This window comes from Streptomyces sp. NPDC059696, from assembly GCF_042733745.1.
Lineage (GTDB): Bacteria > Actinomycetota > Actinomycetes > Streptomycetales > Streptomycetaceae > Streptomyces.
Genome location: NZ_JBHWFG010000033.1, coordinates 1 through 55,702, shown reverse-complemented (window position 1 = coordinate 55,702; position 55,702 = coordinate 1). Strand labels below are relative to the sequence as shown.

Annotated in this window: 51 protein-coding genes (1 of these 51 cut by a window edge); 25 read left to right on the top strand and 26 right to left on the bottom strand. The window is 73.1% G+C overall.

All coding sequences use genetic code 11. The features are described 5' to 3' along the window. A protein-coding gene (locus tag ACFV20_RS29400; RefSeq protein WP_385661860.1) for an MFS transporter crosses the window boundary here: on the top strand, positions 1-1,474 show its 3' portion. It extends 107 nt beyond the left edge of the window; only the last 1,474 of its 1,581 coding nucleotides appear in the window; the start codon falls outside the window, past its left edge; its stop codon occupies positions 1,472-1,474. A gap of 23 nt (positions 1,475-1,497) precedes the next feature. Here ACFV20_RS29400 and ACFV20_RS29395 read toward each other — a convergent pair whose 3' ends face one another. Next, positions 1,498-1,812, bottom strand: coding sequence for a hypothetical protein (locus ACFV20_RS29395; RefSeq protein WP_385661857.1), 315 nt, complete (start codon positions 1,810-1,812; stop codon positions 1,498-1,500). Positions 1,813-2,083: 271 nt separating this feature from the next. On the opposite strand from ACFV20_RS29395, the gene ACFV20_RS29390 reads away from it, so the two are divergent. The 4 genes from ACFV20_RS29390 to ACFV20_RS29375 are packed head-to-tail and all read left to right on the top strand — an operon-like array spanning position 2,084 to position 6,756. Next, entirely contained in the window at positions 2,084-2,917 is an 834-nt protein-coding gene (locus ACFV20_RS29390) for an alpha/beta fold hydrolase (protein WP_385661855.1), read from the top strand. 19 nt (positions 2,918-2,936) lie between these two features. Further along, entirely contained in the window at positions 2,937-3,842 is a 906-nt protein-coding gene (locus ACFV20_RS29385) for an alpha/beta fold hydrolase (RefSeq protein WP_385661852.1), read from the top strand. After that, a complete protein-coding gene (locus tag ACFV20_RS29380; protein WP_385661849.1) occupies positions 3,839-5,368 on the top strand; it encodes an FAD-dependent oxidoreductase in 1,530 nt (509 codons plus the stop codon). The genes ACFV20_RS29385 and ACFV20_RS29380 overlap by 4 nt, the downstream gene beginning before the upstream one ends. A 20-nt stretch (positions 5,369-5,388) precedes the next feature. Continuing rightward, a complete protein-coding gene (locus tag ACFV20_RS29375) occupies positions 5,389-6,756 on the top strand; it encodes an amidohydrolase family protein (RefSeq protein ID WP_385661846.1) in 1,368 nt (455 codons plus the stop codon). A gap of 110 nt (positions 6,757-6,866) precedes the next feature. On the opposite strand, the gene ACFV20_RS29370 is transcribed toward ACFV20_RS29375, so the two are convergent. After that, positions 6,867-7,493, bottom strand: coding sequence for a TetR/AcrR family transcriptional regulator (locus ACFV20_RS29370; protein WP_385661926.1), 627 nt, complete (start codon positions 7,491-7,493; stop codon positions 6,867-6,869). 344 nt (positions 7,494-7,837) lie between these two features. Between ACFV20_RS29370 and ACFV20_RS29365 the strand changes: the two genes are divergently transcribed. After that, positions 7,838-9,226 (top strand): MFS transporter, encoded by a 1,389-nt coding sequence (locus ACFV20_RS29365; protein ID WP_385661843.1) that lies wholly within the window; start codon positions 7,838-7,840, stop codon positions 9,224-9,226. Between the two features lie 64 nt (positions 9,227-9,290). Here ACFV20_RS29365 and ACFV20_RS29360 read toward each other — a convergent pair whose 3' ends face one another. From ACFV20_RS29360 to lnt, 4 genes are all read right to left on the bottom strand, one after another. Then, on the bottom strand, positions 9,291-11,195 hold the full coding sequence (locus ACFV20_RS29360; protein WP_385661840.1) for a helix-turn-helix domain-containing protein: 1,905 nt from the start codon (positions 11,193-11,195) through the stop codon (positions 9,291-9,293). A gap of 75 nt (positions 11,196-11,270) precedes the next feature. Beyond that, entirely contained in the window at positions 11,271-12,071 is an 801-nt protein-coding gene (locus tag ACFV20_RS29355) for a 3-hydroxybutyrate dehydrogenase (protein ID WP_385661837.1), read from the bottom strand. Between the two features lie 54 nt (positions 12,072-12,125). Continuing rightward, positions 12,126-12,605 (bottom strand): NUDIX domain-containing protein, encoded by a 480-nt coding sequence (locus ACFV20_RS29350; protein WP_385661834.1) that lies wholly within the window; start codon positions 12,603-12,605, stop codon positions 12,126-12,128. A 68-nt stretch (positions 12,606-12,673) separates the two neighbouring features. After that, positions 12,674-14,290 carry an apolipoprotein N-acyltransferase gene (lnt, locus tag ACFV20_RS29345; protein WP_385661831.1) on the bottom strand — a complete coding sequence of 539 codons (1,617 nt, stop codon included), beginning with the start codon at positions 14,288-14,290 and terminating at the stop codon, positions 12,674-12,676. 216 nt (positions 14,291-14,506) lie between these two features. On the opposite strand from lnt, the gene ACFV20_RS29340 reads away from it, so the two are divergent. Beyond that, positions 14,507-15,580, top strand: a complete 1,074-nt coding sequence (locus tag ACFV20_RS29340; RefSeq protein ID WP_385661828.1) for an O-antigen ligase family protein — start codon at positions 14,507-14,509, stop codon at positions 15,578-15,580. An 89-nt stretch (positions 15,581-15,669) separates the two neighbouring features. On the opposite strand, the gene ACFV20_RS29335 is transcribed toward ACFV20_RS29340, so the two are convergent. Both ACFV20_RS29335 and ACFV20_RS29330 read right to left on the bottom strand, forming a co-directional pair. Then, on the bottom strand, positions 15,670-16,224 hold the full coding sequence (locus ACFV20_RS29335; protein ID WP_385661825.1) for a hypothetical protein: 555 nt from the start codon (positions 16,222-16,224) through the stop codon (positions 15,670-15,672). Between the two features lie 116 nt (positions 16,225-16,340). Then, positions 16,341-17,126: a glutamate racemase gene (locus tag ACFV20_RS29330; protein ID WP_385661822.1), complete on the bottom strand. Its 786-nt coding sequence runs from the start codon at positions 17,124-17,126 to the stop codon at positions 16,341-16,343. Between the two features lie 39 nt (positions 17,127-17,165). Here ACFV20_RS29330 and ACFV20_RS29325 point away from each other — a divergent pair, with 39 nt between their 5' ends. Beyond that, entirely contained in the window at positions 17,166-18,356 is a 1,191-nt protein-coding gene (locus ACFV20_RS29325) for a glycosyltransferase (RefSeq protein WP_385661819.1), read from the top strand. 28 nt (positions 18,357-18,384) lie between these two features. Here ACFV20_RS29325 and ACFV20_RS29320 read toward each other — a convergent pair whose 3' ends face one another. Next, positions 18,385-19,692: a TerD family protein gene (locus tag ACFV20_RS29320; protein ID WP_385661923.1), complete on the bottom strand. Its 1,308-nt coding sequence runs from the start codon at positions 19,690-19,692 to the stop codon at positions 18,385-18,387. 295 nt (positions 19,693-19,987) lie between these two features. Here ACFV20_RS29320 and ACFV20_RS29315 point away from each other — a divergent pair, with 295 nt between their 5' ends. The 4 genes from ACFV20_RS29315 (at position 19,988) to ACFV20_RS29300 (ending at position 24,714) form a co-directional block, all read left to right on the top strand. Then, positions 19,988-20,413, top strand: a complete 426-nt coding sequence (locus ACFV20_RS29315) for a DUF6643 family protein (RefSeq protein ID WP_366709762.1) — start codon at positions 19,988-19,990, stop codon at positions 20,411-20,413. Between the two features lie 45 nt (positions 20,414-20,458). After that, positions 20,459-21,286: an MOSC domain-containing protein gene (locus tag ACFV20_RS29310; protein WP_385661816.1), complete on the top strand. Its 828-nt coding sequence runs from the start codon at positions 20,459-20,461 to the stop codon at positions 21,284-21,286. A gap of 162 nt (positions 21,287-21,448) precedes the next feature. Then, the gene (locus tag ACFV20_RS29305) at positions 21,449-22,054 is read left to right on the top strand and encodes a hypothetical protein (protein WP_385661814.1); all 606 of its coding nucleotides are present in this window, start codon (positions 21,449-21,451) and stop codon (positions 22,052-22,054) included. Between the two features lie 224 nt (positions 22,055-22,278). Then, positions 22,279-24,714 carry a right-handed parallel beta-helix repeat-containing protein gene (locus tag ACFV20_RS29300; RefSeq protein ID WP_385661811.1) on the top strand — a complete coding sequence of 812 codons (2,436 nt, stop codon included), beginning with the start codon at positions 22,279-22,281 and terminating at the stop codon, positions 24,712-24,714. Between the two features lie 12 nt (positions 24,715-24,726). Here the strand turns inward: ACFV20_RS29300 and ACFV20_RS29295 are convergent, their stop codons facing one another. Beyond that, a complete protein-coding gene (locus ACFV20_RS29295; RefSeq protein ID WP_385661808.1) occupies positions 24,727-27,192 on the bottom strand; it encodes a hypothetical protein in 2,466 nt (821 codons plus the stop codon). Positions 27,193-27,485: 293 nt separating this feature from the next. Between ACFV20_RS29295 and ACFV20_RS29290 the strand changes: the two genes are divergently transcribed. After that, positions 27,486-28,316: a DeoR/GlpR family DNA-binding transcription regulator gene (locus ACFV20_RS29290; RefSeq protein WP_385661805.1), complete on the top strand. Its 831-nt coding sequence runs from the start codon at positions 27,486-27,488 to the stop codon at positions 28,314-28,316. 39 nt (positions 28,317-28,355) lie between these two features. Here the strand turns inward: ACFV20_RS29290 and ACFV20_RS29285 are convergent, their stop codons facing one another. Beyond that, positions 28,356-29,480: a PLP-dependent cysteine synthase family protein gene (locus ACFV20_RS29285; protein WP_385661803.1), complete on the bottom strand. Its 1,125-nt coding sequence runs from the start codon at positions 29,478-29,480 to the stop codon at positions 28,356-28,358. Positions 29,481-30,004: 524 nt separating this feature from the next. Here ACFV20_RS29285 and ACFV20_RS29280 point away from each other — a divergent pair. Both ACFV20_RS29280 and ACFV20_RS29275 read left to right on the top strand, forming a co-directional pair. Beyond that, a complete protein-coding gene (locus ACFV20_RS29280) occupies positions 30,005-30,328 on the top strand; it encodes a hypothetical protein (protein WP_385661800.1) in 324 nt (107 codons plus the stop codon). Between the two features lie 183 nt (positions 30,329-30,511). Beyond that, positions 30,512-31,045 carry an ATP-binding protein gene (locus ACFV20_RS29275; RefSeq protein WP_385661797.1) on the top strand — a complete coding sequence of 178 codons (534 nt, stop codon included), beginning with the start codon at positions 30,512-30,514 and terminating at the stop codon, positions 31,043-31,045. Positions 31,046-31,259: 214 nt separating this feature from the next. Here ACFV20_RS29275 and ACFV20_RS29270 read toward each other — a convergent pair whose 3' ends face one another. Then, positions 31,260-31,544, bottom strand: a complete 285-nt coding sequence (locus tag ACFV20_RS29270) for an SHOCT domain-containing protein (protein ID WP_385661795.1) — start codon at positions 31,542-31,544, stop codon at positions 31,260-31,262. Positions 31,545-31,725: 181 nt separating this feature from the next. Here ACFV20_RS29270 and ACFV20_RS29265 point away from each other — a divergent pair, with 181 nt between their 5' ends. From ACFV20_RS29265 to ACFV20_RS29255, 3 genes are read left to right on the top strand one after another with little or no spacing between them, the layout of a single operon-like run. Further along, on the top strand, positions 31,726-32,289 hold the full coding sequence (locus tag ACFV20_RS29265; protein WP_385661792.1) for a TetR/AcrR family transcriptional regulator: 564 nt from the start codon (positions 31,726-31,728) through the stop codon (positions 32,287-32,289). A gap of 29 nt (positions 32,290-32,318) precedes the next feature. Beyond that, positions 32,319-32,897: a DUF4865 family protein gene (locus ACFV20_RS29260; RefSeq protein WP_385661789.1), complete on the top strand. Its 579-nt coding sequence runs from the start codon at positions 32,319-32,321 to the stop codon at positions 32,895-32,897. Next, entirely contained in the window at positions 32,894-33,802 is a 909-nt protein-coding gene (locus ACFV20_RS29255; RefSeq protein WP_385661787.1) for a phosphotriesterase, read from the top strand. The genes ACFV20_RS29260 and ACFV20_RS29255 overlap by 4 nt, the downstream gene beginning before the upstream one ends. Before the next feature lie 19 nt (positions 33,803-33,821). Here ACFV20_RS29255 and ACFV20_RS29250 read toward each other — a convergent pair whose 3' ends face one another. The 4 genes from ACFV20_RS29250 to ACFV20_RS29235 form a co-directional block, all read right to left on the bottom strand. After that, positions 33,822-34,244, bottom strand: coding sequence for a PPOX class F420-dependent oxidoreductase (locus ACFV20_RS29250; protein ID WP_385661784.1), 423 nt, complete (start codon positions 34,242-34,244; stop codon positions 33,822-33,824). An 11-nt stretch (positions 34,245-34,255) separates the two neighbouring features. Next, a complete protein-coding gene (locus ACFV20_RS29245) occupies positions 34,256-35,146 on the bottom strand; it encodes an NAD(P)-dependent oxidoreductase (protein ID WP_385661782.1) in 891 nt (296 codons plus the stop codon). Positions 35,147-35,288: 142 nt separating this feature from the next. After that, positions 35,289-36,536: an ROK family protein gene (locus ACFV20_RS29240; protein WP_385661779.1), complete on the bottom strand. Its 1,248-nt coding sequence runs from the start codon at positions 36,534-36,536 to the stop codon at positions 35,289-35,291. Further along, positions 36,533-37,267, bottom strand: a complete 735-nt coding sequence (locus ACFV20_RS29235) for an alpha-ketoglutarate-dependent dioxygenase AlkB family protein (RefSeq protein ID WP_385661776.1) — start codon at positions 37,265-37,267, stop codon at positions 36,533-36,535. The genes ACFV20_RS29240 and ACFV20_RS29235 overlap by 4 nt, the downstream gene beginning before the upstream one ends. Positions 37,268-37,334: 67 nt before the next feature. Between ACFV20_RS29235 and ACFV20_RS29230 the strand changes: the two genes are divergently transcribed. After that, positions 37,335-38,465 (top strand): methyltransferase, encoded by a 1,131-nt coding sequence (locus tag ACFV20_RS29230; RefSeq protein ID WP_385661920.1) that lies wholly within the window; start codon positions 37,335-37,337, stop codon positions 38,463-38,465. On the opposite strand, the gene ACFV20_RS29225 is transcribed toward ACFV20_RS29230, so the two are convergent. Then, entirely contained in the window at positions 38,455-39,315 is an 861-nt protein-coding gene (locus tag ACFV20_RS29225) for a ketose-bisphosphate aldolase (RefSeq protein WP_385661774.1), read from the bottom strand. The two genes, ACFV20_RS29230 and ACFV20_RS29225, sit on opposite strands and share 11 nt — an antisense overlap. Before the next feature lie 13 nt (positions 39,316-39,328). Then, positions 39,329-40,210 (bottom strand): SIS domain-containing protein, encoded by an 882-nt coding sequence (locus tag ACFV20_RS29220; protein WP_385661771.1) that lies wholly within the window; start codon positions 40,208-40,210, stop codon positions 39,329-39,331. Positions 40,211-40,344: 134 nt separating this feature from the next. Here ACFV20_RS29220 and ACFV20_RS29215 point away from each other — a divergent pair, with 134 nt between their 5' ends. Both ACFV20_RS29215 and ACFV20_RS29210 read left to right on the top strand, forming a co-directional pair. Further along, entirely contained in the window at positions 40,345-41,124 is a 780-nt protein-coding gene (locus ACFV20_RS29215) for a DeoR/GlpR family DNA-binding transcription regulator (protein ID WP_385661769.1), read from the top strand. Positions 41,125-41,389: 265 nt separating this feature from the next. Then, positions 41,390-43,228, top strand: coding sequence for a glycoside hydrolase family 15 protein (locus ACFV20_RS29210; RefSeq protein WP_385661766.1), 1,839 nt, complete (start codon positions 41,390-41,392; stop codon positions 43,226-43,228). Positions 43,229-43,231: 3 nt separating this feature from the next. On the opposite strand, the gene ACFV20_RS29205 is transcribed toward ACFV20_RS29210, so the two are convergent. Beyond that, a complete protein-coding gene (locus ACFV20_RS29205) occupies positions 43,232-44,215 on the bottom strand; it encodes a hypothetical protein (RefSeq protein WP_385661763.1) in 984 nt (327 codons plus the stop codon). A gap of 201 nt (positions 44,216-44,416) precedes the next feature. Here ACFV20_RS29205 and ACFV20_RS29200 point away from each other — a divergent pair, with 201 nt between their 5' ends. The 3 genes from ACFV20_RS29200 to ACFV20_RS29190 all read left to right on the top strand — a co-directional run bounded on the left by ACFV20_RS29200 (position 44,417) and on the right by ACFV20_RS29190 (position 47,818). Then, entirely contained in the window at positions 44,417-44,629 is a 213-nt protein-coding gene (locus tag ACFV20_RS29200; protein WP_385661760.1) for a heavy-metal-associated domain-containing protein, read from the top strand. Between the two features lie 3 nt (positions 44,630-44,632). Continuing rightward, a complete protein-coding gene (locus ACFV20_RS29195; protein WP_385661757.1) occupies positions 44,633-46,882 on the top strand; it encodes a heavy metal translocating P-type ATPase in 2,250 nt (749 codons plus the stop codon). Between the two features lie 231 nt (positions 46,883-47,113). Beyond that, positions 47,114-47,818, top strand: coding sequence for a phosphatase PAP2 family protein (locus ACFV20_RS29190; RefSeq protein WP_385661754.1), 705 nt, complete (start codon positions 47,114-47,116; stop codon positions 47,816-47,818). Here ACFV20_RS29190 and ACFV20_RS29185 read toward each other — a convergent pair. From ACFV20_RS29185 to ACFV20_RS29155, 7 genes are all read right to left on the bottom strand, one after another. Beyond that, positions 47,790-48,425, bottom strand: coding sequence for a hypothetical protein (locus ACFV20_RS29185; protein ID WP_385661751.1), 636 nt, complete (start codon positions 48,423-48,425; stop codon positions 47,790-47,792). The genes ACFV20_RS29190 and ACFV20_RS29185 overlap by 29 nt on opposite strands. A gap of 5 nt (positions 48,426-48,430) precedes the next feature. After that, positions 48,431-49,291 carry a carbohydrate ABC transporter permease gene (locus ACFV20_RS29180; RefSeq protein WP_385661748.1) on the bottom strand — a complete coding sequence of 287 codons (861 nt, stop codon included), beginning with the start codon at positions 49,289-49,291 and terminating at the stop codon, positions 48,431-48,433. Then, on the bottom strand, positions 49,288-50,226 hold the full coding sequence (locus ACFV20_RS29175; RefSeq protein WP_385661744.1) for a carbohydrate ABC transporter permease: 939 nt from the start codon (positions 50,224-50,226) through the stop codon (positions 49,288-49,290). Before ACFV20_RS29175 ends, ACFV20_RS29180 begins: the two co-directional genes overlap by 4 nt. Further along, a complete protein-coding gene (locus tag ACFV20_RS29170; protein WP_385661742.1) occupies positions 50,223-51,506 on the bottom strand; it encodes an ABC transporter substrate-binding protein in 1,284 nt (427 codons plus the stop codon). The genes ACFV20_RS29175 and ACFV20_RS29170 overlap by 4 nt, the downstream gene beginning before the upstream one ends. 88 nt (positions 51,507-51,594) lie before the next feature. After that, positions 51,595-52,374 (bottom strand): cupin, encoded by a 780-nt coding sequence (locus ACFV20_RS29165; protein ID WP_385661739.1) that lies wholly within the window; start codon positions 52,372-52,374, stop codon positions 51,595-51,597. Then, positions 52,368-53,291, bottom strand: a complete 924-nt coding sequence (locus tag ACFV20_RS29160; RefSeq protein ID WP_385661736.1) for a PmoA family protein — start codon at positions 53,289-53,291, stop codon at positions 52,368-52,370. The genes ACFV20_RS29165 and ACFV20_RS29160 overlap by 7 nt, the downstream gene beginning before the upstream one ends. Beyond that, on the bottom strand, positions 53,288-54,403 hold the full coding sequence (locus tag ACFV20_RS29155; RefSeq protein ID WP_385661733.1) for a Gfo/Idh/MocA family protein: 1,116 nt from the start codon (positions 54,401-54,403) through the stop codon (positions 53,288-53,290). The genes ACFV20_RS29160 and ACFV20_RS29155 overlap by 4 nt, the downstream gene beginning before the upstream one ends. A 344-nt stretch (positions 54,404-54,747) precedes the next feature. On the opposite strand from ACFV20_RS29155, the gene ACFV20_RS29150 reads away from it, so the two are divergent. After that, on the top strand, positions 54,748-55,635 hold the full coding sequence (locus ACFV20_RS29150) for a DUF4436 family protein (protein WP_385661731.1): 888 nt from the start codon (positions 54,748-54,750) through the stop codon (positions 55,633-55,635). The last annotated feature ends 67 nt before the right edge of the window (positions 55,636-55,702 follow it).

Here is a 55,702-nt window from a genome sequence, read left to right as displayed (position 1 = left end):
GTTCATGGTCGGTCTCGACGGCTCGGTCGTCTCGATCGCCAATCCCGAGATCGGCCGGAACCTCAACGCCTCGACGGCCGATCTCCAGTGGGTGACCAACTCCTATCTGCTGGCCCTCGCCGCCACGCTGATCCTCGGCGGCAAGCTCGGCGACCGGTTCGGCCGCCGCACCTTCTACCTGGTCGGCGTCGCGGGCTTCACCCTCGCGTCCGTCGCCATCGGGCTGGTCGGGTCCATCGAGGGCGTCATCGCCTTCCGGGCCGTGCAGGGCTTCTTCGGAGCCCTGCTGATGCCCAACACGCTGGGAATACTGCGGGCGGTGTTCCCGCCGCGGAAGTTCGGCATGGCGGTCGGCATCTGGGCGATGGTCTCCTCGGTCTCCACCGCCCTCGGCCCCATTGTCGGCGGACTGCTCGTCCAGCACGTGAACTGGGAGTCCGTCTTCTACGTCAACGCCCCCATCGGAGTCCTCGCGCTCGCCTTCAGCGCCGTCGTCCTGCCGCAGAGCAAGAACGCCGCGGCCTCCGACGAGAGCTTCGACGTCGTAGGCGTCATCCTGCTCGCGCTGGGGCTGCTCGCCGTCGTGTTCGGCGTCGTCAAGGGCGAGACGTGGGGCTGGAATGCGAGTGGCACGCTGGGCGCGATGACGGCGGGTGTCGTGATCCTGCTGCTCTTCGGTCTCCACGAGACCCGGACCGCCGCGCCTTTGCTGCCCATGCGCCTGTTCCGCAACCCGGCTCTGACCATCGGCACCGTCATCACCGCCCTGAACTTCTTCGTGCTGCTCGGGGTGATCTTCTTCGTCATGCTCTACCTCCAGAACGTGCGCGGTTTCTCCCCCGTCGAGGCCGGTGTGCGCACCCTGCCGCTGAGCCTCGCCTCGGTCGTGGCGTCCCCGCTGGGCGCGGCGCTCACAGCGCGGTTCGGCCCACGTCTGACCATGCCGCTCGGCATGGCGCTCCAGGCCGTCGCCTGCTTCGCGATGCTGGGGTGGAGCACGGAGTCGTCGTACACCGCCACGTGGCCGCCGTTCATCGCGCTCGGCCTGGGCGTGGGCATGGTGATGGCGTCCTCGTCCGACGCCGTCGTCGGCAACGCGCCGGTGCAGGACGGCGGGGTCGCGGGCGGGCTCCAGTCGACCGCGCTTCAGGTCGGTGGCGCGCTCGGCACCTCGGTGCTGGTGTCGCTCATCGGCAGCAGGGTCGGCTCGACTCTGACCGGCGAACTGACCGGGGCAGGAGTACCGGTGCAGGCCGCACGGGGCCTGAGCGAGGCGAAGGACGCCGTGGCGATGGGAGTCGCGCCGGTATCGGGGGAGACGCCGACCCAGCTGAAGGCCTCCGTGGTCGAGGGAAGCCACCAGGCTTTCATGAACGGCGTGCATACGTCGGTACTGGTCGCCGGTGTGCTGTGCGTCGTGGGCGCGGTGGGGGCGGCTGTGGGCGTGACCGGGCGGCAGCCGGCCGGACAGTAGGTCCTCGTCGACGACCTCGCCGTTCACGAGGCGGTCGGCGCCAGGCGCAGAAATCCCTCGAGGTCGCGGTACGGCTCCAACTCGTCGGCGGTGACCGTGGCCGGTGATGTGGTCGCGAGTCTGCCCCGGCGTCGGGTCCCGTCCCTGCCGACCGATGAGGGCGGCGGCCTGACGGCGTAAGGGTTGGTGAAGCAGCACGTCGGGGCGGCCGACCAGGCTTCGGTCACCCCGATGACGCCTCGCACGGGCCGCCCCACCACCCACACGCGTTTCTCGAAGCGCACGAAGTCCCGCACGCTGGGCGGCTCGAGCGGCGGCGGCAGCCGCACCTCGGGCATGTGAGGAGCCGTCGGGAAGCCGGGCGTTGCGACCCCCGGCGCGCAAGGAGCACGCCGAGTCCGTCGCCGGAGCGGATCAATTCCCTCAGCGAGGCGCACGCAGGGGACCGGGCCGCAAGTCCCCCCTCCTCCGCGACGGCGACCCGGCGCTGGTGTCGGTGCCCATGGGTGGCGAAACGCGTGCACGGCTCCGGGCCCCTGCGGCCTTCGACAGTCACCGCACCACACCCCGCACTTGACACGCCCACTTATCGGTAACAGTGTATCCATTATGAGTACCTGGTCTGAGCCGCAGTCCGATTCCCGGTTCGTCGTGGTGAACGGGCTGCGGATGCACTACAAACGCGCCGGTCAAGGGCCGGCGCTCGTACTGCTGCACGGCAGCGCGTCGTCGCTTCAGCACTTCGACCGTGCGGCGGACCTGTTGTCGGAGTCGTTCGACGTCATCCGCCCCGACCTGCCGGGGTTCGGCCTGACCGGCCCGAGCACGGACCGCGACTACCGCGTCCCGGCCTACACCGCGACGGTGGCGGGCTTCCTGGAGGCGTTGGCCGTGCCCCGCTGCGCGGTGGTCGGCAACTCACTGGGCGGCAACATCGCCTGGAACCTCGCGCTGGACCACCCGGAGCGACTGACCGGCCTGGTGCTGGTCAATGCCACCGGCTACCCGGAGAAGACAGTGCCGACGGGCATGCGCCTGGCCCGGAACCCGCTGCTGCGCCCCCTGTTGCGGCGCGTGATGCCGCGCGGCGCCATCGAGCGCAACCTGCGCGCGACCGTCGGCCCGAGCTCCACGGTCGTGGACGACGCCATGGTGGACCGCGCCCACCAGCTCATGAGCAGGCCCGGGAACCGCTCGGCGTTCGTCGACTTCTGCAATACCGACCAGCCCGACCGTTCAGCGCAGATCCCCCGCATCGCGGTTCCCACACTCGTGCTGCGCAGCGCCGGCATCGACGGTCAGCACTTCACACGCGACATCCCCGGCGCCGAGGAGTTGGTGCATCCGCACGGCGGTCACCTGCTGCCGGAAGAGGAACCGCGGTGGGTCGCGGACGCGATCGCGCAGTTCCTCGGCTCCACCACCGACACCCCCACGCACTGAGGCCGAGGAGGCCCGCTCCATGAAGTACTTCGTCGCGTCCGGCGAGGACCTACGGCTCACCGCCGACTCGCGGCAGGCCCTGCGCGGCAGTTTCATCGAGCTGTCGGACGGCGTCACGCACTACGAACTGACCGGCCCGGAGGAGGCCGACGTGGTCGTGATGGCGGGCGGACTGACCGTCCCGCTGTTCTACTGGGACGGTCTCGTCGCCGAACTGCACGCCCGCGGGCTCCGGACCCTGACCTGCAGCGCGTACGGCCGGGGCTACTCGGACCGGGTGCGGGCCCGTTACGACGAGGGTCTGTTCGCGCGGCAGCTGTCCGAGCTCACGGACCGGCTCGGCCTGACCCCGCGGCCGCTGCACCTCGTCGGTACCTCCATGGGCGCGTTGATCGCCATGACCTACGCCGCCCAGCACCGAGCGGCGGTGTCCACACTCACCGTCGTCGGCCCCGCCGGCCTCGCGAAACCGCGACTGACCTCCCCGCACCGGCTGCTGCGCAGCGACCTGCTCGCCGGCCTTGTCGCCCGGCGACGCGGACGTCGGATACTCCGCGATCACCTCGGGCACAACGTCCGCGACCCCGGACTCGGCGCGACACTGACGGAGATGGTCCTCGACTCCTTCCGATTCGAGGGTTCGCTGTACGCGGTCTTCGACACGCTGCAGCACCTGCCCATCTCCGGCCGTGACGATCTCTTCCGCCGGACCGGGACGCTGGACATCCCGACGCTGCTCCTCTGGGGCGACGAGGACAACGTCACGCCACTGGTCCACTTCGACACGGCACGCGCCTTGCTGAAGCCCCGTCACCATCACGTGATCCCGGAATGCGGGCACATGGCCCCGTTCGAACAGCCCCACAACGTCGCGGACCAGATCGCCCCGTTCGTGACCGCACAGAGCGAGAGGCTCGACTCGTGAACAACCCGGAGGTCATCGACGTCCTGGTCGTCGGTGCGGGCCCCTCGGGCACCACCGCGGCGATCGACCTCGTGCGCCGGGGGCTCGATGTACGGATCATCGACAGGTCTCCCCATGCCTTCGACGGCTCCCGGGCCAAGGGCGTCCAGCCCCGCAGCCTCGAAGTCCTCGAAGACCTGGGCGCCCTGCCCGACGTGCTGGCGGGCGGCAGCGCGTACCCCAAGCTCGGCATCCATGCCGGCCCCCTGGCCGTGCCGTGGAGGATGTTCACCCACAGGGAGGCGACTCCGGACGTCCCGTACCCGAACACCTGGCTGATCCCTCAGTTCCGCACGGACCGCGCACTGCACGCCCGGCTCAGCGCGCTCGGCCACGAGATCGAGTTCGGCACGGAACTGACCGACCTGACGCAGCACGAGGACGCGGTGGTCGCAACGGTGGGGAGCGCGGACGGCACGGAGGAGATCGTCACCCGATACGTCGTGGGCGCCGACGGTGGTTCCAGCGCGGTGCGCAAGCGGCTCGGCATCGGCTTCGTGGGGACCACGGACGAGAGCGACCGGATGCTCATCGTCGACGCCTCGGTGGCCGGTCTGGCCCGCAACCGGTGGCACATGTGGCCCGGCCGGGGCGGCAAATTCATCGGCGCCTGCCCGCTCCCGCACAGTGACATGTTCCAGTGGATGATCCGTCTCACCCCGGACGAGCAACCGCCTGCCGAGAAGGACGGCATCGTCCAGCGGATCCACCAGCACACCCGCAACCGGGGCATCCAGTTGCACGACATTCACTGGACGTCGGTGTTCCGGCCCAACATCCGCCTGGCGGAGCGTTACGGCCGAGGGCGGGTCTTCCTCGCCGGTGACGCCGCGCACGTCCACACCCCGGCCGGCGCCCAGGGCCTGAACACCGGCGTGCAGGACGGTTACAACCTCGGCTGGAAGCTCGGCCAGGTCCTCGCCGGGGCGGACGCCGCGCTGCTCGACACCTACGAGGCCGAGCGGCAGCCGATCGCCGCCGGGGTCCTGGGCCTGTCCACGGACAAGTGGGGGGGCATCGCCAAGCTCGACCCGTCGAGCATGAAGCGAGGCAAGGACGAGCAGCAGCTCGCCCTGACGTACTACGGCGGCCCGCTCGCCCCCGCCGACGGGATGCGCACCGGGACACTGCGTGCGGGCGACCGCGCGCCGGACGCCGAACTGCTCGGCGCCGACGGAACCGGGACCCGGCTGTTCGACGCCTTCCGCGGGCCGTTCTTCACCGCCATCGCCTACGGACCGGATGCCGCCCGGGACCTGGAACTGCTCTCCTGGCCGACGGCCGGCGCTCAGCTGAAGCGGCTGACGGTCGGGACGAGCGCGACCGACGGACTCGGCTTCCTCGACCCGGAGAACACGCTGAAGGACGCTTACGGCCTGACCGGCGACACCCTCCTGCTGATCCGTCCCGACGGCTACATCGGGCACATCGCCACTCGGGACTTCCTCACCACCACACAATCCGCCGCGCGGGCGATGACGCCATGAGAAGCGAGGAGCCGCACCCCATGTCCCACCAGCCAGACATGTTCCCGTTCGGGGGTCACCGCATGAGCCGCGTACTGCTGCGCGGGGCGCAGGTCATCACGATGACGCCGGGCCGTCCCGACGCCGAGCATGCCGACATCCTCGTCGACGGCGACCGTATCGCCGCCGTCGGCGAGAACATCGAGGCATCCGACGCCGAAGTCGTCGACTTCCCCGGCCGCATCGTCATCCCCGGCCTCGTCAACGCCCACTTGCACACCTGGCAGACCGCCTTGCGCTCCGTGGGCGCCGACTGGACTCTGGTGGAGTACCTCACCCACCTCCACGGCGCGTGTGCCGGCCACTACACCCCGGCCGACCTGCACATCAGCAATCTGGTCGGCGCCATGAACCAGCTCAATTGCGGTACGACCACGCTCGGCGACTGGTGTCACAACGCCCGCTCCTCCGAACACGCCGACGCCGCCGTCGAGGGCTTGGCCCACGCCGGGATCCGGGCCGTGTTCCTGCACGGCACGGCCTACCGGTCGCCGGACACCGCTCACCCCCTCACCGAGATCGACCGGCTGCTCGACGGACCCGTCCGCAACCGCGCGCTCCTCACCCTGGGCATGGCACTGCAGGGGCCGCAATACTCCTCGCCCGACACCGCGCTGGCCGATTTCCGAGCCGGTGCGGAACGCGGCCTCGTCGTCTCGATGCACCAAAGCGGGGGCGAACCCTCTCCCGGCTGGGAAGCCGTGCGCGCCGCCGGACTCTTCAGCCCGCTGACCAACATCGTGCACGGGGTGGACCTGCCCGACGACTGGATCAAGACGCTCGTCGAAGCAGGCGTCACCTTCACCAGCACCCCGGAGAACGAACTGGGCCAAGGACACGGAACACCCATCACCGGGTCACTGCTGCGCCTGGACACGGCGCCCTCCCTGGGCACCGACATCGACACCGCCGTGCCCGGCAACGTCCTCACGGCCGCCCGCATCGCCCTGGCCCACCAGCGCAGCCTGAACCACGCCCAGCACCGACAGACGACAGGCCTGCACGCCAACACCCACTCGGTCACCGCCAAGCAGGCCCTGACCTGGGCCACGGTGGAAGGCGCGAGGGCCCTGGGCCTCGCCGACCGGGTCGGCCGGATCGAGGCGGGCATGCAGGCCGACCTGGTGGCCGTCGACGCCCGGGCCCTCAACCTGTGGCCGGCACACGATCCGGTCGCCACGGCCCTGCACGCCGACATCGCCAACATCGAAGCCGTGATGGTCGCCGGCACCTGGCGCAAACGCGATCACGCCCTGCTCACATCGCGGTTCGACGAGGTCAAGGACCAGCTCCGCGAGTCGGGAGAGCGACTGTTGCGCAGCATCGGGCACGCAGGCAAAGAGGGCTGAACGCTGTCGGGACATGCTCACCTCTGCGGAGCTGCCTCTGGCCGTTGAACGGGATCCGGCCGAAGGAGCAAATGCGTCGCTGATCTCTTCGGGCTGATCGCGCCGCTCTGTCAGGCCTCGTCGCGCAGGCGGGCCAGCCCGCTGAGAAGAAGCTCGAGACCGAAGGAGAACTCGTCCTCGATCGGCACGGGCAACACCCCGGCAACGGTGACGGTGGCCGGGAACAGGTCGGGATCCACGCCACGAAAGACGGCCGCCGACGGTGCGTCGGCGGGCTGTCCCGCGCCGCCATGCCCGTTGACCTGTACGGCGAACCCGAGGACATAGCGGGCCAGGGTCGCGAACGCGTACGCGGCGACCCGCGGTGTGAAGCCACAGTCGAGCAACACCGCGACGCAGCGCTCCCGCAGTGCCATGGCGTTGGGTCCCAAGGGAATCTGCTCGACCAGCAGGCGCGCCGCGTTACGGTGCCGGGCCAAGGCGGCGAACATGGTGTGCGCGACCGTCCGCAGTGCCCGTTCCCAGCCCAGAGCGGCGAGTTCGTCGCCGTTCAGCTCCACGCTGCCGAACATGCGGTCCACGACATGGGCGACCAACGCCGCCCGGTTGTCGAAGTGCCGGTACAGCGTCGCCGTGCCCGAACCCAGACGTTGGGCCAGCGTCCGCATCGAGAGCGCGTCCGAGCCGTCCTCATCCACGATCTGCAGTGCTGTAGCGACGATGCGTTCCAACGGCACCGGTGGCCGCCCCGGAGAACGCCGAGCCGCAGGGTCCACCACGGAACGTCCCACCTCCTTGACCAGACCATAACAGTAACGCCGTAGCCGATACGGAGGTCGCCGATCGGCCCGAAGGCGTGATCGTTTCCCGGCACGCGGTGGCCGAATTCCCGTCTGCACAGACCTCGTCGCCACAGACCTTGCAGACCGCGGCGGACTCCATGACTCATGGGCAGGCATGGTGGCCCCACGCACAACCACACCCTGAACTATGTTGCCCCACCACATGTGCGCCTGACCTGCGCCTTCCTACGGTGTGCGAACACCCACCCGTCCCCACCGCACACGAGGAAGTGGCGCACATGGCATCATCAACCACCGCTCCCCCGCCCCCGGGCAACCTCAAGCGCATCGTCGCCGCCAGCCTCATCGGCACCACCATCGAGTGGTACGACTTCTTCCTCTACGGCTCCGCCGCGGCCCTCGTGTTCAACAAGCTGTTCTTCCCGGACTCCGACCCGCTCGTCGGCACCCTGCTGTCGTTCCTGACGTACGCGGTCGGGTTCGCCGCCCGGCCCCTGGGCGCGCTGGTGTTCGGGCACTACGGCGACCGGCTCGGGCGCAAGAAGCTGCTGGTGCTGAGTCTGCTGCTGATGGGCGGGGCGACCTTCGCCATCGGGCTGCTGCCCACGCACGCCTCCATCGGAACCGCGGCGCCGGTCCTGCTCACCGTGCTGCGGCTGGTCCAGGGGTTCGCACTCGGCGGTGAGTGGGGCGGTGCCGTGCTGCTGGTGTCGGAGCACGGCGACGCGCGACGGCGCGGATTCTGGGCCTCGTGGCCGCAGACCGGCGCGCCGGCGGGGCAGCTCCTCGCCACCGGTGTGCTGTCCCTGCTCACGGCCCTGCTGTCGGACGCCGCGTTCGGCAGCTGGGGCTGGCGGGTGCCGTTCCTGCTCTCCGGGGTGCTGGTGATCGTCGGTTTGTGGATTCGTCTGTCCGTCGATGAATCGCCCGTGTTCAAGCAGGCGTTGGCGGCGGCCGAGGCCCGCAGGTCCGACACCGCGGCGGAGGCCGAGAAGCTGCCGCTCGTCTCCGTGCTGCGGCACCACTGGCGTGACGTCCTGGTCGCGATGGGGGCGCGGATGGCGGAGAACATCAGCTACTACGTCATCACCGCGTTCATCCTCGTCTACGCCACCACCTCGGCCGGCGTCTCCAAGCAGACCGCGCTGAACGCGGTGCTGATCGCCTCGGCCGTGCACTTCGCCGTCATCCCGGCATGGGGCGCGCTGTCCGACCGGATCGGCCGGCGGCCCGTGTATCTGCTGGGCGCGGTGGGCGTCGGGCTGTGGATGTTCCCGTTCTTCTCGCTGATCGACACCGGGGGTTTCGGCAGCCTGATCCTCGCCGTCACCGTCGGCCTGGTCCTGCACGGGGCGATGTACGCGCCCCAGGCCGCCTTCTTCTCCGAGATGTTCGCGACGCGGATGCGCTACTCCGGTGCGTCGATCGGCGCCCAGTTCGCCTCGGTCGCGGCGGGCGCGCCCGCCCCGCTGATCGCCACCGCGTTGCTGTCCGACTACGGCAGTTCCACACCGATCGCCCTCTACGTGATCGCCGCCGCCGTGCTCACGGTCGTCGCGGTGGCGGCGGCCAAGGAGACCCGCCACCGCGACCTGGCCGACGTGGCTGTCCCCGCCGGTCAGGAGCCCGGCCGGGCGGCGGCCGTGGAGGACGCCCGGACCGTGTGATCCGTCAGGAACCCGTGGCCGCGCCGCGGCCACCACCGGCCCCCGTGCGTCCCGCGTACGGGGGTCAGTGCTGTGCCGGCGCCGACAAACGGTGCAGGCGCAGCGCGAGTTGGATCTCCAGGGCCCGGGCCGGGCTCTGCCAGTCGTCGCCGAGGAGGCGCCCCACGCGCTCCAGGCGCTGGGCGACCGTGTTCACATGGACGTGCAGTTCGTCCTTGGTGCGGGCGGGGCTCATGCCGCAGGTGAAGTACGCGTCCAGGGTGCGCAGCAGTTCCGTGCCGCGTCGGCGGTCGTAGGCGACGACCTCGCCGATGGTGCGGTCGACGAAGCCCGGGATGTCCCGGTCGCCGGCCAGGAGCAGCCCCAGGAACCCGAAGTCCTCGGCGGCCGCCCCGTCCCCGCGGCGGCCCAGGACCCGCAGGGCCTCAAGGCAGCGGTTGGCCTCCGCGTAGGCCGTGGCCACGGCCCCCGGGCGGTCGGCGAGGTCCTCGGCGGGAGCGGAGGCGCCGACCGTGACCGTCGCGTGGACCGCTGTGCCCAGGTGCCGGGCCGCGCGACGGGCCAGATCGGTCGCGGTGTCGCCGGGCCCGAGGGGCAGCAGCAGGACGGTGCCCCCGTCGCGGGCGGCCGCCAGGCCGTGCCGGGTCGCCGCCAGGTGGGAGGCCGCCGCCGCCAGGCGTCTGCGGGCGTCCGCCTCCTGGTCGGCATCGGTGGGCTCGCCCTCCAACCGCGCGGCCAGCACCACGTGCAGCGCGTCGAGGTCGGCGTGGAGCCGCGCCGCGCGCTCCCGCAGCAGGCGCGGGTCACGGGCACGGGCGTCGAGCAGGTCGTCGAGCAGCTCGCCGCGCACGCGCTGCTCGGCCTCGGCCGCGGACCTGCGGGCCAGGAGCAGCAAGGAGGTGACCATTGCGGCCCGCTCCAGAGTGCGCTGGTCGACGGGGTCGAGTCCCGGGTGCCCGCGCAGCACCAGTGCGCCGAGCAGTTCGCCGCCGGCGGCGACGGCGGCGATCCAGTCGTCCTCGTGGAGCACCGCGTGTCCCTGAGCGCCGGACTTCTCCAGGGCGGCGGCGGGTGCGGCGGCGGCCTCGGCGAACTCGACGGTGCCGTCGAGGATCTCCGAGACGGCCGCGGCCACGTCGTGCACTCCGCCGCCGCGCAGGACGAGTTCGGCGAGCCGGTCGTGCACGTCGGAGGCGCGCTCGATGACGCCGCTGCGGTCCCGGATGATCTCGTTCGCCCGCTCCAGGCCGGCGAGGGCCGACCGGGTCTCGGCAAGCAGATTCGCGGTGTCGATGGCGGCCGCGGCGAGGGCGGCGAACGACCCGAGCAGGGCGATCTGCTCCCGCTCGAAGACGCGGGCGCGGCGGTCGGCGGCGAACAGCACGCCGATGACGTGGTGCCCGAGCGTCAGCGGCACACCGAGGATGGCCACCAGCCCCTCGTCCCGCACGCCCGCGTCGATGGTGAGGGTGTGCTGGAAGCGGTCGTCCTTGAAGTAGTCGTCGGTGACGTAGGGGCGGGCCGTCTGTGCGACGAGACCGCCGAGCCCCTCCCCCATGCCGAGCCTGAGCTGCTGGAACCGGGCCGCGACCGAGCCCTCGGTGACCCGCATGTAGGTGTCGCCGCGCTCCGTGTCGTGCAGGCTGAGGTAGGCGACGTCCGTGCCCAGCAGCGAGCGGGCGCGCTGGACGATCGCCTGGAGCACCGCGTCGAGGTCGCGCAGCCCGGCGAGGTCGTGGGCCGTCTCGAACAGTGCGGACAGCTCGGCCTCGCGCCGGCGTCGCCCCTCCAGCTCGGCGCGGACGCGCAGGGCGAGCGGCTTGGCCTGCCGGAGCGCGGCGATCCACTCCGCCGGGCGCCCCTCGGCCCGTGCGAGCAGCTCCGGCTGCTCGTAGGCGTCGGCCGACGCGCCCCTGGCCAGGAGCTCGAGGAACGGCACTTCGGCGGACTGCGTGTGATCGCTGGACATGCTCACAGGATTCACCATGACCGGGTCGCCCCGTCAGCCCTGTGGACAACTCCCGGGGCCGACGGGAGCGGCCGCTCAGTGGGCGGTCCAGCCACCGTCGAGCACGAGCGAGGTGCCGGTCACGAAGGAGGCCTGCGGGCCGCAGAGATACGCCACCGCCTCGGCGACCTCCTCCGGTTCGATGAGCCGTTTGACGGCGCTGTCCTGCAGCAGCACCTCGGACAGCACACGTTCCTGGGGGATGCCGTGTGCCTGGGCCTGGTCGGCGAGCTGCTTCTCCACCAGTGGGGTGCGCACATAGGCGGGGTTCACACAGTTCGAGGTGACACCGTGGGGCGCGCCTTCGAGGGCGGTGGTCTTCGACAGTCCCTCCAGCCCGTGTTTGGCCGCCACATAGGCCGATTTGTAGGCCGAGGCGCGCAGCCCGTGCACGGAGGACACATTCACCACGCGGCCCCACCCCTGTCCGTACATGTGGGGCAGGGCGCCGCGGATGAGCCGGAACGGCGCCTCCAGCATCACGGTGAGCACCGTGTGGAAGACCTCGGGCGGGAATTCCTCGATGGGGCGCACCAGTTGGAGACCGGCGTTGTTGACGAGGACGTCGGTGCCCGCGGCGGCGAGTTCGGCGGCGTCGAGGTCGGTGAGGTCGAGAACGTGCGGCTCCACCGTCCCGGCGAGGCCGTGAGCCTGGCCGGCCAGGGCCTCCAGGCCCGCCGCGTCCCGGTCGACGGCTCTCACCTTGGCCCCGGCCGCCGCGAGCCGCAGCACGCAGGCACGGCCGATGCCGCCGGCGGCGCCCGTGACGAGCGCGGTGCGGCCGCCCAGGTCGAGCGGGGAGGCGTGGGGGGTGGGGAGGGCGCGGTACGCGGTCATAGGGGGACCCTAGGCAGCGCCCGGTCCCCACCCCATGTGGTCACGCCCCATAGTTCAGCTGATGGCAGTGGGGTCGAACCATGTGGGGGCGTCCGACAGGGCCAGCTTGATCCGGTGCAGGCCGAACTCGTCCAGCTCGGGGAGCGCGTCGACGTCGAACCAGGCGACGTCGAGCGACTCGTCGTCGTTGACCCGTGCTTCGCCGCCGACGGCCCGGCAGCGGAAGGTGATGTCCATGTACTGGCAGATGTCGCCGTTCTCGTACGTGACCGGCTTCAGGGCCTGAACGAGGACGACCCGTTCGGCGACGCAGTGGACGGCCGTCTCCTCGCGGACCTCGCGCACCGCGCAGGCGGCGGGCTGTTCCCCGGGATCGGGGATGCCGCCGAGCACCGACCACCTGCGGGTGTCGGCCCGGCGGTTGAGCAGCACTCTCCCCTCGTCGTCGAAGACGAGGGCGGTGACTCCGGGCAGCCAGAGCAGCTGCCGGCCGGCCGAGGCGCGGAGGGTGCGGATGAAGTCGGGAGTAGCCATGCCATCGACCCTAACGGGCCGCTCACGGCGCCCCGGCGCGCTTCAAACGGCGTACGACGGGCGTACGGTCACACGTCACGGGCGCGTCGCCCGCGCAGCCCGGCGCCGACCGCCCAGCCGAGCCCGCCGGCCGCGACCAGCACGAGGGCGATCTCCGGCAGGATGCCGAGCCGGGTGGCAGGGGTCTGCGAGGACCGCAGCGGCACCTTCTGCACGAGGGAGTCGGCCACGAACATGCCGGTCTTCTGCGTGATCCTGCCGTCGGGCATGATGACCGCGCTGACACCGCTGGTCACGGGCACCGTCACGGTCCGGCTGTGCTCGACCGCGCGGACCCGGGACATGGCGAGCTGCTGGTAGGTCATCTCGCTGCGGTCGAAGGTGGCGTTGTTGCTGGGCACGGAGATCATCTGGGCGCCGTCGGTGACCTCGGAGCGCACGGTCCAGTCGAAGGCCGCTTCGTAGCAGGTGACGAGGCCGACCTCGGCGCCGTCCATGGTGAACACGCCCGGCTCGGTGCCGCGGCTGAAGTCCTGGCGGACCATCGCCGTCCAGTTCTCGTTGATCGCGCCGATGAGCGAGCGCAGCGGCAGGTACTCGCCGAAGGGCTGGATCTGGCGCTTGTCGTAGGTGTTCACGGGCCCCTTGGCCGGGTCCCAGAGGATCTGCTCGTTGTAGAGCCTGCCGTCCCGCTCGACGACGCCGCCGACGGAAAGGGGCGCCCCGATGGACTTGGCGGCGGTGTCGATGACGGTGCGGGCGTCGGGGTTGGCGAAGGGGTCGATGTCGGAGGAGTTCTCCGGCCAGAGCACGAAGTCGGGTCGCGCGACCTTCCCGGCCTTGACCTCGGCGGCCAGCCGCTCCGTCTCGCGCGCGTGGTAGTCGAGTACGGCCCGCCGCTGGGAGTTGAAGTCGAGGCCGGCGCGCGGCACGTTGCCCTGGATCACGGCGACGGTCGCGGTGCCGTCCTCGGCCGTGTCGCTGACGAGCGGCCGGGCCGCGACGGCGCCCACGACGGGGACGGCCAGGCTCAGCAGGCCCACGGCCGCCGCGCCACGGCGCACCGCACCGGTCCTCCGCCATCGCACGGCCTGCCGGACCACTTCGTACAGCCCGAAGCCGCACAGGGCGACCGCGAAGCCCAGCACGGGGGTGCCGCCCACCGCGGCGAGCGGCAGGAACACGCCGTCGGCCTGGCCGAACGCGATCTTCCCCCAGGGGAAGCCGTTGAAGGGCGCACGCGCGCGTGCCGCCTCGCCGGCGATCCACACGGCCGCGGCCCACACCGGCCAGCCGGGCAGCCTGGAGACGGCCGCGACACCGGCGCCGACCGCCGCGACGAAGAGCGCCTCGATCGCCACCAGGGCGAGCCAGGGCCCCGGTCCCACCTCCACCCCGGTCCACACCAGCAGCGGCAGCAGGAAGCCGAGGCCGAAGAGGTAGCCGAGCCCGAGGGCCGCCTTCCCGCCGCGGCCGCGCAGCACCCAGCCGAAGACGGCGAAGGCCGGCACGGCCAGCCACCACAGCGTGCGGGGCGGGAAGGAGACATAGAGGAGCAGGCCGGAGAGCGCGGCTGCGGCGGCCGGGACGAGACGCACGAGCCGCCGGGCCCACGTCGGCGCCCCGGGCGCGGTCCGCGGCTCCAGCTGGTCCGGCTCGCCGACGGAGGTTGCGGTGACGGTCACTCCCGGAGTCTAAGGCGCGTGACCTGGCAGCCGACAGCGCGGTGGGCGCGGCGGACTTGCTGTTCAGTTCGTCACGAGACATCCCCAAACCGTCCACCAGCCGTTACGGTGTGCCAAGCCTCGCTCGTAGTGCCCGTGGTGGCCGGTGCGAACGGGGTCTTCACGAGTCGGGGGCGACGGTACGCCAGGGGGGCGGGCGGGGTGGGTTCCAGCGGGATGACGTCCGCGTCCGGTCCGGACGCGGACGGTGACAGACGAATCGTTTCCGACACGGCGGGTGTCGCAGTGCTGGGCGCCTGTGCCACGTGGTCGCTGATCACGGCGGCCGCGCACGACGGCAGGCCCGAAGGGGTGCTCCTCGCGGTGCTGGCCGTGGCCGCCGGGTACGCCGCCGGGCGGATCAGCGGGGCGTTGCTGCCGGTGGGCGCGCCCTGCGCGGGGGCGCTGGCGGGTATCGCCCTGACGGTGGCCGTTCCCCATCTCGCCCCGGCCCCGCAGATCGCGGCGCCCCTGGGGCACGCGGGCGCCACCGCCGCCGTACTGACCCTGTCGGCCGGTGCCGCGTGCTGCGCTGCCTGGGCCTCGCCGGTTCCGGCCGTCCGGTTCACTCTGCGTCTGCTGGCCGCCGGGACCGCGGTGCTGGCCGCCGTGCTCGGCTCCACCAGCGGCTCGGTGGCCTGTCTCGCGGTGCTGCTGTGCTCGCTGGCCGCCGGCCGTACGCGTCACCGGGGCGCCGTGCTGGCCGGGCTGGCCGCGGTCGCCGTCCTGGTCACCTCCCTGGTCTGGGCGGTCGCCGCGCGGGCCGTACCGGGCGGCCTGGTGGCGGCCGTCGAGGGGCGGCTGACGCCGCACCGGGTGCGGCTGTGGCAGGACGCGTGGCATCTGCTGGGGGACGACACCCTGTCGGGAGCCGGTCCGGGCCGCTTCGGGGAACTGAGCACAGCGTCCGCGCAGTCCCTGCTGTCCGACGACAAGCCGCACTCGGCACCCCTGCAACAGGCCGCGGAGCAGGGCGTCATCGGGGTCGCCCTGCTCGCGGCGGTGTTCGGCTGGGTCCTGTACGCCCTGTGGCGCGGCCCCCGCCCGGCCCCGGTGGCGCTCACCGCGGGCGCGTCCCTGACGGCGCTCGCCGCGATCGCCGCCGTCGGCAACGCGCTGAGCTTCACGGCGGTGTCCGTCGGAGCCGGTCTGCTGGCGGGCATGGCCACGGCACGCCCCCTCGCGGACGAGCCGTCGAGCCGTACGACGGGCACCCCGGCGCGCGGAGCGGGACGCACACCCGCACGGTGACGGGCGCGCACCCGGCGCCGCGGTGCGCGGCGATCACACCGCGTGATCACCACCTCTGATCACAGCCGGTGACATGCCCCCCGGGCGGCTCAGTGCGCGGGGGCGCCCGGCTTGCTGGGGCGCAGCCGTGCCTCGATCACCCGTACGGCCGCCTCCGCGTCGTCGACGGTGACCGTGAAGGTGTGCCCGTCCCACAGCTCCAGCTCGACGCCCTCGCCGCGTCGTACGACCACGGCGGTGCCCTTCTCGGGCCGCCACCGGTAGCCCCAGCCGCCCCAGTGGCGGGGGGTGACGTGGGAGATGTACGTGGCGCCGACCACGCTGGAGAGCGGGATACGGCGACGGGGGACACCGATGTGGCCGCAGCGCACCTCGAGGTGTTCCTGGTCGACCCGCAGGGCGACATGCACGAAGGCGAGCGTTCCGAAGAGGACCAGCAGCCCGGCGGCGATGCATCCGACGACGGCCATGACCAGCGGGGCGACGCCGGAGGTCCACGCCGAGTCGACGGCCAGCTCGATGCCGAGTGCCATGCAGGCGGCGCCCACGAGCGCCAGCAGCCACTGCACCCGGTTCGTGGCACGGCCGGTCCAGACGTCCGTGTGCGGGTGGGGGGCGTTCTCGCCGTGGCGGTGGTCCCTCATGCTTTGAGGGTACTCAGATTTCGCTCCGCCGGTACCTCGTGGCGGAGCGTGACTGCGCCGGGTGGGCGGCGCACCGGACGGGCCGGGCGGTCACCGTACGTGACCGTGCCGGGCGGTCAGCCGGCGGGCGTGACCGCCTGCAGCAGACGTCCTTCCGCATACGCCAGCGCCGGGGCGGGCAGGACGCCCTCGCGTCCGCTGAGCAGCACGGTGAGCGTGCCGTGCGGAGTGGCTCCGGGCGCGGGCTGCCGGCCGATGCGGCGCAGGGCCTGGGCGGCCACGGCCCCGGCGGAGCCGTGCAGCACGAGGGGCGGGCGGCCGGGGCGCTGGACGGCGGCCCGGATGCGCTCGGCCACCAGTTCGTAGTGGGTGCAGCCGAGGACGACGGTGGTCACCTCGGCCGGGGTGAGGGCGGCGGCCGCGGACACCGCCGCGTCGATCGCCGCCTCGTCCGCGTGCTCCACCGCCTCGGCGAGGCCCCAGCAGGGCACCTCGGTGACGGGCACGCCACCGGCGAAGTCCTTGATCAGGTTCTGCTGGTAGGGACTGCCCGTGGTGGCCGGGGTGGCCCAGATGGCGAGGTGCCCGCCACCGGCCGCGGCCGGTTTGATGGCCGGGACGGTGCCGATGACCGGGAGCTCCGGCTCCAGCCGGGCGCGCAGGGCGGTGAGCGCGTGCACGGTCGCGGTGTTGCAGCCGACGATCAGGGCCTCGGGGCGGCGGGCCGCGGCGGCCTCGGCGACGGCCAGGGCACGCTCGGTCAGGTCCTCGGGGGTGCGCGGTCCCCAGGGCATGCCGTCGGGGTCCAGGGAGAGCACGAGATCGGCGTCGGGGCGCAGCCGCCGTACCGCGGCGGTGGCCGCCAGCAGACCGATTCCGGAGTCCATGAGCGCGATCTTCACCCGATCACGATAGACGATGAGCGATATCGGGCAGGGCCGGTGGGGCAGACTGCGGCCGTGAGCGCCGTTGTGTGGACCGCCGCCGGATCACTCCTCGCCTGGTTGTGGCTGCTGCTCGGTCAGGGCTTCTTCTGGCGCACCGATGTGCGTCTGCCGCCGCGCGCGGAGCCGGACGTGTGGCCGTCGGTGTGCGTCGTCGTCCCCGCCCGCGACGAGGCGGCCGTGCTGCCCGCCGCGCTGCCGTCGTTGCTCGCGCAGGACTACCCGGGCCGGGCGGAGATCTTCCTCGTCGACGACGGCAGCTCGGACGGCACCGGTGAGCTGGCGCGCGAGCTGGCAGGACGGCACGGCGGGCTGCCGCTGACGGTGGACTCACCGGGTGAGCCCCCGGCGGGCTGGACCGGCAAGCTGTGGGCGGTGCGCCACGGCATCGGGCTGGCACGCGCGCGTGATCCCGAGTACCTCCTGCTGACGGACGCCGACATCGCGCACGCGCCGGACAGTCTGCGGGAGCTGGTGGCGGCGGCCCGTTCCGGCGGGTACGACGTCGTCTCACAGATGGCCCGGCTCCGGGTGGGGAGCGTGTGGGAGCGGCTCGTGGTTCCGGCGTTCGTCTACTTCTTCGCGCAGCTCTACCCCTTCCGCCGTATCGCCGCGGCGGGCCGGACCGCGGCCGCCGCCGGGGGCTGCGTGCTGCTGCGAGCGGGGACCGCGCAGCGGGCTCGGATCCCGGACGCGATCCGGCACGCCGTGATCGACGACGTCGCGCTCGCCCGGGCCGTCAAGCGCGGCGGCGGCCGGGTCTGGCTGGGGCTCGCCGAGCGGGTGGACAGCGTGCGGCCGTATCCGCGGCTGCACGACCTGTGGCGCATGGTCGCGCGCAGCGCGTACGCGCAACTGCGGCACAACCCGCTGCTGCTCGCCGGGACGGTCGCCGGGCTGGCGCTGGTGTATCTGGTGCCGCCCGTGGCGGTCCTGGCCGGTGTCGTCGCCGGCGGTGCGGCGGCGACGGTCCTGGGCGGTCTCGCGTGGCTCGTCATGGCGGGGACGTACGTCCCGATGCTCCGCTACTACCGCCAGCCGCTGTGGACGGCCCCGCTGCTGCCCTTCACGGCGTTCCTCTATCTCCTCATGACCGTCGATTCGGCGGTGCAGCACTACCGGGGGCGGGGTGCGGCCTGGAAGGGCCGCACCTACGCGCGCCCGGACGCCGTGCCCGAGGAGGGCTGACGCCCGCCGGAGCGGTCGGGCCGAGGGGTCACTTGCGGCCGGGGGTCCAGTTCATACCCCACCCGTAGGCGTGGTCGACGGTCCGCTGCGGGCTCACCCCTCGGTCGGGCACCAGGTAACGCGCCTCCCGCTGGACGACCAGGTCGCCGCCGGTGTTGGTGATCAGGGCGAGCGCGCACACGAGTGAGGGGACCGTGCACTCGTCGAGGGAGAACTCGATCGGCGCCCCGTGCTCGGGCCGGAGCGTGACCGAGGCGTGCAGATCGGCGAAGGAGCGGGCGCCTTCGTAGATGGTGACGAACACGAGGATGCGCCGGAAGGCGTTCTTGTGGTCGAGGTTGACGGTGAGGTTCTCCCCCGTGGACACGGCGCCGGTGCGGTCGTCGCCGTCGAGGTGGATGTAGGGCGGCCGGTGCAGCGCTCCGAAGCTGTTGCCGAGGGCCTGTACGACGCCCTTGCTGCCGTCGGTGAGTTCGTAGAGCGCGCACAGGTCGAGGTCGAGGTCGGAGTGCATCGCCGTCGGGCGCCCGAACTTGCTGCTCCAGCCCGAGAACTGCTTGCGCACCTCCCAGTTGAGGTTGACGTGCAGCGCTCCGGAGGTGCCGCCCTGCTTGGTGAGGGAGACGGAGGGGGCGGCCTTGGTGAGCGTCACCTTCGTGAGGCGGACGGGCGCCGGAGGCGCTGCGGGCGGGGGCGGAGCGGTGGGCTGCGCCGTGGGCGGGGGCGGGTACGCGGCGGGCGGCACGGCCGCGGGAGGCGCCGGCGCCGCGACGGGTGCCGATGCCGGTGCGGGTGCCGGTGCCGGTGCCGCACGCTGCGGCTCGTCCACCGTGATGCCGTAGTCCGTGGCGAGCCCTTCGAGTCCGCTGCTGTAGCCCTGGCCGACGGCACGGAACTTCCACGCGCCCTGGCGACGGTAGAACTCGCCCAGCACGAAAGCGGTTTCGGTGGTGGCGCCGGGGTTGTCGAAGCGGGCCACCGGGTGGCCGTGGGCGGCGTCCTGGACCTCGATGTACAGGCCGGGGACCTGTCCGAAGGAACCGCCGTCGGCGGAGGCGGCCAGGACGACCGTCTCGATCGCGGGCTCCACGCGCGCGAGGTCGACCACCAGCGTGTCGGTCACGCGGCCGTCGGTGGTGCGCTTGCCCTCGTGCCGGATCGCCCCCGAGGCGTGCCGGGGCTGGTTGTAGAAGACGAAGTCCGCGTCCGAGCGGACCTTGCCGCTCGTCAGCAGCAGAGCGGACGCGTCGGCGTCGGGGACGCCGGCTCCGGCCCGCCATCCCAGTTCCACCCGCAGCTCAGCGGTCGGCACCGGAGTATTTGAACCTTTCATCATTTGCATGTCCGCCCCCATCGCAGGCACCGCGCCAGGCCCGTCCCGGCCGTCCGTCGAGTCTCGTGCGGACAACCTATTCCTTGCCAGGGCGAAGTCCCCCGCGAGCGTCCCGGAAGATCGACGGCCAACCGCCGGTAACCGGCCCGGAACTCGGCCTTTACACGATCAGCACCCCGCTGCGCGCCCCTTTTTGGCGAGTTCGCTCGCATTGGGGATCCCGGGTCACCGCGGACACGGAAAACAACCCTCTTATCGGTCTCCCCAACCAGCACATCGTGGGCTTAACTTATGTGCCATGACCTCCCCCCGCTCCACCTATGGCGGCGGCTACTACTCCGCCTCCTTCCCGGACACCCCGATCTACGACAAGCTCGTCGCCGAGCGGGGCACCCCGCAGATCGCGCCGATCCGGGTCCCCGCCCAGTACGACATGCCGGGCAGCAGCCTGCCCGCGCTCCCGTCGGCGCTGCCCGCCCTTCCGGCAGCCCCCTCCCAGTCCGCGTACGGCTATCCGCAGGCGCAGCAGCCCTCCCCGCTGCAGCAGGCGCCCGCGGCGTACATCCCGCAGCAGGCCACCGCTCCGCGCGGCTACCCGGGCCCGCAGCAACAGCCGCGCCCGGCGGCCCCCGCGGGCTACGAGGCGATGCGCCCCGCGGCTCCCCGGCCGGCCCCGGCCCCCTACCAGGACCCGTACAACAGCCAGCAGTACCGCGGGTACTGAGCCGCCCTCCCGCGGGCCGTCGGCGCCGGCTGGCACGATGACCCGATGGGGAACGCTCACCTGCACTCGATCCACGTCCATCCGGTCAAGGCGGCCCGGGGCCTGGCGCCCCGGGAGGCCGTCGTGGAGCCCTGGGGCCTGGCCGGGGACCGGCGCTGGGTGCTGATCGACGACGGGGGCAAGGTCGTCACACAGCGCCGTCATCCGCACATCACGCGCGCCGCCGCCGAGCTTCTGCCCGGCGGCGGTGTCCGTCTGTCCGCGCCCGGCATGCCGGCGTTGCCCGTGCCCGTTCCCCGGCACTCCGCCACGGTGCCGGTGGACATCTTCGGCGACACGGTCGAGGCCGTCCCCGCCGAGGACGAGGCCGCGCACGCCTGGTGCAGTTCCTACCTCGGCGCCGGGGCACGCCTGGTGTACCTGGACGATCCGGCCACGCGCCGGCCCCTCGCCCCGGAGCACGCGCACGCCGGCGAGACCGTCTCCTTCGCCGACGCCGTGCCGCTGCTGCTCACCACGACGGCCTCGCTCGACGCCCTCAACTCCCTGATCGCCGACGGCGCGTACGCCGCCGAGGGCCCGCTGCCCATGAACCGTTTCCGCCCGAGCGTGGTCGTGGCGGGCACGCCCGCGTGGGCCGAGGACGACTGGTCGCGCATCGCCCTCGGGGACGTGGTGTTCCGTGTCGCCGGGCCGTGCGGCCGGTGCGTGGTGACCACCACCGACCAGGGCACCGGAGAGCGGGGCCACGAGCCCCTGTTCAGTCTGGGGCGGCACCGCCGGCTCGGCGGCAAGCTGATCTTCGGGCAGAACCTGGTGCCGCTGTCGGCCGGCACGATCCGGCTCGGCGACCCGCTCAGGATCCTCGAATAGCTCTTCGAGCGGAGCGGGAACCGTGCCGCCGGTCCGGGCGTTGAGCCTGTGTGAGAAATTCATGAGAGGCCTCGGGAGAGGTGATGTCGCTCTCTCTTCGAGGGGTCCGTGCGTGGACGGCTCCGCCGGGGAGTATCACGGAGCGGGAAGGGGGTGCAGGCGGTGCGGGCGATCAGGGGACTCTGGCACTGGCGGCGCAATCCGCTCTGCCGCGCGACCGACCTGGCCGAGGCCTGGGTGGCACTGGCCGCCCTGCTGCTGATCCTGCTGGCAGCGCCCGTCGTCGGATCGCTCGTCGGAGGAGCGGCCCAGGACGCGCTGCAGCGCTCCGTACGGGCGCAGCACGAGGCACGGCATCTGGTGAGCGCCACCGTGGTCCGCAAGCTGGACCGCTCCCCGCTGGACGCCGACCCCGAGACCTCCTCCGGCCGGGATCTGCGCACCCGCGTCCTCGCCGAGTGGACCGCGCCGGACGGCACGGCGCACCAGGGTCCGGTGCTGTCGAGCCTCAAGGACCCGCACCAGGGCGACGCGTTCCGGATATGGACCGACCGGCACGGCCGGATGGTCCCCCGCCCGCTCGACTCCGCGACCGCCTCCACGCACGCGGTCCTCGCCGGCTTCGGCGCGGCCCTGGCGGCCGGCGGTCTCATAGAGGGCGGAAGGCGGCTGATCGTCTGGCGCATGGTCCGCCGCCGGTACGCCCACTGGGACCGGGCATGGGGCAAGGCAGGCCCGGACTGGGGCAGGACGGGCGCCGGCAGCTGACGGCCTTCCGGCTCTGGTCAACCCACCAGCCGCGCGCACGCTACGGTGGTCCGGCCGAACCGTTCGGCAACAACCCGCGCGCGAGCCTCAGGGACGCGCCGGTGTCGATGCCGCGTGCGCGCCCAGGCCCCGAGGTCCGGGCCCGGTCGCGGTCGCGACCCGGCCGGAGCGCCCCGACGGCGGACGAGCCATCAGTACGACCGAGGTGGGGGCACGGCTACACCATGGCACAGGGCACGGTCCAGGTGACGCACACCGGCACGTCGCGGTGGCGGCGCCGCACGGGTGAGTACGCATCGCTCGCCGCCGCCCTGGAGGCCGCGGCCGACGGAGACGTCCTCACCGTCGCGCCCGGCACCTACCGGGAGAACCTCGTGCTGCAGCGCGCGGTGACCCTGCGCGGCCCCGACGGCTCTCCCGGCTCGGTGCGGATCGCGCCGGTGGACGGCGTGCCGCTGACCGTGCGCGCCTCGGCGGTGGTGCAGGACCTGCACGTGGAGGGCCAGGACGCGGCCGCCCCGGCCGTGCTCGTGGAGGAGGGCACCCCGGAGCTGCGGGACGTGCGGGTCGTGACGCGGTCGGCGGCCGGCATCGAGGTGCGCGGCAGCGCCCGGCCCACGGTGCGGCGCTGCGCGGTCGACAACCCGGCGGGCATCGGCATCGCCGTACTCGACGGCGCGGGCGGGGTGTTCGAGGAGTGCGAGGTCGTCGCGGCCGGCCAGGCGGGGGTGGCGGTGCGCGGCGGGGCCCACCCGCGTCTGGAGCGCTGCCGGGTGCACCACACCTCGGGCTCGGGCCTGTCGGCCACCGGGGAGAACTCCGCGCTGGAGGCGGTGGGCTGCGAGATCTACGAAGTCCGGGGCAGCGGTGTGCAGATCACCGGCCGGGCCACCGCGCACCTCACCGACTGCGATGTGCACCGCACGACGTCCGACGGCGTCACACTGGACACCGACGCGGTGCTGACGCTCGCCGACTGCCGCATCCACGACATCCCGGAGAACGCGGTCGACCTGCGCTCCCGCTCCGTTCTCACGCTGACCCGCACCACCGTGCGGCAGTTCGGGCGCAACGGTCTGTCGGTGTGGGACCCGGGCACGCGGGTGGACGCCAACCAGTGCGAGATCTTCGACAGCACGGGCGACTACCCGGCGGTGTGGGTCAGCGACGGCGCCACCGCCGTACTGGACTCCTGCCGGGTGCACGACGTGCCGGACGCCCTGTTCGTCCTCGACCGGGGCTCACGGGCGGACGTGGTCGACACCGACCTCTCGCAGGTGCGCAACACGGCCGTGTCCGTGAGCGACGGGGCGACCGCGCAGCTCGACGACTGCCGGATCCGTGACGCGGCGACGGGCGCCTGGTTCCGCGACCACGGCAGCGGCGGCACGCTCAGCGGCTGCACGGTGGACGGCACCCAGACGGGCGTGATCGTCACCAAGGGCGCCGACCCCACGGTGGAGCGCTGCACGATCGACTCCCCCGCGGAGGCCGGTGTCTACGTCTCGGCCGGCGGCCGGGGCAGTTTCCTGAACTGCCGGGTGACGGGCAGCGGCGGCTACGGCTTCCACGTGATCGACGGCAGCCGGACGACGCTGCGCAAGTGCCGCACGGAGCGGTGCGCGCGCGGGGGTTACGAGTTCGCGGACAGCGGCGCCGACGCGGCGTCCGGAGCGAGTCCGCTCGTGGAGGACTGCACGAGCGACGAGAGCGCGGGGCTGCGTGCGCCGGCCGCGCGGGAGACGTCCGTGCAGACGGTGAGCCACTCCCCCGGTCTGCTGGGCGCAGTCCCGGTGCCCCGCGCCGAACCGGAGCCCTCGGCACCGGCCGCCGAGCCCGCGCAGCCGGCCCGCTCCTCCAAGGACGTCCTCGGTGAACTCGACGCGCTGGTGGGCCTGGAGAGCGTCAAACGCGAGGTGCGCGCCCTCACCGACATGATCGAGGTCGGCCGGCGCCGTCAGCAGGCCGGCCTGAAGGCCGCCTCGGTCAAGCGGCACCTGGTCTTCACCGGCTCCCCCGGCACCGGCAAGACGACGGTCGCGCGGCTCTACGGCGAGATCCTCGCCTCGCTCGGCGTGCTGGAGAAGGGTCACCTGGTCGAGGTGTCCCGGGTGGACCTGGTCGGCGAGCACATCGGCTCGACGGCGATCCGCACCCAGGAGGCCTTCGAGAAGGCGCGCGGCGGGGTGCTGTTCATCGACGAGGCGTACGCGCTGTCCCCGGAGGACGCGGGCCGCGACTTCGGCAAGGAGGCCATCGACACGCTGGTGAAGCTGATGGAGGATCACCGGGACGCGGTCGTGGTGATCGTCGCGGGCTACACGGCCGAGATGGAGCGGTTCCTGTCCGTCAACCCCGGCGTGGCGTCCCGCTTCTCCCGGACCATCACCTTCAGCGACTACGGCCCCGAGGACCTGCTGCGGATCGTGGAACAGCAGGCGGAGGAGCACGAGTACCGGCTGGCGGAGGGCGCCGCGGAGGCCCTGAGGAAGTACTTCACCGTGCTCCCCAAGGGCCCCGCGTTCGGCAACGGCCGCACCGCGCGGCAGACGTTCGAGGCCATGGTCGAGCGGCACGCGAGCCGGGTCGCCCAGCTCCCGGAGCCCAGCAAGGACGACCTGACACTGCTCTACGCCGAGGATCTGCCCGAGGTGCTCTGAGGAGGCGCCCGTCTATGCGGCGGGCGGCTCGGGCTCGGGCCGTGGCGACGGCACGTCCGGTACCGCCGGGCCGTCCGAGGCCGCGCTTTCGCCGTCCAGGGCCGCGCTCTCGCCGTCCAGGGCCGCGCTCTCGCCGTCCAGGGCCGCGTTTTCGCCCTCCGGGGCCGCGCTCTCGCCGTCCGGGGCCGGGGGCCGCAGTCGGGCCAGCAGGGTGCGGCGTTCCTCGGCGAAGACCGGGTCGGCCCGGTAGTCGGAGTGGCCGAGGATCGGCGCGGGCAGCGGCAGCAGCGCGGTGCGGGCGTAGGCGAGGGGGTCCAGCAGAGGGGCGTGGTCGACCTGCGCGCCGGGCAGCCGCATCGGGCCGCCGATGGGGTCGGTGAGCCGGTAGAGGTTGCGCCAGCAGTCGACGTCCCGGTGCAGGGAGCTGAGCGCGGCGGGCCCGAAGTGCGCCGGGAACCAGCGGCCGTAGAGGCGCTCCAGCGGGGAGCCGTAGGTCAGGAGTGCGACGCGTCTGCGTGCGGAGGGGGCGAGTTGCCAGGCCGCGGCGGCGGCGAGCACGCTGCCCTGGGAGTGCCCGGAGATGACCAGGCGGCCACCGGTGGTCTCGGTCCAGGTCGCCATCCGCCAGGTCAGGTCGGGTACCGCGCGCTCGGCGTAGCAGGGAGGGGCGAAGGGGTGGGAGGCGCGCGGCCAGAACGTGCCGACGTCCCAGAGGATGCCGATCGTACGGCGGGCCGCGGGGTCCTTGTAGGCGCGCCGGCCCCAGGTGACGAAGAGTATGAAGCCGAGGCCGATCAGCCAGGAGCCGAGGGCCTGGGCGGTCTCGGCGGCACCGTGCACGACGGGGTGGGTGCCCTGCGCGGCTTCGCCGGGGGTCCGGTCGGTGGCCAGGGCGCCCACCAGGGCCGCGGCGCCGAGCAGCAGGGTGACGCCGGAGGTGACGGCGACGACGCGGGGGCCGCGGTCGGTGAGCGAGGCCATCGCACGGGTGTAGGCGATACGGCGGGTGCGGATGCGGTCCGGGGCCTCGTCGGGGTAGTCGAGCGCCACGGCGGCGCGTTCGGCGCGGGCGAGCCGCCAGGCGCGGTGGGCCAGCCAGCCGAACAGCCCCAGCAGCACGGCCAGCAGCGGCGGGATCACGGACGCCTGCCAGGTGAGCAGCACCGGCGGGCCCTCGACGGACGCCCCGGTGCCGTCCAGCCAGTCGGACACGCGCTGGGAGACGCCGCCGGACATCACGCCGCCGAGCGCGCAGGCCAGCATCGCCACCGCGGGTCCGCCCAGGCCCCGCAGCACGGCCCGCCGGTCGGGATCGGTGCGGTGCAGGACAAGGGCGACGACCCCGAGGACGATCACGAGCAGTCCCTGGACCAGGGCGATCGCGCCGAAGGTCGTGTCGCCCGGCAGGCGGCCCTCCGACCTCCATCCGGGGCGCTCCCATCCGGCGTACACCACGGCGAGGGCGAGCAGGACGAGCGCGGCGAGCGGCAGGCGACGCACGAAGCGCTCGTCGAGTGTGCGGTCCAGCCGTCTCTCGCTGCGGCCGCGGCGGCACACCACCCACACCACCGCGACCGCGCAGGCCGCGAGGGCCGCTTCGAGGACCGTTCCCAGGGTGCCGAGGACGGCGGGGCCACCGGGGCGGCGGTCGTGGCGGGCGGCGGCGCTGCCCACGGCGGCGGCGACCGTGATCAGGCCGGCGGCGGTGTGCGCGGCACGCAGCCGGGCCACGAGCCGGCGTCCGTACCAGAACCCGGGCCGGCCGAGGGCGGTCGGGCCGCCGCCCCCCTCGGGCTCGGGTGCCCGTTCGACGGGCTGCTGGGACTCGTAGTCGCTCCACGTACGCCGGGACAGGTACCACAGCAGCACGGTCAGGGCGGTGGGGACGACGGCGGCGAGGGCGAGCCGGCGGCCGGGGGCGCTCCACCAGCCGCCGTTCGAGACGGTGGGTGAGAGGAAGCCCAGCCAGGAATGGCGGTCGGCGCACGGGGCCGTGCCCGCGCACTGCCAGGCCACGAGGTCGAGGGCCACTTCGCAGGCGGCCGCGACGAGCAGCACCGTCAGGGTGAGGCCCGCGAGCCGCACCAGGAGGCCGTACAGGCGCACCGTGCGGCGGCGGCCGTGGGCGGTGGGGCGCATCCAGTGGGCGATGTTGACGACCATGAACGGCAGCAGCAACAGCCACAGGGCGCGGGTGCCGTTGCCGGAGGTGAGGTTGCACCAGACGTACGCCTCGGGCACCGGTTGGTCGCGGCGGCGGTCGGGGCCGTGCTCGGCGTCGACGTCGTCGGCGCGCCGGAAGACGGCCGCGATGTGGTCGCCGGTGATCCGCACCGTCCGCGGATCGTTGAGCATGTCCTGCGGCGTGGTGCCTCCCACACCGTGGACGAGGAGTTCCAGGGCCGTTCCGCTCTCGCCGCGCTCCGCGGCGGGACCGTCCGGTCCGCCGGTCGGCGCGTGTTCCCGCGCGCGTTCCACTGCTTCGCACTTCCCCCATGACACGCCGTCGGCTCTGCCCGTGCGGGCACAAGGATCTCCGGTTCCACGGCGCCGCACACCCCCTGTCACGGAATCTCCCCGATCTGTGATGAAACCGGAGCGAGGAGACGAACGCCGGGTGGCGGGAGTGCGACGAGCGGGCGGTGGCGCTGTCCGGCCCTCGCCATGCGAGGATGGGGCATCCTCGCATCGCGACCGGGAGGAATGTCCCGGTAGGAGCCGGTGCGCGGGGTGTGTGTCGACGGCATTGAGGCGAAAGGACCGGAGCGTACGTGAGCGAGAATCAGAACCTCCTCGCGGAGCAGCGGCGATCCCTGATCCTCGACGAGGTCCGCCGCCGGGGCGGTGTCCGGGTCAACGAGCTGACCCGCAAGCTCGGCGTGTCGGACATGACGGTCCGCCGCGACCTCGACGCGCTCGCCCGTCAGGGCGTGCTGGAGAAGGTGCACGGCGGCGCGGTCCCGGTGGTGGAGGCGAGTACGCACGAACCGGGTTTCGAGGCCAAGTCCGGTCTGGAGCTGACCGCCAAGGAGGACATCGCACGCGCCGCGGCCAAGCTGGTCGCGCCGGGCGCGGCGATCGCCCTGTCGGGAGGTACCACGACGTTCGCGCTGGCGCACCAGCTGCAGGACGTGCCGGACCTCACGGTGGTCACCAACTCGGTGCGGGTCGCGGATGTGTTCCACGCGGCGCAGCGCACCTCGGGCCCGCGGCAGGGTGCGGCCACCGTGGTGCTGACGGGCGGGGTGCGTACGCCCTCCGACTCGCTGGTGGGTCCGGTCGCCGACCAGGCGATCGCGGCGCTCCACTTCGACCTGCTGTTCCTCGGGGTGCACGGCATATCGGTCGAGGCCGGCCTGTCGACGCCGAACCTCGCGGAGGCGGAGACGAACCGGCGTCTCGTGCAGTCGGCGCGCCGGGTGGTCGTGGTCGCGGACCACACCAAGTGGGGCAAGGTGGGCCTGAGTTCGTTCGCCACGCTGGAGCGCGTGGACACGCTCGTGACGGATGCCGGTCTGCCGGAGGAGGCGCGTGGCGTGGTCGCGGAGCATCTGCGGCGCCTGGTGGTGGCCGGGGAGCCCGAGGACGACGCGGACGTCTGACCGCGCCGGAGCGGAGGTCGAGGGCCCGGGAGGCCGTACTCAGTCGGGCCAGACGCCCGTCTCCAGCAGCGAGTCGATGGCGGTCGTGTAGGGCTCGATGTCCAGCCCCTGGGCGGCCAGCCAGGCGTCCGAGTAGTACTTGTCGAGGTACCGGTCGCCCGGGTCGCACAGCAGCGTCACGACACTGCCCTGCCGCCCTTCGGAGACCATCTCGGCGACGATCTTCAGCGCGCTCCACAGCCCCGTGCCGGTCGAGCCGCCCGCCTTGCGGCCGATGGCGCGCTCCAGGGCCCGGACGGCGGCGACACTCGCCGCGTCGGGCACCTTCATCATCCGGTCGATCGCACCGGGCACGAAGCTGGGTTCCATACGGGGCCGGCCGATGCCCTCGATGCGGGAGCCGCAGTCACAGGTGACGTCCGGATCGCCGGTGGTCCAGCCCTCGAAGAAGCACGAGTTCTCGGGGTCGGCCACGCAGACGCGGGTGTCGTACTGCATGTAGTGGACGTAGCGCGCGAGGGTCGCGGAGGTGCCGCCGGTGCCCGCCGTGGCGACGATCCACGCCGGCTCGGGGAACCGCTCCAGGCGCAGCTGCCGGAAGATGGATTCGGCGATGTTGTTGTTCCCGCGCCAGTCCGTGGCCCGTTCGGCGTAGGTGAACTGGTCCATGTAGTGGCCGCCGGTCTCGGCCGCGAGGCGGGCGGACTCCTCGTACATCGTGCGGGGGTCGTCCACGAAGTGACAGCGGCCGGAGTGGAACTCGATGAGGCGGATCTTCTCGGCGCTCGTCGTGCGGGGCATGACGGCGATGAAGGGCACGCCGATCAGCTTCGCGAAGTACGCCTCGGAGACGGCCGTGGAGCCGCTGGAGGCCTCGATGACGGGCCGGTCCGGCCGGATCCAGCCGTTGCAGAGGCCGTAGAGGAAGAGGGAACGGGCGAGGCGGTGCTTGAGGCTGCCGGTGGGGTGGGTCGACTCGTCCTTCAGGTACAGGTCGATCCCCCACCGCTGGGGCAGGGGAAACTGCAGCAGGTGGGTGTCGGCCGAGCGGTTGGCGTCGGCCTGGACTCTGCGGACGGCTTCTTTGAGCCAGGTCCGGTAGGCGGCGTCGCTGTGATCGACGTCGAGGGTCACACCGGTGCGGATCTGCGGGGAAGTGCTCACGGGCGGGGCTCCTATCGCTGCGCGCCGACGACGCGTCGCGCGGCCGACACCTCCGATCATAGGCACCCCGCGCACGCTTCTCACCTGCATAAACGCATCTTTGAGCCCCCCAAAGCGCCCCCAGGAGCAGAGCCGGGGCAAGGGGGCGCGTGGTCCGGGGGGCGCATTCCCGGGCGTGCTGCGGGCGCCCCCCGGCGACGGGCTCGCGGACCCTGGTGCCGGGCGCCGGGCGGGGGCAGACTGCACGGCGGGACCAGGGCCCCGGACGGGTGCCCGCGGACCACGACGGCCAGAGACCATGACCGTCAGCACGGACAGCAGACCACGACCGTCAGCAGGATCCGGCTTCCGGGCGCGGGCATCACGCCCCGGGACGACGGGCCGGCGGACCGGTCCGGACCGGGCGGGGCACCGTCCCGGAGCGGACCACGCCGGTGGACGGGGCACACTGGATCGGGGCACGAGCCCGTACCGGCGTCGCGCGAGCGGGCCGGTGCACCGACACGCACCAGGGGGCGGGTGGCATGGGAGAACCGGAGTTCAGGGCCACGGGCGTGCGGATCGGGAAGCGGCTGCGTTCGCTCACCCGGGCCGGCCAGGTCCGGATCAGCGACGGCAGGCTCGAGCTGCTGACCAGCTACGGCAGTGAGATCGACAGCGCGCCGGTGCAGGCCGTGCGCGCGTCGAGGCCCTGGTTCGGCCCCGATGACCGGGCCACGGCGGATCTCAACGGCAAGCGGTACCTGCTCACCCTGGGCGATCACGATCCCGCCCCGGGAGAGCCGGGCCCGCCGGCCGCGCGGCGCTTCATCGAGGCCGTACGCAGAGCGGCGGGGCGTGACGACTGAGATGTCGGCGAGTTGCGGTACCTCATCCCCTGCGCCACTCTGGTCTCACGTCACTCTGGGTTTACCGGCGATAACGCTGCGAACCAGCCCGCCGGCCACGACAGCAGGCGGCAGTGTCACGCAGGCGCCCTGCTGGATCCGAATCCCGTGTTCTTCCGGACCTCACGTCGGGGAGTCGCAGCCGTGATCAGCTACCCAAGCAGGCACTGCACGGTGGAGCTCCAAGCCCTGCCGTCGCGGATCGGCCAGGTCCGCAGAATCGTATCTGCGCAATTGCGCTACTGGCATCTGGATGCTCTGATCGACCGGGCCTCGCTCGGCGTGACGGAGCTGTTGTCCAACGTCCACCGGCATGCCCAGCCCGACAAGACGTGCACGGTCGAGATAGAGCTGCTGCTCGACCGGCTCACGGTCTCGGTGCGCGACAGCGATCCGCGGATGCCCGTGGTCGACGACGCGGAGCCGCTGGCGACCTGCGGGCGTGGGCTCGCGATGGTCGCCGCCATGAGCGAGAGCTGGGGCGTCAGGCCGGACGGCGAGTCCGGCAAGGTCGTGTGGTTCACCCTGCCCACGTCCGCTCCCGTGGTGACGCCACCGTCCCTTCGGTCGCGGCGCACGGTGCAGGAGAAACCCGCACGCAGGTTCGCCGAGGTCGGGGCGTCCGCCGAGGTGCTCCGGACCGATCATGCTCCCGCCCGGTCCGCCGTTGCCGGTTGACCGGGCGGTGACCACCGTCCCCACGGGGGCCTCGGGGGCGCACGCCTTCCGGAGTGCTCCCGGGGTGTACGCCTTACGGTGTGCTCCCGGTGCGCACGCCTTACGGTGTGCTCCCGGGGTACGCGGCCGCCACTCCGGCCGTTCGGCGTGCGGCACGTTCGCGTGTGCCGCACGCCGGACCGGCAGCGGGCCCGCGAGGGGCCGGCGCGCGTGATCACGCCGTACCCCCCTTGCGGCCGAACTCCTCGTTCAGCACCGACAGTCGGCGCCAGTACTCGTCCTCGTCGATCTCGCCGGAGGCGAATCGGCGGCCGAGGACGGCGAGGGGCGAGTCGCCCTCGACCGTGGGCCGCACCCAGGGGCCGCCACGCCGTCCGCGCCACACCGTGCGGCGCAGCAGTGCGATGCCGCCGCCGATCACCAGCACCCAGATCAGCGGGAAGAGCAGGATCCAGGGGCCGGGCCCGCCGCCGTCGCCGAAGTTCGCCAGGGTCCACATGTCGTCCAACTCCTCGGTCTCGTCACGTCCTGTGTGTCCGCTTCCGAGCGTCGCTCTCCGAGAGCCCCAGATCGTCGTACGGCCGGCGGCAGTCGGTGTACCGCGCGGGGAGTAGGCATCCGGCGCGCGGGTGTACGGTGGAGTCTAGATTTCTGTAACTACTGGTATGTACAGTGACGGCATGAGCACCCCGGAACGGCTGATCGAGTCCACCCGCGAGCTGCTGTGGGAGCGCGGCTACATGGGCACCAGCCCCAAGGCGATCCTGGAGCGCGCGGACGCCGGGCAGGGCAGCATGTACCACCACTTCACGGGCAAGCCCGATCTCGCCCTGGCAGCGATCCGGCGGACCGCCGAAGAGATGCGGGCCACCGCGGCGGCGGTGCTCGACGGTCCGGGCACCCCCTACGAGCGGATCGAGGCGTATCTGCGGCGTGAGCGGGACGTGTTGCGGGGCTGCCCGGTCGGCCGCCTGACGATGGACCCCGACGTGATCGCGAGCGCCGCACTGCGCGCGCCGGTCGACGAGACGCTCGACTGGCTGCGCGGACGGATCGCCGGAATCGTCGAAGAGGGCAAGGAGCAGGGCCAGTTCGCGGTCGGCCTCGACGCCGCGGAGATCGCGGCGGCGGTCGTCGCGACCGTCCAGGGCGGGTACGTCCTCGCCCGCGCCTCCGGCTCCCCCACCGCGTTCGACGCCGGGGTCCGGGGCCTGCTCTCCCTGCTGGCACCCCGGACCCCATGAGACACCCCGGACCCCGTGAGGAGACGTCCATGCACGCCATGCAGTACGAACTCACCCTGCCCGCCGACTACGACATGGACGTCATCCGCGACCGCGTCGCCCGCCGGGGGCATCTGCTCGACGACTGGGAGGGCCTCGGTCTCAAGGCCTATCTGATACGCGAGCGCGGTCTGCGCGGCTCGCCGGTCAACCAGTACGCGCCGTTCTACCTCTGGAACACCGTCGACGGCATGAACGCCTTCCTGTGGGGCGGCGGGTTCCAGGGAGTCGGCGACGACTTCGGGCGGCCGTCGGCACGCCAGTGGACCGGGCTCGCCTACGAGGAAGGCAACGGCTCCCGCCCGAGGTTCGCCGTCCGGCGGCGTCAACCGGTGCCCGAGGACGGTCTGTTGGCTGATGCCGTGGCCGACGCGGTGGGCGAGGCGCGGAGGCTGGCGGCGGCCGACGGCGCCCTGGTCGCGTCCGCGGCCGTCGACACCAGCCGCTGGGAGCTGGTGCACTTCTCCCTCTGGGAGCACGACACGCCCGAGGCGGACGGCGACCTCTTCCAGGTGCTGCACCTGTCCGCGCCGGGCCGGCACCGGCTGCCCCGGGGACGCCAGTGGTGAGCGCGGTCCGCACGGTGCTGGGGGACGTGGCCCCCTCGGATCTGGGGGTGTGCGACGCCCACGACCACCTGTTCTTCGGCAGTCCCCGGCTGCCCGGGCAGGAGCTGCGCAGCGTGGCGGCGGCACGCGCGGAACTCGTCGCGTTCCGGGAGCAGGGCGGGGGCACCGTCGTGCAGTGGACGCCGTACGGCCTCGGGCGGCGGGCCGCCGATCTGCCGCCGCTGTCCCGGGAGACCGGCGTGCACGTGGTCGCGGCGACCGGTCTGCACCAGGCCGTGCACTACGACGAGGACACGCTCGCCGGGCTGCGGGGCCGGCTGGCCGAGGTCTTCGTCGCCGAACTCACCGAGGGCATCGGGACGTCGGGGGTGCGGGCGGGGCTCGTCAAGGTCGCGGGCGGCTTCCACGCACTGGACGCGCACGCCCGCTGGACCATGACGGCGGCGGCCGAGGCCCATCACGCCACGGGTGCGACGATCACCGTGCACCTGGAGATGGGCACCGGCGCGCTGGACGTACTGGACCTGCTGTGCGGGGAACGGGGAGTGCCACCGCACCGCGTGGTGCTCGGGCACCTCAACCGCTCCCCCGACCTCGTGGTGCACCGGCAGGCGGCGGAGTACGGCTGCTATCTGGCCTTCGACGGGCCGTCCCTCGCCCATCACGCCACCGACTGGCGGATGCCGGAGGCCGTACGGGCCCTCGCCGACGCCGGGTTCGGCGACCGGGTGCTGCTGGGCGCGGACACCACCACGGCCGCCGCCCGCTCGGTGGACGGCGGCCCCGGTATGCCGTACCTGCTGCGCCGGGTGCGGCCCCGGCTCGCGCAGGCCGTGGGCGAGGAGCTGGTCGGGCGCATCCTCACGCAGAACCCGGGCCGGGCGTTCGGGACCGAGTGGCCCTGACCGGCCAGGTCAGCGGGTCTCAGCCACCGGCCTGGTCACTGTCCTTCAACGAGCCCCAGCCGTGCCAGCGGTCGACCTCGATCCAGGCGCTGACCCGGCGGCGGTCGCGGTCCGGGTAGGGCTTGCCGGTGTAGCGCCGGGCGAGGAGGTCGATGTCGGCCAGGTCCTCGTCGTCGTACATCTCGGTGACGCGGCCGATGAGGGTGACGTGGGTGTACCAGTTGTCGGCGGCGAGGACGGTGAGGGTGACGCGCGGGTCGCGGCGCAGGTGCTTCAGCCGTACCCGGCCTTCGTCGAGGTTGATCAGGACACGGCCGTCCTGCCACGCGTACCAGGTGGCGGTGGAGACGGGTGCTCCGTCGGAGCGCAGGGTGGCCATGACGCACGGGTTGGGGCGGCTCAGCAGATCGTCGGCCTCGGGTGGCAGCGGCGGCTTGGACATGGGGGGACCTCCTAGGAGTCGGTCTTGTCGTCGAAGCTGGCGAAGTAGGCCGCGACCATATCCTCGTCGGCGTGGCCCTGGGCGGCGGCACGCTCCATGCGGGCGGCCGCCGCTTCGGCGACGTCCAGGCGGACACCGTGGTCCAGGCCGGCCCGGACGATGAGCCGGGCGTCCTTGGCGGCGGTACCCACCGCGAACTGGGGCGGTGTGAGCCGGTCCTCCAGGAGGAGTGCGGACTTGGCGCGCAGATAGCCCATGTCGAGCGGGCCGCCGGCGACGAGGTCGAAGAAGCCCTGCGGGTCGACGCCGAGGGCCTTGGACAGGGCGAGGGCCTCGCCGGCGGCGGCGGTGACGGCCAGGACCCAGCTGTTGGCCACCAGCTTCAGCCGGGTGGCGCCGCCCAGCGCCCCGTCCTCGCCGCTCCACACGGTCCGGGCGCCGACGGCGTCGAAGACCGGCGTCACCCTGTCCCGGCCCTCGGTGGGGCCGGCCGCGAGCACGGTCAGTCGGCCGGCCTCGGCGGGCTCGCGGGTGCCGAGGACGGGGGCGTCGTAGAAGACCAGGCCGTGTTCGCCTGCGAAGGCGGCCAGTTCGGCGACGCCCTCGATGCCCGCGGTGGTCGACTGCACCCAGGCGGTGCCGGGGCGCAGGGCGGGGGCGGCTTCGCGCATGGTGTCCAGGGTGGCGGGGCCGTCGTAGAGCATGGTCAGGACGACGTGCGCGTCCTGTACCGCCTGCGCCGGGGTGCCGGCGATCCGTACGCCCTCGGCGGTCAGGGGCTCGGCCTTGGACCGGGTGCGGTTCCAGGCGCGGACGGTGTGTCCGGCCCGGGCGAGGTTGCGGGCCATGGCCGCGCCCATGATGCCGGTGCCCAGGACGCTCACGGTGAGTGTGTCGGTCATTGCGTCAACTTCCTCGGTGGTGCGGTGCGGGCGGACTGCCCCGGACCAGCCTGCCCGCTTCGCGGGTCGCGTTCCCGCGTGCGACGCGGACAACCCTGATACCGGTGGGGTCGGTCTCGCGTCCTGCTGTCCCGAGGAGTTCTCACGCCGAGGGGGCGAGCGCCCGCAGCGGGTCGTCCAGGACCGGCTGCCAGGCCAGTTCGGCGGCGCCGACCAGGCTGTTGTGGTCGAGGCTGCAGGGCAGGATGGGGACGCCTCCGCTCTGCCCCCACAGGCTGCGGTCGGCCACGACCGCGCGCAGCCGTCCGGGGTCGGCGTCGAGGAGCGTGCCGTGCAGTCCGCCGAGGATGATGCGGTCCGGGTTGAGGATGTTGACCAGGCCCGCGAGGCCGAGACCGAGGCGGTCGATGAGGGCCTCGGTCGCGGTGCGGACGCCCGGGTCGTCGTAGTGGTGGCGGATCAGGTCGATGGACTGCTGCAGCAGGGACACCTCGGGGCCCGGTTCGCGTCCGGCCTCGGTGAGGAAGGCCAGCGGGTCGGTCTCCACGTCGAGGCAGCCGCGGCTGCCGCAGTGGCAGGGGCGCCCCTCGGGGTGCACGGTGAGGTGCCCGACCTCCAGGGCGAGGCCCGAACTGCCCCGGTGCAGGCGGCCGTCGAGGACGAGCGCGCCGCCGACACCGCGGTGGCCGGTGGCGACGCACAACAGGTCGCGCGAGCCCCTGCCGGCGCCGTGCCGGTGCTCGGCGAGCGCGGCGAGGTTGACGTCGTTCGCGGCGAACGCGGGACCGTCGATGCCGGCCGCGCGCACCTGCTCGGCGAAGATGTCCCGCACGGGCGCGCCCGCGGGCCAGGCCAGGTGGAGCGGATTCAGGGCCAGTCCCCCGGGCTCGGCGACGGCGGACGGTACGGCGAGGCCCGCGCCCACGCACCGCAGCCCTGTCGTGCGCAGCAGTTCGGCGCCGGCGGAGACGACGGAGGCCAGCACCTTGGCGGGGTCGGCGTCGACGATCTCGCAGCCGGGCGCGGTGGCGAGGATCCGGCCGCCGAGTCCGACCAGGGCCGCCCGGAACCCGTCGGCGTGCACCTGCGCGGCCAGCGCCACGGGGCCGTCGTCGGCGACGGCCAGTCGGTGGGAGGGCCTGCCCTGCGAGCCGGCGGCCGCGCCGGGCCGGGCGTCGACGCGGATCAGCCCGAGTGCCTCCAGTTCGACGGCGACCGCGCCGGCGGTCGCCCGCGTCACGCCGAGTTCGGCGGTGAGCACGGCGCGGGTCGGGGCGCGTCCGGTGTGCACGAGCTCCAGTGCGGGGCCGAGCGCCGCGCGCCCCCGGTCCAGCCGTGCCTTCGAGGTGCTCCCGTTCCCCGCCTGCCGGGGGTCCGCCTTCCCGCTCATGAGGGCGAGTCTCCCATGATCCGCCGGGAGGACGGCCGAGCGTGCCCGCCGGGTGCCGCGGGACCACCGGGGTCGTCGGCCGCCGGCGCGTGCAGGCCGCTGACCCGGAGCGTGATGTTGAGCCGTCCGGTCAGCCCCAGCGCGGGCGGAGCCGTGCCCGGGTGGACGCGGGGGACCCCGTGGTACGCGAACCGGGACGGGCCGCCGAAGACGAACAGGTCACCGCTGCGCAGCTCGACGTCGGTGTAGGGCCGGGTGCGCGTCACGGTGTTGCCGAAGCGGAACACGCAGGTGTCGCCGAGGCTGAGCGACACCACCGGCGCGTCGGACTTCTCGTCGCCGTCGCGGTGCATGCCCATGCGGGCGTCGGCGTCGTAGAAGTTGATGAGCGCGATGTCGTAGTCCGGCGGGGGTCCGCCGAGCGTGTCGTGGACCGCGCGGCGGCCGAGCTCGCCGAGCCATCCCGGGAACGGTTTGACGGGGGCGCCGTCGCCGTCGGCGACCGTGCGGGCGTAGGCGTAGGGGTACCAGTGCCAGCCGAGGCAGACCTGCCGGGCGGTCATGGTGCCGCCGCCGGGGGTGCGGACCGTGCGCAGCCCTGCGGGCGGCCGGGCCCAGGCTCGGCAGGCGTCGAGCAGCGCCGACTGGCGTTCCGCGTCCAGCCAGCCGGGCAGGTGCACCGCGCCGGGCGCGACCTGCGTACGGGCCCTGGGGAACAGCTCGCCGTCCATGCCTCCATGGTGCCCGACACGCCCTGAGCTGCGGCTCGGCTAGCCTGGTCGCACGATGGACGACCGTATGACGACGCCGTGGGGCGAGCCGGCGCTGACCCGTTTCCCCGAGGACCCGCGCGACCGGCTGCGCGCCTGGGACGCCTCCGACGAGTACCTGCTGAGGTACCTGGCCGAGGAGCGGGTGCCGCTGGACGGCACGGTCGTGGTGCTCGGGGACCGCTGGGGTGCGCTGGTCACGGCGCTCGCGGCGCACCGTCCGGTGCAGATCACCGACTCCTACCTCGCCCAGGAGGCGACCCGGGCCAACCTCGCGCGGGCCGGTGCCGAGCCGGGAGCGGTGCGGCTGCTCACCACGCAGGACCCGCCGCCCGGGCGGATCGACGTGCTGCTGGTGCGGGTGCCGAAGAGCCTGGCGCTGCTGGAGGACCAGTTGCTGCGGCTGGCGCCGGCGGTGCATCCGGGGACGGTGGTCGTCGGTACGGGCATGGTGAAGGAGATCCACACCTCGACGCTGCGGTTGTTCGAGCGGATCCTCGGCCCGACCCGCACCTCCCTCGCCGAGAGGAAGGCCCGGCTGATCTTCTGCGCGCCGGACCCCGCCCTGGATCGGCCCGCCAACCCGTGGCCGTACGTGTACACGCTGCCGGACGGCATCGGTCCCGCCGCGCACGGCACCGTCGTCAACCACGCCGGGGTCTTCTGCGCCGACCGCCTGGACGTCGGGACGCGGTTCTTCCTCGGGCACCTGCCCGAGGGGCGGGGCGGCCGGGTGGTGGACCTGGGGTGTGGCAACGGCGTGGTGGGTACGTCGGTGGCGCTGGCCGACCCGGGCGCCGAGGTGCTGTTCGTGGACGAGTCGTTCCAGGCCGTGGCCTCGGCGGAGGCCACGTACAAGGCGAACGGCGTGCCCGGGCAGGCGGAGTTCCGGGTCGGGGACGGGCTGGCGGGCGTGCCGTCCGGCAGTGTCGACCTGGTGCTGAACAACCCGCCGTTCCACTCCCACCAGGCGACGACGGACGCCACGGCCTGGCGGATGTTCACGGGAGCGCGCCGGGCGTTGCGGCCGGGCGGGGAGCTGTGGGTGGTCGGCAACCGGCATCTGGGCTACCACGTCAAGCTGCGCAAGCTGTTCGGCAACAGCCGGCTCGTGGCGAGCGACCCGAAGTTCGTGGTGCTGAAGGCCGTCAAGCGGTAGGCGTGCCCAGGGTCTTCAGGATTCTCGTCACCGCCTGTGTCATCGCGTCCCGCGCGAGGTTCAGGTAGCCGCGCGGATCGACCGCTTCGGGCCGCTCGGCGAGGAACTCCCGGACGGCTCCCGTCAGGGCGATGTTGAGGGCGGTACCGATGTTGACCTTGGTGATGCCGCCCGCCACGGCGGCCGTGAGCTCGTCGTCCGGGACGCCGGAGGAGCCGTGCAGGACCAGCGGGACGTCCAGCGCGGCCGAGAGCCGGGCGAGCAGGTCGTGGTCGAGGACGGCGGTGCGGGTGGTCATGGCGTGGGAGCTGCCGATGGCGACGGCCAGGGCGTCCACGCCCGAGTCGGCGACGAACGCCCGGGCCTGATCGGGGTCGGTGCGGGCACCGGGAGCGTGCGCGTCCAGCGGCGGTCTGCCGTTCTTGCCGCCGATCTGGCCCAACTCGGCTTCGATCCACAGCCCCCGGGTGTGCGCCCAGGCGACCGCCGCCCGGGTCGCGGCGAGGTTCTGCGCGTAGGGCAGCCGGGCCGCGTCGTACATCACGGAGCTGAAACCGGCGTCCGCGGCCTGGTGGAGCAGGGTGTCGCTCTGCACGTGGTCGAGGTGCAACGCGACGGGGACGGTGGCGTGTTCGGCCGCGGTGACGGCCGCCCGGGCGAGCGGGAGGAGCTGCCCGCCGCGGAACTTCACCGCGTTCTCGCTGACTTGCAGCACGACGGGGGCGCCCGCCGACTCGGCGCCCGCGATGACGGCTTCGACGTGCTCCAGCGTGATGACGTTGAAGGAGGCGACGGCCGAGCCCGTCGTGGCGGCCCGGGTGACGAGGCCGCCCGTGGTGGTGAGGGACACGGGGTCTCCAGGGTCAGGGCGCGAGGATCACCGAACGGGTGAGGTGGCGGGGGCTGTCGGGGTCCAGCCCGCGGGACGCGGCGACGGCGACGGCCAGGCGCTGGACGCGGATCAGGTCGGCGAGCGGGTCCAGCCGCCCCGCGACCCACAGCGCGCCCGTGCCCCGTACCTGTCCGGCGAGGCCGTCCGGCGCGTCGCCGAACATCCAGGTCGCCGTGCCCGTGGTGCTGACGCTGATCGGGCCGTGCCGGTACTCCATCGCCGGGTAGGCCTCCGTCCAGGCCAGCGCGGCCTCGCGCATCTTCAGGGCGGCCTCGTGGGCCAGGCCCACGGTCCAGCCGCGTCCCAGGAAGGTGAACTGGCCGCACCCCACCAGCCCTTGGGGCAGCGGCTGGGCCAGGGCGGTGCGCGCGTCGGTGAGGGCGGTGTCCGGATGCAGGCCGAGGTGGGCGCGGAACAGGGTGAGGGCGGTGGTCGCGAACCGGGTCTGGACGACGGAGCGTTCGTCCGCGAAGTCCAGGACGGCGAGGTCGTCGGCGGCCGTCGTCACGGGCGAGTCCGGGTCGCCGGTGACCGCGGTGGTGCGGGTGGCGCCCTTCAACCGGTCAAGCAGGTCGAGGACTTCGGTCGTGGTGCCGGAGCGGGTGAGCGCGACGACCCGGTCGTAGCGGCGGCCGTGGGGGAACTCCGAGGCGGCGAACGCGTCGGTCTCGCCCTGGCCCGCGTCCTCGCGCAGGGCAGCGGCGGCCTGCGCCATGAAGTACGAGGTGCCGCAGCCGACGATCGCGACCCGCTCCCCCGGCGCCGGCAGCGCCCTCGCGTGCCGCGCCGCTTCCGACGCGGCGCGTTCCCAGCACTCGGGTTGGCTCGTCAGTTCGTCCTCGACATGCGTCATCCCGGACCCTCCGTTTCCCTGCCTCACAGGCATGCTTGTTCATGCAAGATATAGCCAGCTTTCGAGCAACATCAAGCATTCAGACCGGGATGCGGTGCGTTAAGGTCGCCGGAGATCGAGACAGGGAGGTGCGGATGTCGCGCGACGCCCGCTGGAAGGCGCTGCTGGAGCTGCTCGTGGAGCGCGGCCGGCTGGACGTCGAGGACGCCGCGGCCGAGCTCGGGGTGTCGGCGGCGACGATCCGCCGTGACTTCGACGGGCTGGCCGAGCAGCAGATGCTGGTGCGCACCCGGGGTGGCGCGGTCGTGCACGGCGTGTCGTACGAGCTGCCGCTGCGCTACAAGACGGCCCGGCACGCCTCCGAGAAGCAGCGCATCGCCCGGGCGGTGGCGGCTCTGGTGGCGCCGGGGGAGGCGGTCGGGCTGACCGGCGGGACCACGACGACCGAGGTGGCGCGGGCCCTGGCCGTGCGGGGGGACCTGGCCTCGGGGTCGCCCGCGCTGACCGTGGTGACGAACGCGCTGAACATCGCCAACGAGCTGGTCGTGCGCCCCCAGTTCAAGATCGTGCTGACCGGCGGGGTGGCGCGGGCCCAGTCGTACGAGCTGGTCGGGCCGCTCGCCGACGGGGTGCTCGGGCAGATCACTGTCGACGTGGCGGTGCTCGGTGTCGTCGCCTTCGACGTGACGCACGGCGCGGCGGCTCACGACGAGGCGGAGGCGGCGGTCAACCGGCTGCTGTGCGAGCGGGCGGAGCGGGTGGTGGTCGCCGCCGACTCCAGCAAGCTCGGGCAGCGGGCGTTCGCCCGGATCTGCGCGGCCGAGGCGGTGGACACCCTGGTCACGGACACGGCGGCCGACGAGGACACGGTGCGGCGCTTCGAGGAGACCGGGGTACGGGTCGTCACGGTCTGAGGGGTGGTCCGGCGTCGGCCGGGAGAGCAGCCGCCTGCGTCCGGCGTCGGCCGGGGAAGCAGCCTCTTGCGGCCCGGCGGGGGCCGGAACGGCAGCCACCCTCGGTCCGGCGGCAGCCGGAAGAGCACCCCCGCCTGCGTCCGGCGTCGGCCGGGGAAGCAGCCTCTTGCGGCCCGGCCGCGGCTGGGCCTCGGCGGTCCGGCGGCGCGGCCTCCCCCCGGCGGTTCTACGCTGGGGCTGAGGCGCCTACCGGCAGGAGGCCGTCATGGGTGAAGGCGCGCAGGACCGGGACACGCCGGGCGGCGGGCGGCGCTATGTTCCGATCGCCGAGCACGGGCTCATCGGCGATCTGCGCAGCGTGGCCCTGGTGGGGACCGACGGCACCATCGACTGGTACTGCTGTCCGGCCTTCGACGCACCCAGCGTGTTCGCCTCGATCCTGGACGCCGAGCGCGGCGGCTGCTTCGAGCTGGCGGCGTCGGTGCCGGCGCGGACCAAGCAGTTCTACTTCCCCGACACCAATGTGCTGATCACCCGGTTCTTCACCGAGGACGGGGTCGGCGAGGTGCAGGACTTCATGCCGGTCGGCGGCGGGCCGGCGGAGGCCGAGCGGCACCGGCTGATCCGGCGGGTGGTGTGCGTACGCGGCTCGCTCCCGTTCCGCACGCGGGTGGCGCCCCGCTTCGACTACGGCTCCCTGCCCCACACCGTGCGGGTGACCGGCGACACCGCGGTGTTCGAGGCCGAGGGGCTGGCGCTGGCGCTGACCGCGACCGTGCCGCTGGAGGCCGACGGGCCGGACGTGCGGGGCGACTTCAAGCTGTCCGAGGGCGAGACGGCGGTGTTCGCGCTGGACAAGGTCGGCGGCGACGTGACGCCCCGCCGGTGTGCGCGCACGGAGGCGGAGGAGCAGTTCGCGGCGACGGTGGCGTACTGGCGGCACTGGCTGTCGGCGTCCCGGTACAAGGGCCGCTGGCGGGAGATGGTGCACCGCTCGGCGCTGACGCTGAAGCTGCTCACGTACGCGCCGACCGGGGCGATCGTGGCGGCGCCGACGACGAGTCTGCCCGAGGAGCTGGGCGGCGAGCGCAACTGGGACTACCGGTACGTGTGGGTGCGCGACGCAGCGTTCTGCGTCTACGCCCTGCTGCGGCTGGGCTTCACCGGGGAGGCCGAGGCGTTCATGGACTTCGTGACCCGGCACATCAGCCCGGGTGACGGCAAGGTCTCCGGCCCGCTGCAGATCATGTACGGCATCGACGGCCGCACCGAGCTGCCCGAGCGCACCCTCGGCCATCTGGAGGGCCACCACGGCTCGGCGCCGGTGCGCGTCGGGAACGCGGCGGCCGACCAGCTCCAGCTCGACATCTACGGCGCGCTGATCGACTCGATCTACCTCTACGACAAGTGGGCCAAGCCCGTCTCCAGCGGCCACTGGGACGACGTGTGCGCCCTGGTGGACTGGGTGTGCGCGCACTGGGACCAGCCCGACGAGGGGATCTGGGAGACCCGGGGCGGGCGCCGGAACTTCCTGTACTCGCGGCTGATGTGCTGGGTGGCGATCGAGCGGGCCATCCGGATGGCCAACCGGCGCGGCCTGCCGGCCGATCTGCCGCGCTGGCGGGAGTGCCGCGACACGATCTACCGGCGGATCATGAGCCGTGGCTGGTCCGAGGAGCGCGGGGCGTTCGTCCAGCACGAGGACGGCGACGTGCTGGACGCGGCGGTGCTGATGATGCCGCTGACGAAGTTCATCGCGCCCACCGACCCGAAGTGGCTGTCGACGCTGGACGCGCTCACCGAGGAGCTGGTGTCCGACTCGCTGGTCTACCGCTACGACCCGCGCTCCAGTCCCGACGGACTGCGCGGCGACGAGGGCACGTTCTCCATCTGCTCGTTCTGGTACGTGGAGGCGATGGTGCACGCGGGCCGGGTCGACGAGGCGCGGCTCGCCTTCGAGAAGATGCTGACGTACGCCAACCACCTCGGCCTGTACGCCGAGGAGATCAGCCACACCGGGGAGCAGCAGGGCAACTTCCCGCAGGCGTTCACGCACCTCGCGCTGATCAGTGCGGCCTTCAATCTGGACCGGGCGCTCGGCTGACCCTCAGTGGCCGTGCTCGTCGGCCTCATGCCCCTCGGGGGTGTCCGACGGATGCTCCTCGGGGGTATCCGCCGCGGGTGCCGCTCCCCCGGCGTGGACGGTGAACGCCGCCGTGCGGACCGTGCCCTCGTGCCGGAAGTCGAGGAACAGGCGGTAGGGGCCGGAGCTGGGGGCCGTGGCCGTGAACGAGATGTCCGGGCCGGGCTCGGTCGCGCCGTCGCCGGGTTCGCCGTTCGGATGGACGTGCAGGTAGGCGAGGTCGCCGGAACGCAGGGCGACCAGGTGGCCGTACGCGCCGAGGTAGGGCTGGAGGTCGGTGACGGGCTTGCCGTCGCGGGAGACCTTCAGGGTGAGTTCGCTCGCCCGGCCCGGTCGCAGGGCGCCCTCCAGCGTCACGTCGTAGGCGCCGACGCGGGCCGTGGTGTGCGCCGGCGGCAGCGGGCGGGCCTCGTAGGGGCCGGAGGCGGCGAGGTCCGCGCCGAGGGTGAGGTTCCGGGCGTCCTTCTTCGCCGGGGTGAAGTCGGCGAAGACGCGGTAGCCGCCCGCGCGGGGCAGGTCCACGGGGGTGCTCCAGGTGCCGTCGGCGGCGCGGGTGGGGTGCAGGTGGCGGTAGGTGACCAGGTCGCGTGAGGCCACGACGAGGTGGAGTTCCTTGTCGTGTTCGCGCTGGTAGGCGGTGAGCGCGCGGCCGGCGGTGTCCCGGACGGTGAAGCGCAGGACGGCCCGCTCCCCCGCGGTCACGCGCGGGGTCCGCAGGTCGAGCGTGTAACCGCCGTCGGAGATCTGCAGTCCGCCGGCCGGTGGTGTGGCGTGCACGGTGTGTTCGCCGCCCTGCCCGTGCTCCGGTGCGGGCCGGGTGTGTGCGTCCTCGTGCTTCGGGGGGCTGTCGGCGACGACGGGGTCCACGCCCTGCCCGACGCCGTAGGCCGCGCCGAACGTCGCCGCCAGGGCGGCGGCGAAGGTGGTGATCCTCCATGCGGTGTTCATGGTCGTCGACTCCTTCGGATACCGGGCCTCCCGCTCCTCCGCGGGGGGCAGCCATGCAGTTCACCATACCCCTGGGGGGTATTACGTCAAGCTGCGCCCACGCTTGCATCGTATACCCCTCGGGGGTATACATGAACCCGGCGGGAGGATACCCCCGCCCCGTATCTCCGTTCCTGTCGGATCACCATGAGGAGGCACCCGATGCCCGCCACCACCTACGCCGTCTCCGGAATGTCCTGCGGCCACTGCGCGGCCACGCTGACCGAGGCCATCGGCGAGCTGGACGGCGTCAGCGGTGTCGAGGTCGACCTCGGCGCCGGCCGGGTCACCGTCACCAGTGCCGCCGAGCCCGACGACGCCGCGGTCGCGGAGGCCGTCGACGAGGCCGGCTACGAGCTGACCGGGAGGGTCTGAGCCATGAGCACCGGTACGACGACCGGGGCCGACGCCGAGGTGGAGCTCGTCATCGGCGGCATGACCTGCGCCTCCTGCGCCGCGCGCATCGAGAAGAAGCTCAACCGCATGGACGGGGTCACCGCCACCGTCAACTACGCGACGGAGAAGGCCAGGGTCAGCTACTCCGGCGGGGTCTCCGTCGGCGACCTCATCGCCACCGTCGAGGCGACCGGGTACACCGCGCACGAGCCCGCTCCCCCTGCCGAGCGCGACGAGGCGAGCGAGGAGAGCGACGAACTGCGGCCGCTGCGCGAGCGGTTGGTCACGGCCGTGGTGCTCGCGGTCCCCGTCGTCGCCATGGCGATGATCCCGGCGCTGCAGTTCGCGTCCTGGCAGTGGCTGTCCCTCACACTGGCCGCGCCCGTCGTGACATACGCGGCGTGGCCCTTCCACAAGGCGGCGTTCACCAACGCGCGGCACGGTGCGGCCACCATGGACACCCTGATCTCGGTGGGCACCTCGGCCGCGTTCCTGTGGTCGCTGTGGGCGCTGTTCTTCGGCGCCGCGGGCACCCCGGGCATGACGCACCCCTTCGAGCTGACCATCGAGCGCACGGACGGCGCCGGGAACATCTACCTGGAGGCCGCCGCGGGCGTGACCGCCTTCATCCTGGCCGGGCGGTACTTCGAGGCCCGCGCCAAGCGCAAGGCGGGCGCCGCGCTGCGGGCCCTGCTGGAGCTGGGCGCGAAGAACGTCACGGTGCTGCGGGCCGACGGCCGCGAACGGACCGTGCCGGTCACGGAGTTGACGGTCGGCGACCGCTTCCTGGTCCGCCCCGGCGAGAAGATCGCGACGGACGGGACGGTCGACGAGGGGTCCTCCGCCGTGGACGCCTCGATGCTCACCGGCGAGTCCGTCCCCGTGGAGGTCGGTGCCGGCGACCCGGTGACCGGTGCCACGATCAACGTCGGCGGGCGGCTCGTCGTACGGGCCACGCGCGTCGGTGCCGACACCCAGCTGGCCCGGATGGCCCGGCTCGTGGAGGACGCGCAGAACGGCAAGGCCGCCGCGCAGCGGCTCGCCGACCGGATCTCCGCCGTGTTCGTGCCGGTGGTGATCGCCCTGGCGCTCGGCACCCTGGGATTCTGGCTGGGCAACGGCGCCGGGCTGACGGCCGCCTTCACCGCGGCGGTCGCCGTCCTCGTCATCGCCTGCCCCTGCGCGCTGGGGCTGGCCACGCCGACCGCGCTGATGGTGGGCACCGGGCGGGGCGCCCAGCTCGGCATCCTGATCAAGGGCCCCGAGGTGCTGGAGTCCACGCGCCGGGTCGACACCGTGGTCCTCGACAAGACGGGCACGGTCACGACCGGCCGTATGACACTGCTGGCCGTACACACCACCGAGGGCACCGACGAGACCGAAGTGCTGCGGCTGGCAGGGGCGTTGGAGCACTCCTCCGAGCACCCGATCGCCCGGGCCGTCGCCGACGGTGCGCTGCAGAAGCTGGGCGCGCTGCCGACGCCCGAGGACTTCGCCAACGTCCCCGGGCTGGGTGTGCGGGGCCTCGTGGAGGGCCACGCGGTGCTCGTCGGCCGGGAGCGGCTGCTGGCCGACTGGGCGATGGAGCTTCCCGAGGACCTGGCCGCGGCCCGGGCGGCGGCCGAGGACGCCGGGCGCACGGCCGTCACCGTCGCGTGGGACGGCGAGGCGCGTGCGGTGCTGGAAGTGGCCGACGCGGTGAAGGACACCAGCGCGGAGGCCGTCGCACGGCTGCGGGCGCTCGGCCTCACGCCGATCCTGCTCACCGGCGACAACGAGGCGGTGGCCCGGTCCGTGGCCCGCGAGGTCGGCATCGAAAAAGTCATCGCCGAGGTGCTCCCGCAGGACAAGGTCGACGTCGTCGAACGACTGCGGGCCGAGGGCCGGACCGTGGCGATGGTCGGTGACGGAGTCAACGACGCGGCCGCCCTCGCCCGGGCCGATCTGGGCCTGGCCATGGGCACCGGCACGGACGCCGCGATCGAGGCCGGCGACCTGACCCTCGTACGGGGCGATCTGCGGGCCGCCGCGGACGCCATCCGGCTCGCCCGCCGCACGCTCGGCACCATCCGCTCGAACCTGTTCTGGGCCTTCGCCTACAACGTGGCGGCCCTGCCGCTGGCCGCGGCGGGTCTGCTCACCCCGATGATCGCCGGGGCGGCGATGGCCTTCTCATCGGTCTTCGTGGTCGCCAACTCCCTGCGCCTGCGCACCTTCCGGGCCACCGGCTGAGACACCCACGGCTCAGGGACGACGCCACACCGGTGTGCGGCGCCGGAACAGGCGGCGGCGCAGCCGGACCGTCCCTCCGGGGCGGCGCCCGTCCGCGCTCGGTCTTCCGGCACACCGGGATGGCCGTCCGCCGTCCGGGCACTCGGGAGGTACCGGCTCGCAGGGGCGCCGAGCGTGCGCCGGTCGCGAGCCGGTACCTTGCTGGGGAAAGGCCACTGCGGGGAGAAGCACATGACCGATCCGACGACCACAGACGCGGACGCCCCCCGTCCGCTCCGGAACACCCAGGACTCCGCGGCTGCACGCGGCCGACGGCTGCTGGGCGCCGTGTTCGCCGATCTCAGGGCCGTGGACGGCGCCTTGTACGCGGCGGTCGCAGCGACCCCCACCCCGACCCTGGACCGGACACTGCGCCACCTGTCGCACGCCGCCGACCACTCCAAGATCTCGTTCGGCATCGCCGCTGCCCTGGCTCTCGCCGGCAAGCGACCGCGCAGGGCCGCCTTCGCCGGGGTCGGCGCGATCGCCGTGGCATCGGCCTCGGCGAACCTGCTCGGCAAGCGCCTGGTGCGCCGGGCGCGGCCGGACCGGGAGGCGGCCCGGGTGACGGTGGACCGGCACGTGAAGATGCCGACCTCGGCGTCGTTCCCGTCCGGGCACACGGCGTCGGCGGTCGCGTTCGCCACCGCCGTCGGCGTGGTCCTGCCCCCGGCCGCGGTCCCGCTCGGAGCACTGGCGAGCGCCGTCGGCTACTCCCGCGTCCACACCGGTGTGCACTACCCGGGCGACGTGGCGGCCGGAGCGGTGCTCGGCATCGCCAGCGCCGCCGTGGCCCTGGCGGCGGCAGCGGCCACCCCCTCGGCGAGGCCCAAGGCCCTCCTCAAGGCGGCCCGCCACTGGCCACGCATCACCCTCGGCGGCCCCGCCCGCGGCTGAGCGGGACGGCGTACGCCCGCCGAGCCGGTGCGGAACGGCGGCGTACGTCGACGGCGGTGAGCGCCAGGGCCAGCGGGCCCGGAGCGAGGAAGGCCAGGGGCAGCAGCATCCACGCGCACGCCACCGCCGTCACCACCGCGAGCAGCACCAGGCCGCTGCCCCCCGCGTCGCTCACGGCGTCCCGGCCGGCCCCGCGCACCGCCGCCCGCCAGTCGGTGAGCGACTCGGGGCGTCCGCAGGCCCGCAGCCCGACCACGGCCGCGCCCGTGCCGATCACTCCCGCGGCCACCGCGAACAGCGGCGCGCCCGGCAGCCCGGCCCCGGCCAGCGCCAGGTCGGCGGCGAGCACCAGCAGACCCGCCAGGGCGACGGCGCCCGCCCCCACGTCACCGGCCCGCAACCGCCGCCGCAGCAGGGCGGCGTACCGCCCCGCCGTGACCGGCCGGCCCTCCCCCGCCCCGCGCAGCACGGCGCACGCCGTCGACAGTGCCGCCGGAACCGTGACGAGGGGAAGGCAGGCCACGGCTGTGGCGAGTCCGACGCTCAGCACGTCGGCGAACAGGGTCGTGCGCGGCCCGAACACCTCGCCCGCCTCGCGCGTCGGCACGCCCCTCACCCCTTCAGCCCGGAGCCGGCCATGCCCTCCACCAGGAACCGCTGGAAGGCGAGGAAGAACAGCACGATCGGCAGCAGCGCGATCACCGACAGGGCGAACATGGGGCCGAACGCGGAGGTGCTGGAGGCGTCCACGAAGGAGCGCAGGGCGAGCGTGAGGGTGAACTTGTCCGGGTCGAAGAGGTAGATGAGCTGGGTGAAGAAGTCGTTCCAGGTCCAGATGAACGTGAAGATGGCCGTGGTGATCAGGGCCGGCCGGGTGAGCGGCAGGACGACCTGGAAGAAGCTGCGGAACGGCCCGCAGCCGTCGATCCGGGCCGCCTCCTCCAGCTCACGCGGCAGACCGCGCATGAACTGCACGATGAGGAAGACGAAGAACGCCTCGGTGGCGAGGAACTTCGGCAGGATCAGCGGCCAGTAGGTGTTCACCATGCCGAGCTGGTTGAAGATGATGTACTGCGGGATCAGCACCGCGTGGTGCGGCAGCATGATCGTGGCGATCATGAAGGCGAACAGGGGCCCACGCAGCCGGAACCGCAGCCGTGCGAAGGCGTAGGCGGCGAGCGAGCAGCTGATGACGTTGCCGGCGACCGCGCCGCCCGCGATCAGCAGGGAGTTGCCGAGCAGCCGCCAGATGGAGACGTCGTTGACGCCGTCGAGGGCGGTCGCGTAGTTGGACCACTCCAGGCGGCCGGGCAGCAGGTCGAGGCTGGCGATGACCTCGTCGGCGGGCTTGAGCGAGGTGGCCAGCAGCCAGGCCAGCGGGTACAGCATGACCAGCAGGGCGGCCAGGGCCCCGAGGTGTACGGCCACCCGGCCCCATCGAACAGGCCTGTGCGTCACGGTCGTCGAGGTCACCGCTCCCCCTCGGAGGCGTAGAAGACCCAGGAGCGCGAGGTGCGGAACAGCACCGCCGTGACGATGCCGATCACGAGGAGCAGTACCCACGCCATGGCGGAGGCGTAGCCCATGTGGGAGGCGACGAAGCCCCGGTCGTAGAGGTACATGGTGTAGACGAGCGTCGAGTCGGCCGGTCCGCCCTTGCCCGCGCTGACCGCGAAGGCCGGGGTGAACACCTGGAAGGCCTGGATGGTCTGCAGGACCAGGTTGAAGAAGAGCACCGGGGAGAGCATGGGCAGGGTGACGGACAGGAACTGCCGCCGCTTGCCGGCCCCGTCGACCGCGGCGGCCTCGTACAGCTCGGCGGGGATCTGCTGGAGTCCGGCGAGGAAGATGACCATGGGGGCACCGAACTGCCACACCGTCAGCAGGGCGACGGCCGACAGCGCCCAGCCGGGCTTGTTGACCCAGCCGCCGGTGCCGAGCAGGTTGTCGACCGGGCCGCCGTCGTTGAAGACCGCCCGCCAGACGAGGGCGACGGACATCGACGCGCCGAGCAGGGACGGTGCGTAGAACGCGGAGCGGTAGAAGCCCTTGCCGCGCTTCATGCCCTTCAGGGCGAGGGCCACGGCGAGGGCGAGGGCGAGTTGCAGGGGCACGGCGATGACGACGTACGTGAGGGTCGTGACCACCGAGCGCCAGTAGCGCGGGTCCTCGGTGAACATCTGCGTGTAGTTGCGCAGGCCGACCCACTGGGGCGGGTCGAACAGGTTGTAGTCGGTGAACGACAGGTACAGCGACACGGCCATGGGCAGCAGTGTCAGGACGATCGCGCCGAGCACCCAGGGCGAGAGGAACACCCAGGCGGCGCCCTCGCGTTCGCGCCTCGGGCGGCGTGTCGGGGCAGCTGCGGGGGCGGGCCGCGCCGCCGGGGGGATCGCGGTGGTGGTCATGACCTCAGCTCCGCCTTCGCCTCGGTGATGTAGTTCTCGGCCGCCTCGCGGGGCGACATGCGCCCGTAGGACACCTGGTCGTAGTCCCGCTGGAAGGTGCTCTGCAGCGCGTTGTCGCCGGCGGGCGGTGCCTGGGGCGGGTCGTCGAGCCTGCCCTCCAGAGAGGCTTGGAAGTCGGCGATGGTCCGGTCGAAGTCCTTCAGGCCCGGGCCGATGTCGTCCCGGACGGTCTCGTTGACGGGGATGCCGCGGCTCGCGCCGAGGATCTTCGCGGCCCGCCGGTCGTTGATGAGGAAGTCGACGAGCTGCGCGGCCTGCTTCGGGTGGCCGGTGCCGGCCGAGACGCCCACGAACATGGACGGCTTGAAGTACTGGCCCGGTGTCCCGTCCTCGCCGCACGGCATCGGGGCGAGGGCGACGCCGCCGTCGACGAGGGCGGCGAAGCCGCTGGCCGGGGCGTCCCAGTTGGCGTCGGTGGCGGCCGTGCCGCGTCCCAGCGGGGTGTTCTCGACGGAGCCGTCGAGCTGGGTGGTCTGCTCGGCGGGCGAGACGGCGCCTGCCCGGCGCAGCCGGTCGGTGAAGGTCCACCAGCGGGTGAGGTCGCCGGCGGTGAAGCCGAGCCCGCCGCCCTCGGTGTAGAGGGACTTGCCCCGGCCCCGCAGCCAGACCTCGAAGGCGTCCTCGCTCTGGCCGGGGTCGGTCGCGCCGGGCTTGCCGGTCTTCTTCGCGAGGGCCCGCATGGTGTCGGCCCACCGGCTCCAGGTCCAGCTCTTGCCGGGCAGGGGGACGCCCGACCGCTTCCAGGTCCGTACGTCGTAGGCGACGGTCTCGGTGCCGCGGCCCTGCGGGATCGCGTACTGGACGTCGTCGACGCGGCCGGTGGCGAGCAGGCCCGGGTCGATCTCGTGGGTGCGCAGGACCCGCTTCTGTCGCCCGAGGTCGAGCAGGACGCCGCCGGAGGCGTACTGGTCGATCTGGCGGTAGTCCAGCTGCATCACGTCCGGGGCGTCGCCGCCGGCGGCCTGGGTGGCGAGCTTCTGTTTGTAGGCGTCGTAGCCGGAGAACGACGTCGACACGTCGATGTCCGGGTGCTGTCTCTCGAACAGCGCGACGGCCTGCTCGGTGCGTTCCGCGCGGTCGGGGTTGCCCCACCAGGTGTAGCGCAGCACGACCTTGCCGTCTCCTGCGGACTCCCCGGATCCTCCGCAGCCGGCCAGCACGGCACACAGTGCCAGTGCGGCGGCCGACGCGCAGAACCCCTTTGTCCTGTGTCCGGGCATGCCGAGGTCACTCCTCTCGACGGAGTTTCGGTTGAGCCCCCCTCAGATCCCCCGCGGGTGGTCCTTCGCGGCTCCCCCGCGGCCCCCCTCAGGCGCCGTGCCGCTCCTCCCCCAGGAACGGCAGCGTGGTGCCGGGCAGCGTGTACTCGTCGCGCCGGCCGCACATGCCGAAGCCGCCGAGCCGGGTGGGCGCGGCCTCGTGCGCGGTGGCCTCGCCGAGGTAGTCGACCTCGCCGGCGGCCAGGGCTTCGAGCTGGGCGCCGGTGCGTTCCGCGGTGGCCAGGGCGCCCTCCCGCCAGAGCTTCCGCCAGGTGGGAACCTTGTCGCGGACGATCCGGGCCGCGGCGCGCTGGAAGTCGCGGTACGGGCCGTTGTCGCCGGCGACGAGGGCCTCGCGCAGGACGAGGTAGCCCTCGACGGCGAGGTCCCTGCGACGCCGGGCGGCCGCGGCCGTCTCCGGTCCGGTGCCGGGCGGCAGGGTGGCCGCGGCGGCGTACTTCTCCGGGTCGGCGAGCACCTCGGGCGGGAAGGTGAACACGGCGTCGCCGGCCTCGGGCAGGCCGCTGTTCTGCATCAGCACGGTGACGCGCAGATCGCCGCCCTGCACCATGCGGTGCACGGTGCCCGGGGTGAACCAGGCGATCGAGCCGGCTGCGAGCGGGACGTCCCGGTAGCCGTCGGGGCTCAGGGTCTGGACCGCGCCCCGGCCGCCGGTGACGACGTACGCCTCCGTGCACACCAGGTGCAGGTGCGGACTGCCGCCGCAGACGCCGTCGGCGGCCTCCCAGTCGTAGGCGCTGAGATGGGACAGGCCGATCGCGCCGGGCAGCGGATGCGGCAGACCCGCCGGTTCGGGTTCGCTCACCACGGCAGGCCCTCCAGGTGGGTGCCGACCCGGTCGCGGTCCCAGGCGCCGTCGGCGACGACGACGCGGTACCGGTAGCCGAAGGACTCGCCCGGCGGCAGCTCGAACTCCTCGAAGAACGCCCAGGAGAAGGCGACCGTCGGGAACGGCTCGGAGCGCACGAACCAGTGCGACTCGTGGATCGGGGACGTCCCGTCGAGGTTCTCCGGGGCGTGCGCGAAGACCAGGGTGGAGTGGCCGTCGACGTCGTCGTGCTCGGCGGTGAAGGCGATCCAGGGGCCCTGGGTGCCCATCAGTTTGCCCGCGTCGGCGTCGGTGTCCGGGGCGAAGACGCTGCCGCCGGTGAAGTCGCGCGGGCCGCGCCACTGGAGTCCGGTGTAGCCGGCCATGTCACGGCCCGCGGTGGTCGGGGAGCCGAACACCAGCGGTGCGGAACGGGTGTTGGTGAGGCGGATCGACCAGTCCAGGGCCCAGGAACCGGCCTCCTCGTCCACCGAGTGGACGGTCAGGCCGCGCACCTCGCGCGCCCACTCCTCGCCGCCGTTCTCGATCCAGGTGAGGTTCTCGGTGAAGGCGAGCCGGTCGTCCTCGACGGTGACGTCCGCGAAGCCGTCGTGCCGCATCGAGCCGACGCGCTCGGGCAGGCGGAGGTACCCCTCGCCGTGGACGTAGCAGTTGCCGCCCCAGAAGTTCTGGCCGGACAGGTGGCTCGCGGTCATCTGCAGGCCCTTGTGCCAGCGGTGGTCGCTCGGGCGGTAGCCGGTGACGGTACGGCCCGAGAGGGTGCGCACGGGGTGGGCGTAGGGCTTGCGGGACTCGAAGGGATCCGGGTCGGGGCGGTAGACGTAGCGGAGGATCTCCGTGCCGCCTGCGGTGACGGCGATGTCCTCGCCGTGCGTGTGGGTGACGCGGATGGTCATGCGCGCTCCTTGGGGGCCCAGTCGGGGTACTCGCCGTGCATGGCCTCGTAGAAGGGATCGCCGGGGCCGATCTCCCCCGCGCGCACCGAGCGGCCGGTGAACGCCGCCTTGTACAGGGCGGCGGCGAACTCCAGGGTGGCGCGGGCGTCGTGGCCGCTGCCCGGCGGCCGGGTGCCGGCGTCGTAGGCGTCGAGGAGCTCGCCCAGCTGGGCGGTGTGCGAGCTGGGCACGTCGCTCGCGGGGGACCGCCAGGCGGTGGCGCGCTCGGAGGCGACGTGCGGGGCCGGGGTGTAGGCCCAGCTGTCGTTGGTGTGGCCGTACAGGTGGGTGAGCTCGACCGTGGCGTCCGCGCAGTCGATGCGGATGCGGCTCACCTCGTCCGGGGAGAGCACGCTGTTGACGACGGTGGCGAGGGCGCCGTTGCCGAAGCGCACCAGGGCGGTGGAGACGTCCTCGCTCTCGGTGTCGTGGACCAGGCGCGCGGCCATGGCCTGGATCTCCTCCCACTCGCCGAGCAGATGGAGCAGCAGGTCGTACTGGTGGATGCCGTGGCCCATGGTAGGGCCGCCGCCCTCGCCGGCCCACGTCCCGCGCCAGGGCACCGCGTAGTACGCCGCGTCCCGGTGCCAGGTGGTCTGGCAGTGCGCCACGAGCGGGGCTCCCAGCTCGCCGCCGGTGATCAGCTCGCGGGCATGCACGGCGCCGGATCCGTAGCGGTGCTGGAACACGACGGACGCGTACCCGCCGGAGGCCTCCTCGGCGGCGGCGATCTCGTCGTACTCGGCGAGCGACAGGGTGAGCGGCTTCTCGCACAGCACCCAGGCGCCCGCCTTCAGCGCGGCGACGGTCTGGTCGCGGTGCAGGGACGGCGGTGTCCCGATCAGGACCAGGTCGGGCCGTACGGCGTCCAGCATCGCGTCCATCGTGGTGTACCCGGCGACCTGTGCACCGGCCAGTGCGCGGAAGGCGTCGAGGCGCTCCTGGTCGACGTCGACGGCGGCCACCAGTTCCACCCGGTCGGCGTGGGCCCGGAGCGCGGGCAGATGGCTGCCGCTGACGATGGCTCCGGTGCCGACGACGGCCACACGGCGGCGGGTGGGGGACAAGGACATGCGGCGCTCCTCGGACGGCCGGCGGACACACGCTTGGAAAGCGCTTGCACTCGGAAGGGACCCTAGGCGCGAGAGAATGTCTGGACAACCCCCCTGCAGCGACCTGCACAAGGTCTGCCCGAGCATTGACCCAGCTTGGGGCGGAGTTGCGGGGTGTCGCCCCGGCACGGAAACGGCATTCCGTCCGGCGTTCCACCGGCACGCCGCTCCGGCACGGCCCCCGAGCTGCCGCTTCCGTGAAGTCGCGGCGCACAGCACCTACAGTGGCTGCCTGTGATCGGAGGGTGACTTCCCGCCGGGCGGGAATCGAGCCCGTCGCCCTGCCCACCGCATCGGAGTCACCCATGGCCCCGCCCCCGCACTCCCCCCGCGCGCCGCGCTCCGGGCCGTCCGTCCTGCTGGTCCTGATCCCGCTCGCGGTCCTGATCCTGGTGGCCGTGTCCGTGGGGTCGTGGCTGCAGTACACCGAGCGGCAGGCGAAGGACACCGTGTACACGGCAGGCTCCCGGGCCGCCGACCGGGTGGACGTGGAGGCCACCGTCCAGAGCGTCGACGCCGCGGCCGGAGAGCTCGTCCTGCGCGTCCGGGTCAGCCCGCGCGGGAGCCTCGGCGAGCAGGGCGGAACCGCCCCGGTGGCCGATCTGAGCCTCCAGACGTCCGTGGCGACCCTCAGCGACCTGGCGTTCGAGGCACACGAGCGGCTCGCGCCCCAGGACGTACGGGTCGCGATCACGGGCGGGTCGATCAGCGACTACCCCTTCGACACCTACGACACCGGCATCGAGTTCTGGGCCGTGCAGGGCGGCGAGCCCGCGCCGGTGCGGCTGCTCCTCTCCAACGCCGACACGCTCTTCTCCGTCGCGGTGACACCCCTGCCCCCGGGACAGGAGGCCGCCATGGGGCTGAAGCTGTCCCGGTCGGGCAGCCTGCTCACCTTCGCGGTCTTCATGATGGTCGCGATGTGGGCCCTGGCGTCGTCCGTGCTGCTCGGGGCCTGGTACCTGACGACCCGCAGGCAGGGCCTGGTCTGGCCCGCGCTCGCCTGGATGGCGGCCACGCTGTTCGCGCTCGCGGCGTTCCGCAACACCGCCCCCGGCACTCCGCCGATCGGTTGCGTGATGGACTGGTTCGCCTTCTTCTGGGCCGAGGCGGTCGTCGCCGTGTGCCTGATCGTGGTGGTCACCTTCGGCATCCGCACCGCCCTGCGCCCGGCCGACGCCGCACCCGCCTGAGGCCCGCCGGCGGCGGCGCGCCCAGGACAGCGGCCGGCCCTGGTGGTCACCGCACGGGGGCGGTGAC

Bases quoted from the DNA above. Each gene is read 5' to 3' on its own strand.
- ACFV20_RS29395 (WP_385661857.1), bottom strand. From the start codon at position 1,812: ATGCCCGAGGTGCGGCTGCCGCCGCCGCTCGAGCCGCCCAGCGTGCGG.
- ACFV20_RS29390 (WP_385661855.1), top strand. From the start codon at position 2,084: ATGAGTACCTGGTCTGAGCCGCAGTCCGATTCCCGGTTCGTCGTGGTG.
- ACFV20_RS29385 (WP_385661852.1), top strand. From the start codon at position 2,937: ATGAAGTACTTCGTCGCGTCCGGCGAGGACCTACGGCTCACCGCCGAC.
- ACFV20_RS29375 (WP_385661846.1), top strand. From the start codon at position 5,389: ATGTCCCACCAGCCAGACATGTTCCCGTTCGGGGGTCACCGCATGAGC.
- ACFV20_RS29365 (WP_385661843.1), top strand. From the start codon at position 7,838: ATGGCATCATCAACCACCGCTCCCCCGCCCCCGGGCAACCTCAAGCGC.
- ACFV20_RS29360 (WP_385661840.1), bottom strand. From the start codon at position 11,195: ATGTCCAGCGATCACACGCAGTCCGCCGAAGTGCCGTTCCTCGAGCTC.
- ACFV20_RS29355 (WP_385661837.1), bottom strand. From the start codon at position 12,071: ATGACCGCGTACCGCGCCCTCCCCACCCCCCACGCCTCCCCGCTCGAC.
- ACFV20_RS29350 (WP_385661834.1), bottom strand. From the start codon at position 12,605: ATGGCTACTCCCGACTTCATCCGCACCCTCCGCGCCTCGGCCGGCCGG.
- ACFV20_RS29340 (WP_385661828.1), top strand. From the start codon at position 14,507: ATGACGTCCGCGTCCGGTCCGGACGCGGACGGTGACAGACGAATCGTT.
- ACFV20_RS29335 (WP_385661825.1), bottom strand. From the start codon at position 16,224: ATGAGGGACCACCGCCACGGCGAGAACGCCCCCCACCCGCACACGGAC.
- ACFV20_RS29320 (WP_385661923.1), bottom strand. From the start codon at position 19,692: ATGATGAAAGGTTCAAATACTCCGGTGCCGACCGCTGAGCTGCGGGTG.
- ACFV20_RS29315 (WP_366709762.1), top strand. From the start codon at position 19,988: ATGACCTCCCCCCGCTCCACCTATGGCGGCGGCTACTACTCCGCCTCC.
- ACFV20_RS29310 (WP_385661816.1), top strand. From the start codon at position 20,459: ATGGGGAACGCTCACCTGCACTCGATCCACGTCCATCCGGTCAAGGCG.
- ACFV20_RS29300 (WP_385661811.1), top strand. From the start codon at position 22,279: ATGGCACAGGGCACGGTCCAGGTGACGCACACCGGCACGTCGCGGTGG.
- ACFV20_RS29280 (WP_385661800.1), top strand. From the start codon at position 30,005: ATGGGAGAACCGGAGTTCAGGGCCACGGGCGTGCGGATCGGGAAGCGG.
- ACFV20_RS29270 (WP_385661795.1), bottom strand. From the start codon at position 31,544: ATGTGGACCCTGGCGAACTTCGGCGACGGCGGCGGGCCCGGCCCCTGG.
- ACFV20_RS29265 (WP_385661792.1), top strand. From the start codon at position 31,726: ATGAGCACCCCGGAACGGCTGATCGAGTCCACCCGCGAGCTGCTGTGG.
- ACFV20_RS29260 (WP_385661789.1), top strand. From the start codon at position 32,319: ATGCACGCCATGCAGTACGAACTCACCCTGCCCGCCGACTACGACATG.
- ACFV20_RS29250 (WP_385661784.1), bottom strand. From the start codon at position 34,244: ATGTCCAAGCCGCCGCTGCCACCCGAGGCCGACGATCTGCTGAGCCGC.
- ACFV20_RS29245 (WP_385661782.1), bottom strand. From the start codon at position 35,146: ATGACCGACACACTCACCGTGAGCGTCCTGGGCACCGGCATCATGGGC.
- ACFV20_RS29240 (WP_385661779.1), bottom strand. From the start codon at position 36,536: ATGAGCGGGAAGGCGGACCCCCGGCAGGCGGGGAACGGGAGCACCTCG.
- ACFV20_RS29235 (WP_385661776.1), bottom strand. From the start codon at position 37,267: ATGGACGGCGAGCTGTTCCCCAGGGCCCGTACGCAGGTCGCGCCCGGC.
- ACFV20_RS29230 (WP_385661920.1), top strand. From the start codon at position 37,335: ATGACGACGCCGTGGGGCGAGCCGGCGCTGACCCGTTTCCCCGAGGAC.
- ACFV20_RS29220 (WP_385661771.1), bottom strand. From the start codon at position 40,210: ATGACGCATGTCGAGGACGAACTGACGAGCCAACCCGAGTGCTGGGAA.
- ACFV20_RS29215 (WP_385661769.1), top strand. From the start codon at position 40,345: ATGTCGCGCGACGCCCGCTGGAAGGCGCTGCTGGAGCTGCTCGTGGAG.
- ACFV20_RS29210 (WP_385661766.1), top strand. From the start codon at position 41,390: ATGGGTGAAGGCGCGCAGGACCGGGACACGCCGGGCGGCGGGCGGCGC.
- ACFV20_RS29205 (WP_385661763.1), bottom strand. From the start codon at position 44,215: ATGAACACCGCATGGAGGATCACCACCTTCGCCGCCGCCCTGGCGGCG.
- ACFV20_RS29200 (WP_385661760.1), top strand. From the start codon at position 44,417: ATGCCCGCCACCACCTACGCCGTCTCCGGAATGTCCTGCGGCCACTGC.
- ACFV20_RS29195 (WP_385661757.1), top strand. From the start codon at position 44,633: ATGAGCACCGGTACGACGACCGGGGCCGACGCCGAGGTGGAGCTCGTC.
- ACFV20_RS29190 (WP_385661754.1), top strand. From the start codon at position 47,114: ATGACCGATCCGACGACCACAGACGCGGACGCCCCCCGTCCGCTCCGG.
- ACFV20_RS29175 (WP_385661744.1), bottom strand. From the start codon at position 50,226: ATGACCACCACCGCGATCCCCCCGGCGGCGCGGCCCGCCCCCGCAGCT.
- ACFV20_RS29170 (WP_385661742.1), bottom strand. From the start codon at position 51,506: ATGCCCGGACACAGGACAAAGGGGTTCTGCGCGTCGGCCGCCGCACTG.
- ACFV20_RS29160 (WP_385661736.1), bottom strand. From the start codon at position 53,291: ATGACCATCCGCGTCACCCACACGCACGGCGAGGACATCGCCGTCACC.
- ACFV20_RS29155 (WP_385661733.1), bottom strand. From the start codon at position 54,403: ATGTCCTTGTCCCCCACCCGCCGCCGTGTGGCCGTCGTCGGCACCGGA.
- ACFV20_RS29150 (WP_385661731.1), top strand. From the start codon at position 54,748: ATGGCCCCGCCCCCGCACTCCCCCCGCGCGCCGCGCTCCGGGCCGTCC.